Source organism: Bradyrhizobium amphicarpaeae, from assembly GCF_002266435.3.
Taxonomy (GTDB): domain Bacteria; phylum Pseudomonadota; class Alphaproteobacteria; order Rhizobiales; family Xanthobacteraceae; genus Bradyrhizobium; species Bradyrhizobium amphicarpaeae.
Window position 1 is genome coordinate 6,680,596 of record NZ_CP029426.2, and the last position, 55,458, is coordinate 6,736,053.

A 55,458-nucleotide genomic window follows, 5' to 3' on the forward strand; every position below is an offset into this window, starting at 1 on the left:
GAGCCGAACCTGCAGAACATCCCTGTTCGTACCGAGGACGGCCGCAAGATCCGTCGCGCTTTCATCGCGACACCGGGGCACAAGCTGGTCTCCGCCGACTATTCGCAGATCGAACTCAGGCTACTCGCCGAGATCGCCGACATTCCCGTGCTGAAGCAGGCATTCAAGGACGGGCTCGACATTCACGCCATGACCGCGTCGGAAATGTTCGGGGTGCCGATCAAGGGCATGCCGAGCGAGATTCGCCGCCGCGCCAAGGCGATCAATTTCGGCATCATCTACGGCATCTCGGCCTTCGGCCTCGCCAACCAGCTCGGCATCGCGCGCGAGGAGGCCTCGGCCTACATCAAGAAATATTTCGAGCGCTTCCCCGGCATCCGCGCCTACATGGACGAGACGCGCAACTTCTGCCGCAGCCATGGCTACGTCACCACGCTGTTCGGCCGCAAGATGCACTACCCCGACATCAAGGCCTCCAATGCCTCGGTGCGCGCCTTCAACGAGCGCGCCGCGATCAATGCCCGGCTGCAGGGCACCGCGGCCGACATCATCCGACGCGCCATGACCCGCGTCGAGGATGCGCTCGCCGAGAAGAAGCTGTCGGCGCAGATGCTGCTGCAGGTGCATGACGAATTGATCTTCGAGGTGCCCGACGCCGAAGTCGAGGCGACGCTGCCGGTCGTGCAGCACGTGATGCAGGACGCGCCGTTCCCGGCCGTGCTGCTCTCGGTGCCGCTGCATGTGGATGCGCGCGCCGCGAACAATTGGGACGAGGCGCATTGATGCTGCTTTCTGGGTCCCGGCTCTGTGGCGCATCGTTTCACGCTGCGCCACGTCCGGGACACGAGAGCTGAATTGTCCTCCGAGCAATTGCGCGATGGCGAGGTGCCCCCTCGCAGATTAGAACCGAGCCATCTCGTGCACCGGTTCGCTCATGCCCCACACATCCGCCCTGCTCGGCTTTGCCCTCGTCTGCCTCGGTCTCGTGCTGACGCCGGGGCCGAACATGATCTATCTGATCTCGCGCTCGATCACGCAAGGCCCCGCGGCGGGCATCGTCTCGCTCGGCGGCGTCGCGCTCGGCTTCGTGTTCTACATGCTGTGCGCGGCGTTCGGCATCACGGCACTCTTGCTCGCCATTCCCTTTGCCTATGACGCGCTGCGCTTTGCCGGCGCAGGCTATCTGCTCTGGCTCGCCTGGCAGGCGGTGAAACCGGGCGGACGCTCGCCGTTCCAGGTGAAGCAGCTTGCCATCGACAGCCCGCGCAAATTGTTTGCCATGGGTTTCGTTACCAATTTGCTCAATCCGAAAATCGCGATGCTCTATCTGGCGCTGCTGCCGCAATTCATCGATCCCACAGCCGGCAGCGTGCTGACGCAGTCGATGGTGCTGGGCGCAATCCAGATCGCGATCAGCGTCAGCGTCAACGCGATGATCGCGCTGGCCGCCGGATCGATCGCGCTGTTCCTGGCGCACCGGCCGAGTTGGATGCTGGTGCAGCGCTGGCTGATGGGCACCGTGCTGGCGGGGCTTGCGGTGCGGATGGCGGTCGAAGCGAAGAAGGTGTGAGGTTCTTTCGTCACCCTCCCCTTGAGGGGGAGGGTCGCTGCGCATGTAGCAAAGCGGAATGCGTAGCGGGGTGGGGAGATCTCTCCTCACGGGCACTGTCCAACACGGAGAGACCGTCACCCCACCCCGCTCGCGCTGCGCGCGATCGACCCTCCCCCTCCAGGGGAGGGTAAGAGCGAAGCCTCAATCCAGCTTCGCCTCCATGCCGCGCTTGACCGCCGGCCTTGCAATCAGCGCCTCGTACCAGCGCTTGACGTTGGGGAAATCGGCCAGATCAACCTTGTGGCGAGGGTGGCGCCAGGCCCAGCCCAGGATGGCAAAGTCGGCAATCGAGAGGTCGCCGGCGACGAAGTCGCTGTCAGCCAGCCGGCGGTCGAGCACGCCGTAGAGCCGGCGGGTCTCGGCCATATAGCGCTTCAGGCCGTAAGCGCGGTCCTGCTCGTTTTCGAGCGCGATGAAATGGTGCACCTGGCCCGGCATCGGGCCAAAGCCGCCCATCTGCCACATCAGCCATTCATAGACGGGGATGCGGGCACCGAGCGATTTCGGCAGGAATTTACCGGTCTTTTCACCGAGATAGAGCAGGATCGCGCCGGATTCGAAGATGCTGACGGGCTTGCCGTCCGGACCGTTGGGGTCGACGATCGCCGGAATCTTGTTGTTCGGGGACAGCTTCAGGAACTCCGGCGCCATCTGCTCGCCCTTGGTTATGTTCACCGGGACCACCTTGTAGGGCAGCCCCATTTCCTCCAGCGCGACCGAGATCTTGCGGCCGTTCGGCGTGTTCCAGGTATGCAGCTCGATGGTCATGCGTTGCTTCCTTCCCCAACAGGTTTGGCATCCCACCTACTCCAGAACGGCGCGCCCCCACAACCGGCGGTCCCGGATGGCCGATCCCTGTTGACGAGGGACGCCCCCTCTGGAATGTCGCAGCCGTCGCGGATAAATTCCGCCTCCTCCAAAAAGCTCCCGAGGGACCGCCGTGTCGAAATCAGCCTCCCGCGCCCGCCTGTTCGAAATCATCCGCCGGCGCTCCTTCGGCCGCGGCGAGGTGACGCTCGCGTCGGGCCGCAAGAGCGATTTCTACTTCAACCTGAAGCCGACCATGCTCGACCCCGAGGGGGCGACCCTGCTCGCGGAGCTGACCTATGAGGCGCTGAAGGACGACAATCTCGACTTCATCGGCGGCCTCGAGATGGGCGCGGTGCCGCTCGCCGGCGCGCTGGCGCAGATCTCCTGGATCAAGGGCCATCCGATCGCGGCGTTCTTCGTGCGCAAGAAGCCGAAGGAGCACGGCGCCAAGCTCGCGATCGAAGGCCTTCCCCGAGGCGAGACGCTCGAGGGCAAGCGTGTCGTGATCGTCGAGGACGTCACCACGACAGGCGGCTCGGCGATGAAGGCGGTGGAATCGGTGCGCGAGACCGGTGCCGAGGTGGTGCTGGTGCTGACCATGGTCGACCGCGAAGAAGGCGCCACCGACACGTTCGGTGCGGCCGGCTTGCCGTTCCGCTCGCTCTACAAGGCGTCGGAATTCCTGAAGGCGTAACACGGTTCTCGTGTCCCGGGCGCGGCGCAGCGCGGAGCGGTGCGACGCTGAAGCGGGACCCAGCTTGCTTCACCCTCGACATGGGCCCCGGCTCTGCAGCGCACCGCTGAAGAGCGCTGCGCTGCGTCCGGGGCACGAGACCAACTCTCCCTCAACCGCTCATTTACCATCCGGCCTTATGGTGAATCATGTGCTGAGATCCCCAAGGGGTCCCGGCCGGTTCCGTAGCGTCGGGTGGAGTGAGCGTTGCGTACAGTCCTGTCCCATGCGCGCCGGCGGCGTCGCGCGATGCTTGTGGCCGCCACCCTTGCAGCCCCGTTGCTGGCGGCGCCGGCCCCGGTTTCGGCCGAAGGCCTGTTCGACTTCTTCTTCGGCGGCATGCAGCAGCAACGGCCGCAGCGCGAGGTGCCGCAGCAGGCGAGTTCCTACGCCGATCCCTTCACCGGGCAGCAAAATGCCGCAACCCCGCAATATGTGCCGCCGACCCGCGCGGCGGCAGCTGGCGGCTCCGGCCCGGCCTTCTGCGTGCGCAGCTGCGACGGCAAATATTTTCCGCTGATGCGCGGCCTCGCCTCGGCGGCGCAGATGTGTCAGGCGTTCTGTCCTGCCAGCACGACCAAGGTCTATTTCGGCTCCTCGATCGACGGCGCGGCGTCGCAGAGCGGTGAGCGTTACGCCGACAGCGAGAACGCCTTCGCCTACCGCAAGGCGCTGCGTTCGGACTGCACCTGCAACGGCCGCGAGCCGGTCGGCCTTGCCCCGGTCGATCTCGCGCTGGACTCCTCGCTGAAGGCCGGCGACGTGATCGCCACCACCGACGGCCTCGTCGCCTATACCGGCATCCGCGTCGGCAACGATCAGGCCGCGGACTTCACCCCGGTTGCCTCCTATCCCGGCCTCACCGCGCAAGTCCGCGCCCGCCTCGGCGAGATGAAGGTGGCCCCGGTGCGCGCCGAGACGGTGTCGGCAGATGCGCCCGCCCCGGAGATCGTGCGTGAGACGCTGCCCAATGTGACGGTGCCGAAAACGATGGCGCAGAAGCCGGCAAAGCGGGCGGGGCTAGAGTAGCTCGCTCGCGTGTCCCGGACGCGCTGCAGCGTGCGACGCTGCTGCGCAGAGCCGGGACCCAGCAAGCATGGGCCCCGGTTCAGCAGCGCATCACTGACGTGCTGCGCTGCGCCTGGGGCACGAGACTATCGTCCGATGATCACCCCGATCACGTTCGGCGCCGCCAGATATTTCTCCTCGATCGCCGCGCGCGCGGCGGCGCGGTTGTCCGGGGTCAAGAGGCCGCGCTTCTCGGCCAGGATCATCCAGCAGAAGCCCCACCAATCCGTCAGCATGCCCTGGTCGCCGACGAGGTCGTAGCCCTGCTCGGCCGCGAAGATGCGCGCATGGGCTTCGTCCAGCGTGTCCAGGAACAGATGATCCTCGGTCGAGAACAGATCGTCGCTGACGTCGTCGATGGTGTAGCCCCAGATCGACTGGCACACCGCGTTGAACTCGCGGTCGAACTGGTCGTCGTCGATCCTCTGGCGCCGCGCCGCCTGATGCAGCCGCGACAGCGAGCGCGCGAAATCGGCGATCCGGGTAAGGGCAAATTGATCGAAGGCGATGGTGGACATGTAGTCCTCGCAAAGTCTGACAGACGCTAGATATTGTGTCGGCAACGCGCCGAATCACAATGATATATCAAAGACTTGCTAAAGTGTTCTTAATTTGTTCCGAGGCTGTTCCGAAATCTCAGGAACAGCGCGAAGCCGCGATCGCATGGACGCGGCGGTCGCCGAGCAGATGGGCGACGAAGCCATTGGCCGAAAAGATCTTCGCGAATGCGGCGTCGCGGATGCTGAGGCCGCCGGCATAGGCGCCGAACGCCGGCATCACCGCCCGCATCCCGTCGGAGGCGAAGCAGCGGCGCTCCATGGAGCGGCCGCGCGCGGAGACGCGCGCCTTGGGATGGAGATGGCCGGCGATCTCGCCGCGCGCACCGGTCGGCTCGTGACGGAAAGTGATCGGGCCGATCGCGACCTCGTCGGCGACGGTGCCGCCGAGATCGCTCGGCAGCATCGGATCGTGATTGCCCGAGATCCAGATCCAGTCGCGGCCGGCCTGGAACGCTGCAACCACATCGCGATTCTCCGACGACAGCCGCTCATGCGCGGTGCGGTCGTGAAAGCTGTCGCCGAGTGCGATGATTGTGCGCGGATCATGGCGGGAGATGACAGCAGCGAGACGGCTCAGCGTGGCCAGCGTATCGTAAGGCGGCAGCAGCACGCCGCGCAGGGCGAAACTGGAGCCCTTCTCCAGATGCAGGTCGGAGACGACGAGCAGGCGCTGCTCTTCCCAGAACAGCGCGCCGGAGAGATCGGCGGCAAAGGTCACATCGCTGATGGTGACCGTGGACACGCGCATGTCGTCGTCATCCCTCGAAACCTGCGCGCCAATCGTCACGTATTACCCGCTTCTATCCATCGCCTCTTTGACCAGCTCATCGGCGGCTTCGGCCAAAAGCTCGTCTGCAGCTTCGCCATAAACTGACTCGCGACCGATTTCCAGCATCACGGGCACGGCCAGCGGCGAGACGCGGTCGAGTTCCCGGTGCGTAATGCGGCCTTGGATACGGGCGAGCATGTCCCCCAGGCGGCGCAGGTCGAGAAGGCCGGTCGCGGCATCGGCGCGCGCGGCGCGCAAGAGGACGTGATCGGCCTGGTGCTTGCGCAGCACGTCGTAGACGAGATCGGTCGAGAACAGCACCTGACGGCGGCTCTTCTCTTCGCCGGTATGCCGGCGCGTGATCAGGCCGGAGATGATGGCACAGTTGCGGAAGGTGCGCTTCATCAGGGCGGATTCGGCGAGCCAGGCCTCCAGATCGTCGCCGAGCATGTCAGGATCGAACAGCGCGTTGAGATCGATCCGGCCGTCGCGGATCATGGAGGAGAGATCGCCGAGCGCCCAGATCGCCACCGCATATTCATTGGCGACGAAGCCGAGCGGCCGGGCGCGGGCGCGCTCCAGCCGGCGCGTCAGCAGCATCCCGAGGGTCTGATGCGCGAGACGTCCCTCGAAGGGGTAGCAGACGATGTAGTGCTTGTTGGCGCGCGGAAAGCTCTCGACCAGGAGCTCGCGCACCGCCGGCACGCTGCTGACATCCTTCTGCAGCGACAGCCAGTCGCGCACCTGCTCCGGCAAGCCACGCCATGCGCGCGCGTCATCGAGCAGCCGGCGCACGCGTTCAGCCAGATAGGTCGAGAGCGGGAATTTTCCGCCCATGTAGGACGGCACTTTCGGGTCCTTGTCATGCGCGCGCGAGACATAGACCTGATCCTCGACCAGGGTCTCATAGCGCACCACCTCGCCGGAAAACACGAAGGTATCGCCGGGGGTGAGGCCCTCGATGAAGGCCTCTTCGATCTCGCCGAGCAACCGACCGCCGCGCGCGATCACGCCCGTAGAGCCTTTCCCGCCGCCGCGCGAGCGCACCAGCCGCACCTTCAGCATGTCGTCCTCGACGATGGTCCCGACATTCATCCGGTAGCTCTGCCGCACCTTGGGATTGGCGACACGCCAGCGCCCCTCCTTGTCCTGCTTGATGCGGGCGAAGCGCTCATAGGTCTTCAGCGCGTAGCCGCCGGAGGCGACGAAATCGACCACGTCGTCGAAATCCGGCCGCGACAAGTCTGCGTAAGGCGCGGCGGTGCGCACTTCGGCATAGAGGTCATCGGACAGGAACGGCTCGCCACAGGCACAGCCGAGCACGTGCTGCGCCAGCACGTCGAGGCCGCCGGTGCGCAGAGGCGGCGTGTCCTGCGCGTTCTCGGCAATGGCGTCGATCGCGACGCGGCACTCCAGCACCTCGAACCGGTTGGCCGGCACCAGCACCGCGCGCGAGGCCTCGTCGAGGCGGTGGTTGGCGCGGCCGATCCGCTGCATCAGGCGCGAGGAGCCCTTGGGCGCGCCGATATTGACGACGAGATCGACGTCGCCCCAGTCGACGCCGAGATCGAGCGAGGAGGTGCAGACCACGCCGCGCAGGCGTCCCGCCGACATGGCGTCCTCGACCTTGCGGCGCTGGGCGACGTCGAGCGAACCGTGATGCAGCGCAATTGCGAGGCCGTCGTCGTTCATGCTCCAGAGATTCTGGAACAGCATCTCGGCCTGGCTGCGGGTGTTGACGAAGACCAGCGTGGTCTTGTTCGCCTTGATCAGCTCGTAGATTTCAGGGAGCGCGTGGCGCGCGCTGTGGCCGGCCCAGGGCAGGCGTTCGCGCGTATCGAGCATCTCCACCTCGGGCGGCGCCGCCCCGCCGGCGACGACGATGTCGGCGGCGGCCTCCTGGCCACCGGGCTGCGGCACCAGGAAGCGCGCGAGCTGATCCGGCTCGGCAACGGTTGCCGACAGGCCGATCGCGCGCATCTGCGGCGCCAGCCGCCACAGCCGCGCCAGCCCGAGCGAGAGCAGGTCGCCGCGCTTGGATGTCACCAGCGCATGCAGCTCGTCGAGCACGATCCGCTTCAGCGAGGAGAACAGGAACGGCGCGTCATCCGAGGACAACAGCAGCGCAAGCTGCTCGGGCGTCGTCAGCAACACGTCAGGCGGATAGCGCCGCTGCCGCTGGCGCCGCGACACCGGCGTGTCGCCGGTGCGGGTCTCGACCTTGATCGGCAGCGCCATCTCCGCAATCGGTCGCTCCAGATTGCGCGCGATGTCGACGGCAAGCGCCTTCAGCGGCGAGATGTAGAGCGTGTGCAGGCCGCCGGAACGTTGCACGCTGCGGCCGGTGGAAACGAGGTTCTGTTTCTCACCCGCCTTCCGTTCGGCTGCCTCGGTCGAAAGCTCCACCAGGGTCGGCAGAAACCCCGCCAGCGTCTTGCCGGCGCCGGTCGGCGCGATCAGCAGGGCGCTGGCGTCCTCGCGCGCCTTCTCCAGCAGCGACAATTGATGCGCGCGCGGCGACCAGCCGCGGGTTGCGAACCACGCGCTGAAGCGCTCGGGCAGCAGCGCAGGCGTCTCGGCCTGAGTTTTGAGGATGCGGCGCGTCACGCCATGACAGGTAAGCTGTGAGCGTGGCTTCGTCGAGGGGTGGCCCTCCCGGTCTGGACGAGGAGGGCCACTGGGCGGGCATTGTTGCGCAACCTGAGCAAGTGCCTCGCCCTTCGAGACGACCGCTTTCAGCGGTCTCCTCAGGGTGAGGCTCAGAAGCACCGGCGCTTGTCGAAACTGGCACAGCGCACTCGGTCCTCATCCTGAGGGCCCGCCAACGGCGGGCGTCTCGAAGGATGGCCACGCGCGAGATCGTTCCCAGAAACGTGGCCTGCTATCACGCCCCTTGCGGCACCTGATCCAGAAATCCGGTCACGCTTCTGATGCGGCCATCCTTCAGCACGGCAAAATCAGTGCCCTTGATCGGGCTGTCGGCGCCCTCGGGACCAAGTCCCCAGGAAAAGCGGACGTGGTCGCCGTAACCGTTGGGCTCGCCGATCAGCTTGAACCTGAAATCGGGAAAGCGCTGCTGCACGCCCGCGATCAGAGCATCGATGCCGTCGCGGCCATCGCCCTTCATCAGGGGATCGACATAGCTCGCATCAATCGTCCAGTTGTCGCCGAGCAGCTGGCGGCGCCGGCCGGCGGCGCGCTCGTTCCAGAGCTCGATGTAGCTTCGGGCGATGGTGATGGGGTCGGTCATGGCACTCTCCTTCGATGACGCCGTATTCGGCTGTCCCTGACTATCGAAGGTTCCCGCGCGCTTTTCGATTACCTCGCAGGTCATCGTCGCGCGAAAAAATGGAGCGCGATGATGTTGTCATCGCGCTCCGCTTGCATGCGAATTGGCCGTGGAGATTATTTCGCGGCCGTGACCATGATCTCGACGGTGTATTGCGGCGCCGCCAGCTTGGCTTCGACGGTGGCGCGGGCGGGAGTATTGCCGGCCGACACCCAGGCGTCCCACACCGCATTCATCTCGCCGAACGTCTTCATGTCGGTGATGTAGATCGTAGCCGAGAGCAGCTTGGACTTGTCGGTGCCGGCCTTGGCGAGATGGCCGTCGATGGTCTTCAGGATGTCCTGGGTCTGCTTCGTCACGCTTTCGCCGGCCGCGTTGTTGGCGACGACGCCGGCGAGATAGACGGTGTTGCCGTGCACGACGACCTGGCTCATGCGCGGGCCGGTTTCGAAACGCTGAATGCTCATTGGTAGCTCCTCACTGGAATGGCGCCCCTGTCTAGCCCAGCACCTCACGCCCTGCCACCCCGGCGGTGCATGCGTCGCTGGCAACGCATGCGCGGCTTATCGAAGCGGACCGAACAATTCAGCCCGTCGAACAATTCAGCCAACAGCCTTGGCGGCGGACCGGCCCGCATTGCGGCCCGAGAACAGGCAGCCGCCGAGGAAGGTGCCTTCCAGCGAGCGATAGCCGTGCACGCCGCCGCCGCCGAAGCCGGCGGCTTCGCCGACCGCATAGAGGCCGGGAATGACACTGCCCTCGCTGCCGAACACACGGGACTCGAGATCGGTTTCGAAGCCGCCCAGCGTCTTGCGGGTGAGGATGTTGAGCTTGACCGCGATCAGCGGCCCCTGCGCGGGATCCAGGATCCGGTGTGGGGCGGCGGTGCGGATCAGCCTGTCGCCGATATAGCGGCGCGCATTGTGGATGTTCATCACCTGCGCATCCTTGACGTAAGGATTGGCGATCTCGCGGTCGCGCGCCTCGATCTGCTTCCTGACGTGCTCGAGCTTGAGGAGGTCGCTGCCGGCAAGCTTGTTCATGGCCGCAACGAGGTCCTCGATCTTGTCGCGTACGATGAAGTCGACACCGTGGCTTTTGAATGCCTCGACCGGCGCCGGCGCCCCCTTGTTGGTGGCGCGGCGCAAGGTCATGCGCCAGCTCTTGCCGGTCAGGTCGGGGTTCTGCTCCGAGCCCGACAGCGCAAACTCCTTCTTGATGATGCTCTGAGTCAGGATGAACCAGGAATAATCATAGCCGGTCGACATGATGTATTTGAGCTGGCCGAGGGTGTCCGAGCCGGGGAATAGCGGCGCCGGCAATCGCGTGCCCGTGGCATCGAACCACATCGAGGAGGGGCCGGGCAGGATGCGGATGCCGTGGCGCGGCCAGATCGGATTCCAGTTCTGGATGCCCTCGACATAATGCCACATGCGGTCGCGATTGATCAGCCGCGCGCCTGATTTCTCGGTGATGCCGATCATCCGGCCGTCGACATGTTCGGGCACGCCGGAGATCATGAATTTCGGCGGATCGCCCAGCCGCTTCGGCCAATTCTGCCGCACCAGCTCGTGATTGCCGCCGATGCCGCCGGACGCGACGATCACGGCCTGCGCCTTCAGCGCAAACTCGCCGACGACATTGCGCGAGGTGCTTTTGCCGCGCTCGATCGGATCGGGGGCGAGCACGGCACCGTTGACGCCATCCACCGTGCCGTTGGTGATGGAGAGCGCATCGACGCGGTGACGGAACTTGAAGCTGAGCCGGCCGCTCGTCATCGCCTCGCGCGCGCGGCGCTCGAACGGCTCGACGATGCCGGGCCCGGTGCCCCAGGTGACGTGAAAGCGCGGCACCGAATTGCCGTGGCCCATTGCGTCATAGCCGCCGCGCTCGGCCCAGCCGACCACCGGAAAGAAGCGATGGCCCATCGCCCGCAGCCAGGCACGCTTCTCGCCGGCCGCAAACGCCACATAGGCCTCGGCCCATTGCCGCGGCCAGAAATCCTCGTCGCGGTCGAAGCCGGCGGCACCGATCCAGTCCTGCATGGCCAGGTCGAAGGAATCCTTGATGCCGAGCCGACGCTGCTCCGGCGAATCGACCAGGAACAATCCCCCAAACGACCAGAACGCCTGGCCGCCGATCGACTGCTCGCCCTCCTGGTCGACCACGATCACGCGCTTGCCAGCGTCGGCAATCTCGGTGGCGGCAACCAGTCCCGACAGGCCCGCGCCGACGACGATGACGTCAGTCTCTTCGGCCATGTGTTTCCCCCTCCATGAAATTCCCTGTATTTGCCCGGATTGAAGCCAGCGGTTGTAACTGAGATCAAGGGTGCGACGCGTAAGACATCATTAACTTGTTCCACTTTGGGATTGAGATCCGCCAAGTGCAGCGCCGCCGCAACACTGGATTTGAATTTGTTTTGAACGAGCCGGCCTGCCTAGACAAAACCTCGGTTACGACGGACGCTAGTCACGCATCATCACCTGACACGCAGATTCGAATTCGACTGGGGCGGGGCAATGAAGTTTCTGACGGGGTTGCTGGCGGCGGTTCTCCTGATCGCATGCATGGGGGCTTCTCACGCGGTGGTTCGGATCGCGGACGACCGCGGCGGCCGGATCGGAACCTACGTCGACAAATACCAGGATCTCAGGCAGTCAGGTGACACCGTCATCATCGACGGCCTCTGCGCCTCGGCCTGCACCATCGTTCTCGGCGCCATTCCGCATGACCGCATCTGCGTGACCTCGAGCGCGACGCTCGGCTTCCACGCCGCCTGGGATTTCGGCAGCAATGGCCGCGCCGTCACCAACGCCGAAGCGACCCAGATGCTGTATATGATGTACCCCTCGCAGGTGAAGCGTTGGATCAACCAGCGCGGCGGCCTCACCCCGCACATGCTGTTCCTGAAGGGCAAGCAGCTCCAGGCCATGTACAAGCCCTGCTACCTGGACGCGCAGGCCTCGGCCATCAAGCCGTCGCGCCGGCCGCTCCCGCAAACGGACCAGATCGAATCCGCCCGGGGCCAGCTGCGCTGACCCTGCCGGCCTGACCGGACCGTCCCGGCCCGCCAGGCGGCGCCTTGCCCGCAGGCGGGCCAGGGCTTATCTGAGAGCTTGGAACCGGGGCCTTCGCCCCGATCGTTGTCATGGCTCAACCGCTGCACCCCTCGCATCCGCTACAGGACAATTCGCCCACTGCCGGCCGAACGCCGTTCGTGCTGATGGTGGCGGTCGCGGGGATCGGCGGATTGCTGGTGCTCGGCGCGCTGGCGCTGTGGTTCCACTACGGCACGCAGATGTTCTTCGAAATGATCCGGACCGGCTTCGCCGCCTGCTTCTGATCCGCCACAGGAAGTTTTCCGCTCATGAGTTCCGCCACTCGTCCGCTGGTGATCGCGACCGCCTTCGCCGCAAGCCTCGTTGCCGGCCTCCTGATCATGTTCTGGGCCATGGGCGGCGTCAGCAAGGTGGCGCAGCCGGCCGCGATCGGCGGACCGTTTCAGCTGACCGACCAGAACGGCAAAGCCGTCACCGACAAGAGCCTCAAGGGCAAGCCGACCCTGATCTTCTTCGGTTACACCCATTGCCCCGACGTCTGCCCGACCTCGCTGTTCGAGATCTCGGAAGTGCTGCGCGCGCTGGGCAAGGATGCCGACAAGGTCAATGCCGTCTTCGTCTCGGTCGATCCCGAGCGCGACACGCCGGCGGTGATGAAGGACTATCTCGGCAGCTTCGACCCGCATCTGGAGGGCCTGTCCGGCGATCCCGCCGAGACCGCGAAAGTCATCACCTCCTACCGGGTCTACGCCAAGAAGGTCCCGACCAAGGATGGCGACTACACCATGGACCACACGGCGCTGATCTATCTGATGGACCGCGACGGCCGCTTCGTCTCGCCGTTCAATCTGAAGCGGACGCCGGAAGAGGCGGCGGCGGATTTGAAGCGGTATCTCTGAGGGCTCTGATCAACTGCAATCGGCGCTCGCGTTCCCGGCCGGATGGTCTATAAGGCCCTCCGATCCCAATGAAATTCGTTCGTTTCCCGCCGATGGCCCCGTCGCGACAGGTAAAATCGCCCAAGATCGTGCGCCATGTCCTGCTCGGGCTGGTCGCCGGCGTCTGTCTGCTCGCGGGCTCGCCCGCCGCCGAGGCCCAGGCCCCGGCCAAGCAGCCCCCGGCGGCACCTCAAGCCACGCCGCAGGTCGCGCCCCAACCTGCCCCTCAAACTGCTGCCCCGCAGGCCGTGCCGGGCTTCTGGGACCCGCGGCGGCGCCCCGAACGACCGGACCTGTCGCGCCTGACCGTGATCCGCTTCCTGACCGAGACCGACTATCCGCCGTTCAATTTCACCGGCGCCGACGGCAACCCGGCCGGTTTCAACGTCGATCTCGCGCGCAGCCTGTGCGAGGAGATTAAGGTCACCTGCACGGTGCAGATGCGCCGCTTCGAGACACTGGTCGACGCGCTCTCCTCCAACCGCGGCGATGCCATCATCGCCTCGATGGCGGTGAGCCCGCAGCTGCGCGCCCGCGTCGACTTCACCGATCCCTATTACCGCGTGCCGGCGCGCTTCGCCTCGCGCAAGGACGCGGTGATGCCGGAGATCCGGCCCGAATATCTCGAGGGCAAGAAGGTCGGCGTCATCGCCGGCTCCGCGCACGAGGCCTATCTCAAGGCGATGTTCACCGACGCCGAGCTGCACCCCTATCCCAACGACGACGCGCTCCGCAGCGCTTTGCGCAAGGGCGAGGTCGATTTCATCTTCGGTGATGCCATCTCGCTCGCGTTCTGGATCAACGGCACCGATTCCGGCGATTGCTGCGCCTTCTCCGGCGGCCCCTTCGTCGAGAGCCGTTTCTTCGGCGAAGGCATCGGCATTGCCGTGCGCAAGGGCAACGACGTGCTGCGCCAAGCCCTCAACTGGGCCCTGTTCCGGGTCTGGGAAAAAGGCCGCTACACCGATCTGTGGCTACGGTATTTCTCGGTGAGCCCGTTCTGATCTTTCGCTACGCTTGCGGCGAACAAACTGCCGTAGGGTGGGCAAAGGCGCGCAAGCGCCGTGCCCACGTCCTTTGAAGTCGTGGGCACGCTTCGCTTTGCCCACCCTACGATTCCGCGATCGTTGCGCGCCAACTTTTGCATTCTGCCGGGAAATCGCTATTTTCCGCGGCCCGGAGGCCCCTTGATGTCCGTTATCGATCCCAACATGAGCCCGAGTGATCTGCGTGCACTCGCCGAACAATCCAACGCCTGGCCGTTCGAGCAGGCCAAGGCCATTGTCGCGCGGCTGAAGAAAAGCCCGAAGGACGAGGTGTTGTTCGAGACCGGCTACGGACCGTCAGGCCTGCCGCATATCGGCACCTTCGGCGAGGTCGCGCGCACCTCGATGGTGCGCCATGCCTTCCGCGTGCTGACCGAGGACAAGATCAAGACGCGCCTCTTGGCGTTCTCCGACGACATGGACGGGTTTCGGAAGGTGCCGGACAACGTGCCGAACAAGGAGATGCTGACCGCGCATCTCGGCAAGCCGCTGACGCGGGTGCCGGATCCGTTCTCCAACGAGTATCCCTCGTTCGGCGCGCACAACAACGCGCGGCTGCGCGCGTTTCTGGACCATTTCGGCTTCGACTACGAATTCGCGAGCTCGACCGACTATTATACGTCCGGCCGCTTCGACGCGACGCTGCTCAAGATGCTCACCGCCTATGACAAGGTGATGGACATCATCCTGCCGACGCTGGGGCCCGATCGCCGCGCCACCTATTCGCCGTTCCTCCCCATCAGCAAGACCACCGGTGTCGTGCTGCAGGTGCCGATGATCCGCCGCGACGTCACCGCAGGCACGGTGACCTATCTCGACCCCGACACCAACCAGGAAGTCGAGACGCCGGTCACTGGCGGCAACGTCAAGTGTCAGTGGAAGGCCGACTGGGCGATGCGCTGGGTCGCGCTCGGCGTCGACTACGAAATGGCCGGCAAGGATCTGATCGATTCGGTGAAGCTCTCCGGCGCGATCGCCAGGGCGCTCGGCGCCACGCCGCCCGAAGGCTTCAACTACGAGCTCTTCCTCGACGAGAAGGGCCAGAAGATCTCGAAGTCGAAGGGCAACGGCCTCACCATCGATGAATGGCTGCGCTATGCCTCGCCGGAATCGCTGTCGCTGTTCATGTACCGCGAGCCCAAGGCGGCGAAGCGGCTGTATTTCGACGTCATCCCGCGCAACGTCGACGACTATCAGCAGTTCAGCGACGGATTCGCCAGGCAGGACGACAAGCAGCAGCTCGGCAATCCGGTCTGGCACATCCACAACGGCAAGCCGCCGCAGGGCGACATGCCCGTCACGTTCCAGCTGCTGCTGACGCTGGTGTCGTCGTCGAACGCGGAAAACGCCGAGACGCTGTGGGGTTTCATCGGCCGCTATCGTCCGGGCGTGAGCCCACAGACGCATCCGAAGCTCGATGCGATGGTCGGCTACGCCATCAATTATTACCGCGACTTCGTAGCGCCGACGAAGCAGTTTCGCGTGCCCACCGACACTGAGCGCGCCGCATTGCAGGATCTGCGCGATGCGCTGTCGCAGCTGCCGCCCGAGGCGACGGCCGAGGAGATCCAGAACGTCGTCTACGAGATCGGCCGCCGCGAGCCGTTCCTCGACCAGGTCAAGAAGGGCAAGGACGGCCGTCCCGGCGTCACGCTGGACTGGTTCAACATGCTCTACCAGGTGCTGCTCGGCCAGGAGAAGGGCCCGCGCTTCGGCTCCTTCGTCGCGGTGTACGGCGTGCAGAACGCGGTGAATATGATCGACGGCGCGCTGGCAAGGAGCGCGTGAGGCACCAGCTGTCATCGCCCGGCTTGACGGATCCAGTGATCTAGAGGCCGTGACTATAGAATCGAGGCGCCACGGCATACTGGATTCCTTGCTTTCGCGACGCGAGCGCGGGGAATGACAGCGGAACATGTGGCAGCCGTCACTGCCTTGCCCAAACAATCCGCGCTACCCACGCCACGTCGCTCGCCTCGATCGTGCGCGCGGCCTGCGCCGCCTCGAGCGGCTGCAAGTCCAGCGCCCTGGCCGTGCGGCGCTTCAACGTCGCGACGAGCACGTCGCCCTTTCCAGTCTTCACCACCACACGATCCCCTTTGCGGATCGGCGTGCCGGGCGAGACAAGGATGATGTCGCCGCTGCGATAAACAGGCGCGAGCGCATCACCGGAAATCTCCAGCGCAAAGGTCCGGCCGTCCTCGGCGGTGGGCAGCGCCGTCTCGGTCCAGCCCTTGCCGGAAGGAAGGCCGGTCTCGTCGAAGGCGCCGCTCGCGCCGGCCAGCGCGAAGCCGAGCAGCGGTACCGAGCGGCTGTCGCCTGCGTCCTCGTCGATCAGCCGCGCAAAGCTCTCGATTGAGGCGTCGGCCGCGGCCAGCGCCTTCGCGATCGATTCGGTCGAGGGCCAGCGCTCGCGGCCGTCGGAGGTGACGCGCTTGGACCTGTTGAAAGTGGTGGGGTCGAGCCCGGCGCGCTTGGCAAGGCCGGACGGCGACAGGCCGGCGCGCGCCGCCAGCCGATCCAGGGCGGCCCAGATATGGCCGTGGGTCAGCATCCTCTGCGCTTTGGCCTGCCTGACCATGCAAGGTCCAGCCCGTCGCAACTCAGGAAAACTGTCCTCAAATCAACCGGTTTTCTGTTTTTCGCGCAAGAGGCGATCGGGGATGCGATCCCAGCGCTTGAGTTCGAGAGGTGTGGCCTTTACGGTCGCGCCCGGGTTTCAAGACCCGCAAGAGGCGAAAAAACCAAATAAACTCAAGGGCTCCGGTAGCGGTGGTCAAGATCTACAAAATCTGTCCGGCCTCGGCCTGGCGCGAGGCGGAACGGCACGGCGTCTACCGGGGCAGCGCGGACGATGCGCGCGACGGCTTCATCCATTTCTCCACCGCCGCCCAGGTTCCCGAGACCTTGCGCAAGCATTATTTCGGCCAGCGCGCGCTGTTCCTGGTCGAGGTTGACGGCGAGGTGCTCGGCAGCGCGCTGCGCTGGGAGCGCTCGCGCAATGACGAGCTGTTTCCCCATCTTTATGGCGAGCTCGATTTCGGCGCGGTGCTGTCGGTGGCGAACCTCAACATGCGCTCCGACGGCGGCCACGACACTCCGGAGTTGCTGCCGTGATCCGCGCTTTCGACGCCTTTTCGCTGCCGGTGCTGCGCTGGCTCGATCCGGAAGACGCCCATCGCCTCGCGATCCAGGGCTTGCGCTTCCTGCCGCCGGCCAAGCCCCGCGCTGACGATCCCAAGCTCGCGATGCGCGCCTTCGGGCTCAACTTCCCCAATCCGATCGGCATGGCCGCGGGCTTCGACAAGAGCGCCGAGGTGCCGGATGCGCTGCTGCGGCTCGGTTTCGGCTTCGTCGAGATCGGCTCGGTGACGCCGAAGCCGCAGAGCGGCAACCCGCGGCCGCGGCTGTTTCGTCTGGAGCGCGACGAGGCCGTCGTCAACCGCATGGGCTTCAACAATGACGGCGCCGATGTCGCGTTGCGCCGGCTCGCCGCGCGCGCGCAGCACGGCGGCATCGTCGGCGTCAATGTCGGTGCCAACAAGGATTCGCCGGACCGCGTCGCCGATTACGTCAAGCTGATCGAGACCTTTGCGCCGGTCGCGAGCTATTTCACCGTCAACGTCTCCTCGCCGAACACGCCGGGCCTGCGCAATCTGCAGGAAGGCGCCCTGCTCGACGATCTCCTCGCAAGGGTGATCGACGCCCGCGAGCGTGTCAGGCAGAAGGCCGGCGACACGCCGGTGCTGCTCAAGATCGCGCCGGATCTGAGCCTTGCCCAACTCGACGACGTCGTGCAGGTGGCGCGCTCGCGCCGGGTCGACGGCATGATCGTGTCGAACACGACGATCGCACGGCCGAGCACGCTGCGCGAGGTGATGCGCGCCAAGGAGCAAGGCGGCCTGTCCGGCCGGCCGCTGTTCCGTCTGTCGACGCGGATGGTCGCGGAGACCTATGTGCGCGTCGAAGGCGCGTTCCCGCTGATCGGCGTCGGCGGCGTGGACTCGGGCGGTGCCGCGCTGACCAAGATCCGCGCCGGCGCGAGCCTGATCCAGCTCTATTCGTCGCTGATCTACAAGGGCCTCGGCCTCGTCGACGAGATCAAGCGCGATCTCACCTCGACGCTGCTGCGGACGGGACGGGACTCCCTGTCCGAGATCGTCGGCGCCGATGCCGCGACACTCACCGCGGAAGACTGGCCGGGGATGTGAGGGGCGTTCGTGCCCCGGACGCAGCGCAGCGCGCCGTCTTCGGCGTGGTGCGCTGCAGAGCCGGGGCCCATGTCACAGCGAGTTCGATGCGAGATGGGTCCCGGCTCTGCGCAGCAGCGTTTCACGCTGCAGCGCGTCCGGGACACGATCGTCACGGTCTCGAAAACGTCTTCCTGAATTGCGCCGGATACCTCGCGGCCTGCAAGCCGCCGCGCGAGAGGTAGGAGGCCATCAGCGCGCACCAGAGCCCGGCATTGCCGAGCGATTGCAGCGCCCACCAGGCGGCGAAGAAGATCAGCAGCGAAGCCAGCATCAGATTGCGCATCTCGCGCGCCCAGGTCGCGCCGATATAGATGCCGTCGAAGCCGAAGGCGAACACACCGGGGATCGGCGCGAGCACGACGAACGGCAGGAATTCGCGCGCGGCACGGCGGACCTCGTCACTCGCCGTCATGACATCGATCAGGGCGGGCCCGAACAGCGCGAACAGTCCCGACACCACCAGCGCGAAGCCGAGGCCCCACAGCAGCACCAGCCGGGTCGAATCCGCAAAGCCTTTTGCATCGCGCGCGCCGACGGCGCGGCCGCAGAGCTGCTGTGCGGCGTTGGCGAGACCGTCGAGGAAGAAGGCGCTGACCAGCAGGAAATTGTTGAGCACGGAGTTCGCGGCCAGCGTGACGTCGCCGGCCTGCGCGCCCTTGGCGGTGAAGAACAGGAACACGGCGATCAGCGCTGCGGTGCGGATCAAAATGTCGGTGTTCACCGCCAGCAACCGCAACAGCTTGTCGCGATCGAGCAGGGTCGCATACGGCACGGCAAAGCCGCCATCGGCATAATGCCGGCAGACGAGCACGCCGAGGGCGAAGCCGACCGCCTCCGACACCAGCGCGGCGATCGCGGCACCGGCGATGCCGGTGTCGTAGACCAGCACCAGCAGGATCGTCGCCGCCATGTTGACGAGGTTGATGCCGACCTGAAGCAACAAGGCCGAATTGGCGCGGGCCTGGCCGATCAGCCAACCGAGGATGACGTAATTGGCGAGCGCGAACGGCGACGACCAGATCCGGATCTTGAAGTAGGTGTTCGCGGCCCGCGTCACACCCTCGCTGCCGCCCATCAGATCGAACAGCACGGCAGCGAGCGGCAGTTGCAGCAGGATCAGCGCGGCGCCGATCAGGCCGGCAACGATGAAGCCGCGCGCCAGGATCGCGCTCGGCTCGTGTGTGTCGCCCGCGCCCAGCGATTGCGCGGTGAAGGCGAGCGTGCTCATGCGCAGGAAGCCGAACAGCCAGAACAGGCAATCGAACATCACCGAGGCCATCGCGACGCCGCCGAGCAGGGCGGCATCATCGAGCCGGCCGATCGCCGTGGTCGAGACCACGCCGATCAGCGGCGTGGTGAGGTTCGCGACCATCGCCGGGCCGGCGATGGCGAACACTTGGCGGGTGCCGACGTTGGGATGGACGGGCGCGTGCATGGTCAGAACACGACGACCATGCCGTCCTCGGCCGCCATGTAAGGCAGCATATCGAGGCGCGACAGCATGTCGTCGCTCATATGGGTGAGGACGAGCCGCTTCGCACCGATCGCCGGCAGATGCTGTTCCAGGGTCTTCAGGCTGAGATGGTTCTTCACCACCTTCTCGTACATATAGGCTTCGGCAATGAAAAGATCCGCGCCATGCGCCAGCGGAATGAGCGTCTCCGTCCATTCGGTATCGGCGCTGTAGGCGAGCGTGCGGCCCTCGGCCTCGACGCGGTAGGCGAGGAAGGGACCGCCGGATTCGCCGTGCACCACGGGATAGGGCGTGACCGTCACGGCGCCGAAAGTCCGGCTCTGCTCGGGCGCGAGTTCGACGACGTCGACCTCGAAGCGTTGCTTTGTCGTCGAGGAGTGCTCGAACAGCGCTTCCATCACCTCACGCAGCCGCCGCTCGATGCCTTGCGGGCCTGCGATCGTCAACGGCCGCGTCCGCCGCGAAAACTGGGCGTCGAGTAGAAAAAAAGGCAGCCCCGCAAAGTGGTCGCCGTGGAAATGCGTGATCAGGATGAGATCGATGTCGCTGCGTTCGATCTCCAGACGCTTCAGCGCCGGCAGAGCCGACGCGCCGCAATCGATCAGGAAGTTGGCCTGGCGCCCCGAGACGTGGAAGCAGGTGTTGAGCCTGCCGCCGGAACCGAACGCGTCGCCACAGCCGACGAAACGGAGTTGCATCGGCTGCGGACCTTCAAAATCTCACCGGCCGCGCGGCGTGCCGAACACGCGCGAGAGCAGCCAGATCGGGATCACGATGACCGCGCCGAGCAGGAAGTAGCGCCACAGCCAGTTGATGGTGTCGAAGCCGAGATCCCACAGACGCTGGAACAACAGGCGGATGCTGGTGAGGATGTTCCAGGGATCGAAGCCGATCGCGGCGAGCACGACGCCGACCAGGATCGAGAGCAGGACCAGGCGAAATGCGACCGCCAGCGGCGAGCCGCCGAGAAAGCGGTTCAGCCCATCGTTACGGCCGGCCGGCAAATCTCTGACGTCTTGGACCATCTCAAACTCCTCAGCGGATTCGACCCATTATAGGGCACGGCGAGGCAGATGGGGAACCCGCAAGCGAGCGTCAATCGGGTTACCGGAGTTTAATTGGGGCGGGCGAGGGCCCTGGAGCGGTGGCATCGGTGGCGCCCCAGGCTCCCAAACCTCTCCCGCTTGCGGGAGAGGTCGCGCCGAAGGCACGGGAGAGGCTATCTCCTCTTGGGGATTGTCCCAATGCGGAAGCAGCCCTCTCCCCCACCCTCTCCCGCAAGCGGGCGAGGGAGCGCACCGCAATCGTGGCGGCAATCGAGACTCATCGCCTTCACGCCTCACTCTCCGCCACCTCCGTCTTCAACATCCGCTCCAGCGTTTCCAACCGGTCCGCCTCGCGCGGCGGCTTGTCCCAGCGCAGGCGGCTGATGCGGGGGAAGCGCATGGCGACGCCGGATTTGTGGCGCGGCGAGCGCTGCAGGCCCTCGAACGCTACTTCGAGCACCAGCCCCTTGTCGCCCTCGTGCACGACGTGGCGGACGGGGCCGAACTTTTCCGTGGTGTTGCGGCGGACGAAGCGGTCGATCTGCAGCAACTCCTCGTCGGTGAAGCCGAAATAGGCCTTGCCGACCGGCACCAGTTCGTCACCGCCCCCGCCTGCAGTCCAGACGCCGAATGTGTAATCGGAATAATAGGACGAGCGCTTGCCGTGACCACGCTGCGCATACATCAGCACGGCGTCGATGATGTGCGGATCGCGCTTCCACTTCCACCACTGGCCCTTGGGACGTCCGGGCAGGTAAAGCGCATCGCGCCGCTTCAGCATGACACCCTCGACGGCATCCGCATCCTCGCCGGCGCCGGCACTCGCCGGATCGGCGCGCGCGGCCGTCAGCGCCTCCCAGCTTGCGAAGGGCACGGTCGGCGACAGGTCGATGCGGGGATCACCGAGCTTCCCGATGAAGACCTCCAGCCGTTCGCGCCGCTCGGCGAACGGCAGCTCGCGCAGATCGTTCTCGTCGTCGCCGAGCAGATCGTAGGCGCGCAGATGAATCGGATATTCCTTGATCAGCTTGGGCGACACGATCTTGCGGTTGAGCCGCTGTTGCAGGACGTTGAAGCTCTGCACCCGCCCCTCGCGCAGGATCAGAAGCTCGCCGTCGATCGCGCCCGGCAGGCGCAGCGACGGCACCAGATCCGGAAAGCTCCCCGTGATGTCCTCGCCGGTGCGCGAATAGAGCCGGGCCGTGATGTGGCCGCTTTCCTCGCGCCCCGCCACGGCCTGCACGCGGATGCCGTCCCATTTCCATTCGGCGATGTACTCGGCCGGATCGAGCGCAGCGAAATCGCTGTCCTCGATCGCATGCGCCAGCATCACGGGCCGGAACGGCGCCGGGTCGCGGTTGACAGGCTTGTCGCCGCGGCCCTCCAGCCAGGCGAACAGGTCGAGATAGGGCGGTGCAAGGCCGGGCCACATCAGCTCGATGTCATGCGGATCCCTGTCGCCGAGCGCCGCCGCCGCGGTCTTCGCCAGCCGTGCCGAGATGCCGATACGTAGCGCGCCGGTGACGAGCTTCAGCAGCGCCCAGCGGCCGGTCTCATCGAGCTCGTCGAGCCAGCGTTCGAGCTGCTTCGGTAACTCGGTCTTGCCGAGCGTACGCAGCGTAGTGACGACTTCGGTGAGGCTGGGCGGCGGCGGGTTGTTGTGAGCGGCGAGATCGGCCTTCGGCCACATCAGCGCCACGGTCTCCGAGAGATCGCCGACGTAGTCGTAGCTCAACCCGAACAGCACCGGATCGGTGCGCGACGCGATGAGGTCGCGGATCAACGCCGGCTTGGCGTGCTTGAAGCTGAGCGCGCCCGTGAGCGCGGCCAGCGCATAGCCGCGGTCGGGATCGCCGACCTCGCGGAAATAGCCGGTGAGCAGCCGCAGCTTGTTGTTGCGGCCGGGCTCGTAGGCGAGACGGTCGAGCAGTTCGGCGAAGCGGTTCATGCCTCGGCCTCGTCGGAGGCTGGCGTCTCGTTCTCCTCCTCGTCGCCATAGCCGACGAGATCGAGTGGCCGCGCTTGCAGGCCTCGCGACTTGCACCAATGCACCAGCGCATCTTCCTGGCCGTGCGTGACCCAGATCTCGCCGGCACCGGTCGCGGCGATGGTGGCGGTGAGGCCGTCCCAATCGGCGTGGTCGGAGATCACCAGCGGCAGCTCGATGCCACGCTGCCGCGCCCGGGCGCGCACCCGCATCCAGCCCGAGGCGAACGCGGTGACGGGATCGGGAAAGCGCCGGGTCCAGAGATCGGAGGTTGCCGAGGGCGGAGCCAGCGTGATGGTACCGGCGAGCGCCGCCTTCTTCACGCCCTTCGCCGGCCTGAGCTCGCCGAGATCGATGCCGCGACTCTGATAGTAATCGGTGATCTTCTCCATCGCGCCATGCAGATAGATCGGTGCATCGTATCCGGCCTGCCGCAGCAGCTTGATGACGCGTTGCGCCTTGCCGAGCGAATAGGCGCCGACCAGATGTGCGCGCTCGGGAAACAGCGCGACGGAGGCGAGCAGCTTCTTGACCTCGTCGGCAGCATCGCCATGCCGAAACACCGGCAGCCCGAACGTCGCCTCGGTGATGAAGACGTCGCATTGCACCAGCTCGAACGGCGTGCAGGTCGGGTCTAGCGCATCCTTGTAGTCGCCGGAGGCGACGATGCACGTGTCCTTGCAGGTCACCGCGACCTGCGCCGAGCCGAGCACATGGCCGGCCGGGTGAAACTTGACCTTGACGTCGCCCAGCCGGATCTCGTCGCCGTAGCCGATCGCTTGCGTCGATCCGGCAAAATTCTCGCCGTAACGCAACCGCATCATGTCCAGTGTCTCCTGCGTCGCCAGCACCGCGCCATGGCCGGGGCGGGCATGGTCGGAGTGGCCGTGGGTGATCACGGCCCGCTCGACCGGACGGACGGGGTCGATATGGAAGCCGCCGGGCTTGCAGCACAGGCCGGCAGCAGCCGGCAGCAGGATGTCTTGTGGACGCATGCGAGTGATATAGGAAGGAGCCGCTCCAAATTAAGCCGTCATGCGCGGGCTTGACCCGCACATCCATCGTCCTAAAGAGTTCCTTTTTTGATGGATTGCCGGGTCAAGCCCGGCAATGACGAACTGGTTCCTCCATGCCCCTGCGTCTGTTCCAGTCCTCCGGCGATCTGATTGCCGACCGCCGCTTCGAATTCGCCCGCGACCTCCAGCTCAAGGGCGATCTGCCCGCCGCCGCCGACCTGCTGGAGCAGGCGCTCGAGCTCGCGCCCAATTTCACATCGGCGTGGTTCACGCTGGGCGAAATCCGCGAGGAACTCGGCGAGCGCGACAAGGCCATCGCAGCCTTCCGGAAAGCGCGCGAGGCCGACCCGCAGGACCAGCACGGCGCCAGCCTGCGTTTGATCCGGCTCGGGGACGAGCAACTCTCCGAGATGCCGAAGGCATATGTGCAGGCCCTGTTCGATCAATATGCGCCGCATTTCGAGGATGTGCTCGTCAACGATCTCGACTATCGCGCGCCGTCCCTGATCTTCAAGGCGGTGATCGCCGTGCGCGTCGCCGCCAGGAAGCCGGCTCTTTTCAAGCGCGCCATCGATCTCGGCTGCGGCACCGGGCTTGCGGCGGCCGCCTTCGCCAGGCAGGTCGATCATTTCACCGGGATCGATCTCTCTCCCGGCATGATCAAGGAGGCGCGCGCGACGGGTCTCTATGCCGAGCTCGAAATCGCCGACATGATCGAGGGCTTGCAAGGCAAGCCCCAAGGAAGCGCAAACCTGATCGTTGCGGCGGATGCGTTTGTCTATCTGTCAGATCTCGCGCCGGTGCTGACGGAAGCAAAGCGCGTGCTTGCGCCGGGCGGCGTGCTTGCTTTCACGCTCGAGACCCACGATGGCAGCGGCATCATTCTCGGAGAAGGCCTGCGCTATGCCCATGCAGCGGAATATGTGCGGAGCGCGCTCGTCAGGACCGGATTGAAGCTCCTGACATTGCAGCCGGCCTCGCCGCGCATCGAGAACAACGAGCCGGTGCGCGGCCTCGTCGTCGTCGCCGAGAAAACTTGAGTCTAGGCGCTAATGCCTTGAGATTTAAGCGTCATTGCGTCGCAAAGCGATGACTTCCCACTTGCGAGCCGTGCGGCCCTGCCAGCACAATGCGCGCATTAGGGAGAAAACAAAAATGACCAGGAATCCATCGCGGCGCGATTTCAGCGCCGCCGCGCTTGCCGCCATCGCCGCATCCACCTTGCCCGCGCCTTATGTCTGGGCCGCGGAGAAGAAATACGACGCGGGCGCCAGCGACACCGAGATCAAGATCGGGCAGACCGTCCCGCATTCCGGCCCCGGCTCGCTCTACGGCGTGTTGGGGCGCATCGGCGAAGCCTATTTCCAGATGCTGAACGAGAAGGGCGGCATCAACGGACGCAAGGTCAAGTTCCTCACCATGGACGACGCCTATAGCGCGCCGAAATGCGTCGAGGCGACGCGGCGCTTGGTCGAACAGGAAGAGGTGCTCGCGTTGTACGGCTCGCTCGGCACCGCGCCGCAGACCGCTGTGCACAAATATCTGAACTCCAAGGGCGTGCCGCAGCTGCTGCTCAACACCGGCGCGTCGAAGTGGAATAACCCCAAAGAGTTCAAATGGACGATGGCGGGCCTCCCGCTGTATCCGACCGAGGCGCGCATCCTGGCGCGCCACGTCGTCAGCGTGAAGCCGAACGCCAAGGTCGGCATCCTCTACCAGAACGACGATTTCGGCCGTGACTTCTTGGGACCCTTCAAGAAGGTGCTGGCCGACGCCGGCGGCACCGCATCGGTGATCATGGAGCAGACCTACGATCTCACCGATCCCACGGTCGATTCCCAGCTCATCAATCTCTCGAAGTCCGGCGCCGACGTCTTCTACAACATCTCGACCGGCAAAGCCTCGTCGCAGTCGATCCGAAAAGTCGCCGAACTCGGCTGGAAGCCGCTGCAGCTTCTGTCCGCCGGCTCGACCGGCCGCTCGATCCTCAATGCCGCGGGCCTCGATAACGCCGCCGGCATCGTCGCCATCCGCTACAACAAGGAGGTCGGCCTGCCCAAATGGGAGAAGGACCCAGACGTCATGGCGTTCGAGGAATTGCGCAAGAAGTACACGCCGGCGATCGATCAGGACAACACCATCGCCTTCGCCGGCTACGGCCAGGCCGTGACCATGGGCGAGATCCTGCGCCGCTGCGGCGACGAGCTCACCCGCGCCAACGTGCTGAAGCAGGCCTCGACGCTGGCAGGCTTCCACTCGCCCTACTTCCTCGACGGCGTCACCTACAGCTACACGCCCGAGAACTACACACCGATGAAGACGCTCTTCATCTCCACCTTCACCGGCAAGGACTGGGATATCTCCGACAAGCCGATGTCGGAATAGCACCCACATCGTCATGGCCGGGCTTGTCCCGGCCATCCACGCCATTCTACGCGGCACGAAGAACGTGGATGCCCGGGACAAGCCCGGGCATGACGGCCTCGGCTAAACGTTCATATGCGATCGCCTGCTCTCAAGCAGAAAAAGGAGAGCACAACTAACTCGCGACCGCCAGCCGATACGCCGCCGCGGCATTCACGCCAAACGCCTTGTCCCGCACTCGTGGCCCAAGCCTCGCTAGGCAGGCCTCCAGCGCGCTCTTGATCTCGCCATAGCTTCCCGCAAGCAGGCACACCGGCCAGTCCGAGCCGAAGATCAGCCTGTCCTCGCCGAAACATTTGGCGGCGTGGGCGACGAACGGAAACAGGCGATCGGCATCCCAGTCGTTCCAGACTGCCTCGGTCGCAAGCCCGGAGATCTTGCACCAGACATTGCCGCAAGCGCCGAGCGCCTTGATAAGATCGGCCCATTCGGTGCTGCCGACATCCGCAATCGGCGGCTTGGCCGCGTGGTCGAGCACGAAGCGCGCCTGCGGGAAGGCCTGCGCGGTGGCGATCGCGGCGGGCAGTTCGCGGGCGCGGACGAGGAAGTCGTAGGCGAGACCGCGCGCGAACACCGCAGCGAGACCGCGCCGGACGTCCTCGCGCAGCAGCCAATCGGGATCGGCCTCGTCGTGGACCTGGTGGCGGATTCCGACCAGCTTGCTGCCGCCGGGTGAGGCGCGAAGCCGATCCAGCGTGTCGCCCAGCGAACCATCCGTCAGATCAGCCCAGCCGACCACGCCGACGACGAAGGGATTTTCGTGCGCAATGCGCAAAAATTCCTCGGTCTCCTCCAGCGCAGAGCGGCACTGCACCACGATGCTGGCGTCGATGCCGTTCGCCTTCAGCAGCGGCGCAAGATCGTCGGGACCGAAGGCGCGGCGGATCGGCGTCAGCTCGTCCGCTGCCATCCAGGGATAGTCGGCACGCGCCGGGTCCCAGAAATGCTGGTGGGCGTCGATGATCATGCCTTACGCTCCACCCGGCAGCGGCGCCCGGGCATCGACGAGGTTTCGCGCCCGCAGCTCCTGCCAGACGGCAACCGGCACCGTTGTCTCCGACATCGCGATGTTGTCGGCGACTTCCACGGCGTTGCGCGCGCCCATCACGGCGACCGTGACGGCCGGATGCGCCATGCAGAACTGCAGTGCGGCGGCCTTCAGCTCGGTGCCATGCCTGCGGCAGAGCGCGTCCAGCTCCAGCGCCCGCGCAACCAGCGCCGCATCGGCATCCTGATAGTTGAACTTCGCGCCGGCATGCGGATTGGCGAGGATGCCGCTGTTGTAGATGCCGCCGAGCAGGATGCCGATGCCTTTCGCCGTGCAGAGCGGAAACAGCGCATCCAGCGCGCCCTGATCGAGCAGCGTGTAGCGCCCGGCGAGCAGGAAGCAGTCGACCGGCACGGACTCGGCAAAGCGGACCAGCATCTCCGACTGGTTCATGCCGGCGCCGATCGCACTGACCGTGCCCTCACTGCGCAAGCGCTGGAGCGCGCGGAAAGCACCGGCGACGGCGTCGTCATAATGATCGTCGGGATCGTGCACCAGCAGGACGTCGATACGGTCGAGCCCGAGCCTTCCCAAGCTCTCCTCCACCGATCGCAGCACGCCGTCATGGCTGAAATCGAACACCGGCCGCTCGCGCGGCGTGCCCTTGTAATGCTCGTCCTCGGCGGCGCCGTCATCCGGTGCGCGCAGCAGACGGCCGACCTTGGTCGAGATGACGTAGGAGTCGCGCTTCTGCTGCCGCAGGAATGCGCCGAGCCGCCGTTCTGCGAGGCCGAAGCCGTAGAGCGGCGCGGTATCGAAGAAGCGCACCCCGAGCGACCAGGCGCGCGCGACCGTCGCCTCCGCGTCGGCATCGCTGACGGGGGCGAACAATCCGCCGAGCGGGGCGGAACCGAGCCCGATTGAGGTAACGTCGAGCGAGCCGAGCCGCGAGCGTTTCATTCCCATTGCCTTCCAGCAGTCTTCATTCCAGCAGTCGAAATCATCTCTCCCGCTCGCGGAAACCGCAAGCGGGAGAGGTTCGAAGGAACTCGGAGCTGGCGGTGCTCCTACTTCAACATCTGCGCGACGTTGTCCTTGGTCACGAGGTCGAGGCCGGTGTAGACGATCTCCGGCACCTTCTCGCCCTTCTTGACGGCGAGCAGCGTGTCCATCGCCTTCTCGCCCATCTCGAACGGACGTTGGCCGACCAGCGCATTGGCATAGCCGTCGCGCAGCAGTTCGAGCTGCATCTTCAGCGTGTCGGCGACCACCAGCGTGAACTTGCCGGAATCGATGTCCTTCTTGGACCGAGAGGCGAAGGCCTTGAAACCTTCGGGCGCGAACATCGGCCAGCCGCCGATCGGAACGATGGCGGCGAGATCGGGTGTCGCGGTGCGCATATCCGTCATCTGCTGCACAGCGAGCGCGGGATCGTCGTTGCAGAAGGTCGGAGAGCCCGCCACCTCGGTCCATTTCGAGCCCTTCAACGCCTCGCGCACGCCGTCGACACGCTCGGCGAGGTTCTTGGCGCCGGGGCCGCCCGAGACCATGGCGTATTTGCCGCCGTCAGGGCGCATCTTCAGCAATTGCTTGCCGAGCGCGACGCCGAACTCCTTGTTGTTGGTGCCGATATAGGCGATGCGCTTGGAGCCGGGCGCGTCGGCATCGAAGGTGATGACGGGAATGCCGGCCGCGCTCGCCGCCTCGATCGACTTGGTCATGGCCGCGACGTCGGCGACCGAGATGGCGAGGCCGTCGACCTTCTGGGTGACGAAGTCCTGGATGATTTGGGCCTGCGTCGCCGGCTCGTGCTCGACCGGCCCCTTGTAGATGCACTCGATGTTGCCGAGCTCCTTGGCACGCTTCAGGCAGCCGTCGCGCGCGAAGTCGAAGAACGGATTGTTCATCGCCTTTGGCACGATCACGAAGCGGTAGTTCGCGGCGAATGCCGGCGTGGCCATCATCGCAATTGCGATGCCTGCCAGAAAAAATTTCCTCATCGTCTCCTCCACCCTTGTTTGGTGCCTATCCTCTCGAAAGCGCCCGGGAAGCGGACAGGCAGCAATTTATTTATCTTCCCAAAGCGAAATCATTTCAGCTCATCCGCGCGCGGATACGATCGACCAGCACGGCCAGAATGATGATCACGCCCACCAGCGTCTGCTGCCAGTAGGACGAGACCTGCGCCAGCACGAGGCCGTTGCGGATCACCTCAAGCAGCACGCAGCCGACGATGGCCCCGAGCGGACCGCCGATGCCGCCGGCGAGGTTGGCGCCCCCGATCACGGCCGCCGCGATCACGTTGAGCTCGTAGGACGTCGCCATGTTGGCCGGCGCCGATCCGAGCCATCCGGAGATGATGATGCCCTGCAGGCCTGCTGCGAGGGCACAGATCACGTAGACCTCGATCTTGACCCGCACGACCGGGATGCCGGTGAGTTCGGCGGCCTTCTCGTTGCCGCCGAGCGCGAAGACGTGGCGCCCGAACGAGGTGTGATGCAGCACCACCGCCATCGTCAGCGCGAGGACGATCAGATAGATGAAAGGCACGGGCACGCCGAGCACGTCGCCCGAGGTGAGCGCGTAGAAACGGTCCGCGTCCGGCCCGCCGGGAAAGCTGCCGCGGCCGTTGGAGACGACATAGCCGAGCCCGCGCACGATCGAGAGCATGCCGAGCGTGGTGACGAAGGGCGACAGGCCGAGCACCGCGATGCAGAAGCCGTTGACGAGACCCGCGATCAGCGCCACGCCGAGCCCGGCGAGGATCGAGACCAGCAGGATCAGGCCGGGAACGTTGGCAATCACGGTCTTGCCGTCGGCCGCCATGTGCACGAACAAGGCGCCTGCAGGCGAGCCCGGCGCCGACAGCTCGGTCATCACCATCGAGGTGATCATGGCCGAGAAGCACATCATCGACCCCACCGACAGGTCGATGCCGCCGGTGATGATGACGAAGGTGACGCCGAGCGTGGCGATGGCGATGAACGAGAAGTTCTTCGCCACGTTCTGCATGTTGCCTTCGGTGAAGAAATAGGGACTGGCGAAATGCATGATCACCAGCAGCACCGCGAGCGCGAGCAGGACGTAGCCGGTCTGCGAGGCGAAGATGCCGCGCTGCCACCATTTCGTCTTGCCGACGTTCGAGAACATCACGGAAGATTCCATGGGCATGGCCATCACGCCGCCTCCTTCGCACCGGTGATGAGGGCTGTGACTTCCTCCGGCGAGGTCTCGCGGATCGGTTTGTCGGCCCGCTTCTCGCCACGGCGCATGACGATGACGCGGTCGCACACCGCGAACACGTCGGGCATGCGGTGCGAGATCAGCATCACGGCGACGCCCTGCTCCTTGAGGCGGTGGATCAGGCCGAGCACCTGCTCGACCTGGCGGACCGAGATCGCGGCGGTCGGCTCGTCCATCATCACCAGCCGCGCGTTGGACAGCCGGGTCCGCGCGATCGCGACCGCCTGGCGCTGGCCGCCCGACATCTGCTTGACGAGGTCGTCGGGGCGCGTCTCCGAGCGCAGCTCGCCGAACAGCTCCAGCGCGCGCGCCGCCATCGCCTTGTGATCGAGAAGCGCGATCGGCCCGAATTTGCGCTTCAACTCGCGACCGAGGAACACGTTGGCCGCCGCGGTGAGATTGTCCGATAGCGCGAGGTCCTGGTAGACGACCTCGATGCCGACCGCGCGGGCATCGACAGGGCGGCTGAAATGGACCGCATTGCCGGCGAAGCGGATCTCGCCGTGGCTGGGCCGGAAATTGCCGGCGATGATCTTGACCAGCGTCGACTTGCCCGCGCCGTTGTCGCCCATCAGGCCGACCACCTCGCCCGGCATGACCTGCATGTCGACGCCGTGCAGCGCGCGGATCGCTCCGAACTCCTTGCCGATCCCGGTCAGCTCGAGCACCGGTGCCGCGTCAGCGTTTGCCATCAGCAACCTCGTTCAGACATAGCGGTTGACCAGGGATTCCAGATATTCCTGCCGGCCCGAGCGCGGCTGAGGGTCGAAGCCGGGCGCAAGCGCGCGGTCGGCGAGATCGGCGAGCGAACGCTGGCCGCCGAGAATGGCGCGCCCCTCCGGCCCAGCCCATCCCTGGTAACGTTCAGTCAGCGGCGCCGTGAGGGCGCCGGCATCGACCATGTCGGCGGCGGCGAGGAACGCCCGCGCGCAGGCATCCATCGAGCCGACATGGGCATGGATGAGATCATCGGGGTCGATCGACTGCCGCCGGATCTTGGCGTCGAAATTGAGGCCGCCGGAGGTGAAGCCGCCGCGGTTCAGCATCTCGTGAAACACCAGCGCGAGCTCCGGGACGTTCATTGCGAACTGGTCGGTGTCCCAGCCAAGCAGATCGTCGCCGCGGTTGATGTCGAGCGAGCCGAACACGCCGAGCGCCTCGGCCAGCGCGACCTCGTGATGAAAGGAATGGCCGGCGAGGATGGCGTGGTTCTGCTCGATGTTAAGCTTGACGTCGTTGAGCAGGTCGTAGCGTTCGAGGAAGCCGTAGCAGGTGGCGACGTCGAAATCATACTGATGCTTGGTCGGCTCCTTGGGCTTCGGCTCGATCAGGATCGGCCCCTTGAAGCCTATTTTGTGCTTATGCTCGACGACCAGCGAGATGAAACGGCCGAGCTGGTCGAGCTCGCGCTTGAGATCGGTGTTGAGCAGCGTCTCGTAGCCCTCGCGCCCGCCCCACAGCACGTAGTTCCGGCCACGAAGCCGGTGCGTCACCTCCAGCGCGGCGCGGACCTGGCCGGCGGCATAGGTGAAGATCTCCGGGTCCGGATTGGTCGCCGCGCCCGCCATGTAGCGGCGATGCGTGAACAGGTTCGCGGTGCCCCAGAGCAGGCGCACTTTTGCCGCGGCCATCTTTTGTTCGAACAGATCCGCAATCGCGTTGAGATTGGCGACCGACTCCGCGAGCGAAGCGCCTTCCGGCGCCGCGTCGACGTCGTGGAAGGTGAAGAACGGCACGTCGAGCAGCCGGAACAGCTCGAACGCGACGTCGGCCTTGGCCCGCGCCTGCGCCATCGCGTCACCGCCCTGGTGCCACGGCCTCAGGAACGTCTCGCCGCCGAACGGATCGCCGCCCGGCCAGCACAACGAATGCCAGTAGCAGACCGCAAAGCGCAAGTGGTCCTCCAGCCTGCGGCCGTGCACGAGGCGATCCTTGTCGTACCAGCGGAACGCGGGCGCTTGTGCTGCGTCCTTGCCGACGAAGGCGACGGGTGCATCCGCATCGAAGAATTTGGCTGGCGCGTTCACTTAGGGGCACTCCTTCAATGCGGGATAAAGCTCGCGCCATCGCCGATAGGCCTCGTCATAAGCTTCCGTGACGGATGCGCGGGGCGTGAAGCTCGCGAGCCGCCGCGGGCGGGTGCAGACCGCAGCGGGCTTCTCGCCGGTCGCAGCGAGCCGCCCGAGCCTGGCGGCGCCGAGCGCCGCCCCCACCTCGCCCTCCACGACGCGGTGGACGGGAATGCCGAGCACATCGGCGCAGATCTGCGCCCACAGCGGCGAGCGCGAGCCGCCGCCGACGAGATCGAGCTCGGCAATCGGCCCGCCCGCGGCGCTCAGGGCCGCCAGGTTGTCGCGCGCGGCGAAGGCGACGCCTTCGAGCACGGCCTGGACGATCTGCATCCGCCCGGTCGCACCGCGCAGGCCGACCAAGGCGCCGCTGGCGGCAGCATCGTTGTGCGGCGTGCGCTCACCGTCGAGATAGGGCAGGAATTTGATCGGGCTCGGCCCATCGACGCGCTCGCCGAGCGGCGCCAGCAGCGCTGCGGCCGATGTCTCCATCACACCGGCGAGCCAGGCCAGCGACGCCGCCGCCGAGAGCATCACGCCCATCTGGTGCCAGAGGCCCGGCAGTGCGTGGCAGAACGCATGCACTGCCGTTTCGGGCGCCGGGGCGAACCGGTCGGTGACGCGAAACACCACGCCGGACGTTCCCAGCGACAGGAACGCATCGCTTGGCGCAATGGCACCGAGCCCGATCGCGCTCGCGGCGTTGTCGCCGGCGCCCCCGGCGACGACGACATCCTTCGCCATGCCCCAGCGCTGCGTGAGTTCCGGCCCGAGCACCGCGCTCACGGCGCTGCCTTCGACGAGGCGCGGCATGTGGTGGAGATCGAGCCCAGTGGCATGCAGCAACAGAGGCGACCAGCGGCGCAGGCCGACATCGAGCCACAGCGTGCCGGCCGCATCCGACATGTCCTCGACCATCTCGCCGGTCAGGCGATAGCGCACATAGGCCTTGGGCAGCAGCACCTTTGCGATTCGCGCGAAGATCTTCGGCTCATGGCGCGCGACCCACAACAGCTTCGGCGCGGTGAAGCCGGGCATCGCCAGATTGCCGGCCATCGCGTGCAGCGAGGGGCAACGCTGCTCCAGCACGGCGCATTCGGCCTGCGAGCGGCCGTCGTTCCAGAGGATCGCCGGACGCAGCGGCCGTCCGTCCTCGTCGAGCAGCGTCGCGCCATGCATCTGGCCCGACAGGCCGATGCCGCCGACCCGCGCCACCTCGCGCGGATGGCGCGCGGCGAGATCGTCGACCGCGCTGATCGCGGCCTCGACCCAGGAATCGGGATCCTGCTCGGACCACAGCGGCGCCGGGTGCGACAGCGCGAGCTCGCGCGCCGCCGTCGCGAGAATCGCGCCGGCTTCGCTCACGAGCACCGCTTTCACGCCGGACGTGCCGATGTCCAGTCCGAGATACACTTCGTTTCCTCCTTGTTCATTGCGAGGCGCGATCTTGACGTCGCGTTCTCCGTCGGAGCCGCCGCGCTAGGGCAGATTGTCCCGCATCACGATGTCGATCCTGATCTTCTCCTGTTCGCGCAGGATCGGCTCGCCGCGGGCAAGTGCGAGCAGCACGCGCACCGCGGCGCGCGCTTCATGTCCGGGGTTCTGCGAGATCGCGGCATCCATCACGCCCTGCAGCAGCAACCGCCGCGTCAGCACGGTGACGTCGTGACCGACGAACACCACCTTGTCGCGAGCAGCTTCGCTCAACGCTTTGGCGACGCCTTGCGTGCCCGCGCCGACGTTATAAAGGCCGACAATGTCGGGATGCTTGCCCAACAGGCGCGCCAGCACCTGTTCCGAACGATCGTCCTCGTCGCGCCCTTCCAGCACCGGCAGCACGCTGAGCCCGGGGAATTCCGACGCCATCACCTGGTTGAAGCCGAAGATGCGCTCGGCATGGTCACGCAGGCCCTGCGAGCCCGCGACGATCGCGACCTTGCCGGACTTTTGACCGGCCAGCCGCCCGACCAGCGCGCCGGCGGTGCGCCCCGCAGCGATGTTGTCGATGCCGACATAATGGTGACGGCGCGACGACGGCACGTCGGATACCAGCGTCACCACCTTGGTGCCGGCATCGACGAGATCGTCGATCGCGGCGCGGACGCTGGGATGATCCAGCGCCACCATTGCGACACCGTCGTAATCGCTCGACAGCGCCTCCAGCGAGGCAGCGAGCACCGTCGGGTCGAACACGTCGGTTGCGACCATCTCGACATTGATGCGGCGAACCGAGAGCCAGGCCGACATCTCGCCGAGATAGGCTTCGATCTGCTGCATGAACGGGTTCGGCCCCGACGGCATCACGAAGGCGAAGCGCCGGGCGCGGCCGCGGGCGAGCTCGGCCGCGCCGACATGCGGCTGGAACGCGTTGCGCTCGATCGCCGCCTTGACGCGCCGCACCGTGTCCGGCCGCACCCCCGGCCGGTTGTGCAGCACGCGATCGACCGTCGCGAGGCTGACGCCCGCCTCGCGGGCGATGTCCTTCAGCGTCAGCGCCGTCGTGGTGAGGGTCTCGGCCATGACTGAAGGTTAGCAGAGGTGTTTTGAGGTACGCAACTCATTTTGAGGGTCGACCGCAACGGACCCCGGGGCACCAGCTACGCCGCAGTTCCTTCAGTCGCCCCTTTGGAAGGCGATGTCGCGCGCACAAAGGCCGCCGGATCGAGCGCATGCGCGCTGCCGGATGCCAGCTGTTCTGCGCCGCCGTGACGTGATGATCGAGCAGTGTGATCACGCGATCGAACGTTGCCGCTCGCCGTGACGCGCACGCTCCAACCTAATCAAAGTTTCATGCAACCGGTGATTTTCCGTGACGTTGTTTCTGCGAAGGCAGGATCGACATTCGAATGAAATGGAGACGCACGATGCGTGTTGCTGTCTTACTTGCTACCACGGCTACGATCGCTCTGGGCTCAGCGGCCTGGGCTGCTTCCAACAACGACGACGCCGCGCGAACGACCAACGTCCGACAGGACATGATGCAGACGCTGCAACAATCCGGGTACAAGGATATCAGGTTGGCCCCGACGTCGTTCGACGTTCAGGCGGTCGATGCCGATGGAAACCCGGTGCGGATGTCGATCGGGCCGGATCATTTCGCCGAAATGATCACCGTCAACGACACCCACCAGACCGCTGCAGACGCCAACTCCAACGCGGCACGGCCCGGCACTGCGGGCGACTACGTCACCGTCCAACAGAGCGACGATCTCGCATCGAAGCTCATCGGGCTCGACGTCTACAACAACGACAACAAGGATATCGGGACCATCAAGGACATCGCGCTCGACCAGAGCGGCCACGCCAACGCCTACATCCTGTCGGTCGGCGGCTTCCTGGGAATGGGAGAACATTACGTCGCCGTCTCGCCGTCGGCCATTCGTGTCACCTACAAGGACAACAAATGGCATGCCGGCATGAATGCCACGGCTGACCAGCTCAAATCGGCGCCCGAGTTCAAGTATAGCGGCCGCTGGGCCGGAAGCATGACCTAGCCGCCGAGGGCCGGCGTTCCTCTCCTCCAATGTCCGGCCTCGCGAGAGGCCCCGGGCCACCGGGGCCTCTCGTTCGCCGCGGCGGCAGCGAACGCGGCGCAAGCATCATTTTGGTCGAGCGGAGGGCTTGTTGGAGCGGGCGAAGGGAATCGAACCCTCGTATGCAGCTTGGGAAGCTGCCGTTCTACCATTGAACTACGCCCGCGGACGCGCAAGCTCGCGTGCCTCCTGATTAGCCGAGACGGCGCCGCGCGCCAAGCGGTTTGGCGCAGCCGGCCGGCTGGTTGTTAACGCCCCAGTAAGATTCCAGGTGCGCCGGATTGTGGCGGTGTTATGATCCCGTGTCTGGGAGAAACGTGCACTGAGTGGGGCGTGTGCATGGTGGAGCGTGGCTATTCGATATTCGACACGGCGATCGGGCGCTGCGGCATCATCTGGAGCAGCACCGGCGTGGTCGCCGTGCAATTGCCGGAGGCGCGGGAGATCGACACCCGCCGCCGCATCTTTGCGGTCCATCCCGAGGCGCGCGAGCAGCGCCCCTCCGACAATGCCGAGCTTGCGATCGACGGCATCGTGAGCCTGCTGCAGGGCAACGATCCCGATTTTTCCGAGGTCGGCCTGGATGCCGGCGGGGTGCCCGGCTTCAACCGGCGCGTCTATGAGTTCGCCTGCTCCATTCCGCGCGGGGAGACGCGCACCTATCACGAGGTCGCCAAGGCGCTGGGCGCTTCAGGCGCGGCCCATTCGGTGGCACAGGCGATCGCCAAAAATCCCTATATGCTGATCGTGCCCTGCCACCGTCTGCTGGAGGCCGGCAATTACACCGACCGGCTCTCGCCTTATGGCGGAGTGATCTCCAAACGGCGGCTGCTGGCGCTGGAGGGCGCCCATCCCGTCGCCAGCAAGACGCTGTTCGAGGTGCTGCTGCCCGTTGCTCCGCCAAGGCCGTCCACCTAGATAAGGCGGCATGGACGCGACCACACTGCTGACGACCCCCTCGATGACCGTCTCCGAGTTTCGCTGCGATGCGGGGCCGGATGACGCGCCATTCGCCGAATGCCGCACCGGGCATTCCATCGCCTATGTCCGCTCGGGCAGCTTTGGCTGCCATTGCCGCGCCGGTTTCTTCGAGCTGGTGGCGGGCTCGATGCTGGTCGGCGCGCCCGGCGAGGAATACACCTGCACGCATGAGCACGTCAGCGGCGATGTCTGCCTGTCGTTCTTCCTCGGCGCGGACCTGGTCGACGCCCTCGGCGGGCGGCGCGAGAGCTGGCAGGTCGGCGCCACGCCCCCGCTGCCCGAATTGATGGTGCTGGGCGAGCTCGCCCAGACGGCGGCAGATGGCAACAGCGACATCGGCCTCGACGAAGTCGGCCAGATCCTCGCCGGCCGCTTTGTCGATGTCGTTTCCGGCAAGGCGCGCAAGCCGGCCACGCCGACCGCGCGCGACCGCCGCCGCGCGGTCGAGGCCGCGCTGTGGATCGACGACAACTCGCATGAAGAGGTCGATCTCGAACAGGCGGCAAAGCAGGCGGGCCTCAGCCCGTTCCATTTCCTGCGGCTGTTCTCGAGCGTGCTCGGCGTCACCCCGCATCAATATCTGGTGCGCTCGCGGCTGCGCCACGCCGCGCGGCTGCTCACCGATGACGACATCGCGGTCACCGATGTCGCCTATGACGTCGGATTCGGCGATCTCTCCAATTTCGTCCGCACCTTCCACCGCGCTGCCGGCGTGTCGCCGACCAGGTTTCGGCAGGCCTCGAAGGGGGAGCGCAAGATTCTCCAAGAGCGGCTTGCGCTCAACTGACTAGGGTCGTCTCCGGCGCGCGCCATTTTCGGCGCGCTTTGCAGATGGAGACGACCATGTACGACCATATCGGGCTTCGCGTTGCCGATCTCGACGCCGCGACGCGCTTCTACACCGCAGTGCTGGCGCCGCTCGGTTACGTGCTGTGCTCCAGCGGCGACGGTTATGCCGGCTTCGGGCCGAAGGGCGAGCCGGCGCTGTGGCTGCACCTGAACAAGGGCCGCAAGGCCGACGGCGCGCACATTGCGTTCCGCGCCGGAGATCATGACGCGGTCAAGGCGTTTCACAGCGAAGGCCTGAAGAGCGGCGGCCGCGACAATGGCGGCGCCGGGCCGCGCAAGGATTACAGCCCGACCTATTACGCCGCGTTTTTGATCGACCCGGACGGCAACAATATCGAGGCGGTTTGCGCGTGAGTCCTAGCAAGATCTCGTAGGGTGGGCAGAGCGTAGCGTGCCCACCGTCGCGTGCGACAGCGTCGATAAATGGTGGGCACGGCGCGCGAACAGCGCGCCTTTGCCCACCCTACGAACTCCACATCATAGGAAGTAACATGGCCTCCATCCACACCGACATTCCTCTCAATGCCCCAGCGCGCGACGTCTGGGATGCGGTGCGCGATTTCGGCGCGCTGCACGAGCGGCTGGCGCCCGGCTTCGTCACCGCCTGCACGCTCGAGGCCGATGCGCGTATCGTCACCTTCGCCAACGGTTCGGTGGCGCGCGAGATCCTGGTCGATTGCGACGACGCGCGGCAGCGCCTCGTCTATGCCATCAACAACGAGCGGCTGAAGCATTACAGCGCCTCGGTGCAGGTGATCGCCGACGGCGAGCGGAAATGCCGTTTGGTGTGGATCATCGACATGCTACCGAACGAGCTTGCAGCCTATGTCGAGGGACAGACCAAGGAGGCCGTCGTTGCGATATATAAAGCGTTTCCGCCGGCTGCGGCCTAGCCGCGGTCGACGCGCTGCGCCTCTGTGAGTTTTCTCACAGAACTCCGCCCTCGCCGGCCGTAACCATCGCGGCGTGCGTCCGTTCGGCTCCGCGCTCCCGGCGGCGCCACGAGACGCGAGGAGCATGCCATGCGAGGTGCGGACAAGGTGATTTGCCAGGCAGCCGCGGTTCTGCTGCTGTTTTCGGTCGCGAGCTCGCCGGCGAAGGCGCAGTTCCTCGGCGGCGGAGGTGCCGGCGGCGAGGACATGATGACCCAGATGGCGCCGATGCTGGAGATGATGAAGGCGAAGATGGGCAAGCGTCGCTTCGCCATGATGATGCAAACCATGGGGCCGATGATGAGCCGCATGATGGAGAATGGCGGCGGCGGGCTTGGTGGCATGATGGGCGGCGGCACGCTCGGCGGCGGTTTCGGCGCCCCCAATTACGGCGGCTACACCCCGATCGGTGGCGGCACCATGCCGGCCGGATATGGCGGCGTTGGCGGCGGCGACATCATGGGCATGATCGGCGGCTCCGGAGGCGGCGACATGATGGCGATGATCCCGCAACTGATGCGGCTCGCCAATGTCGGCGGCGGCGGCCATCGCCGCCACAAGCATCGCTAATCGGCGGCGCCTGAAAGCGCCGGCCTGATTGCGGGCTTGCTCGCGCGCGGACCCCAGCGCGTCAGCAGGACGCTGGAGGACGACAGCAGGCCGAGCAGGACCATCGAGCTCGCGGCCAGCCAGAAATAGCTCTGCGCGGTGGCTTCATGCGTCGACAGCCACCAGCCGGCTGCCGAGATGTAGATCAGCCGCGCCGTCTGCGCCAGCACCGGCCCGATCACCTTGGCCGCGCCTTGCGAGGAGAAGTACATCACCGTCGCAATGCCGAAGAACGCATAGAACGGCCCGACCGTCGAGAGATATTGATGGCTTGCCGCGCGCACGGCCGCGCTGTCGGTGAAGATGTTGATCCAGAGATCGGGAAATATCGCAACGACGCACGCCGGCGCGCCGACGGCCACGAAAGCGGCAACGCTGGCGATCCAGGCGACGCGCCGTGCGCGCGCGATGTTGCCGGCGCCGATCGCCATCCCCACCATCGGCACGCAGGCGATGCCGAACGAGAACGCGATCGAGGTCAGCAGGAATTCCAGCCGCGCGCCGATGCCGTAGCCGGCGAGGATGGCGGTGCCGAACTGCGCCAGCATGTGCGTGAAGATCGAGATCGTCAACACCGATTGCAGCGGCGAGAAGCAGGCGACGGCGCCGACCTTCAGGATATCGAAAAACATCGCCCATTGAATCCGCAGGCCGCGCAGCTTCGGAGTAACCCGGGCGCGGCCGGAGAACAGGTACCAGCCCATGATGCAGATGTTCATGGAATAGGCGATCAGCGCGCCGGCGGCGACGCCGCGCATGCCGAACTGCGGCACCGGCCCGAGCCCGAGGCCGAGCGTGCCGCCGAGCACGATCTGCCAGGCCGCCGAGTTGAGGATCAGGAACGACGGCAGCTTCATGTTGCCGGTGCCGCGCAGCACACCGGCCATGGTATTGAGCAGCCAGGGCAGCACGGCGCCGCCAAAAAACACCTGGGTGTAGGCAACCGCATGCGTCAGCACATCGCCGCGGCCGCCCAGCATTTCCAGCACGCGCGGTCCGAAGATCAGCATGCCCAGCATGAAGACAAGGCCGAAGCTGATGCCGATCAGGATTGCATGCATGGCGAGCGTGCCGGCGCGCTCGCGGTTCCCGGCGCCGAGCGCGCGAGCGATCGCGGACGCGACCGCACCGCCCATGGCGCCGCCCGACATCGTCATGGTGAGGATGATGGTTGGAAACACCAGCGCCATCGCCGCCAGCGCCTCGACGCCGAGCCGGCCGATATAGGTGGTCTCCGCGATCACGGTGCAGGTGCCGGCCGAGAGCGCGATCACGTTGGGCCAGGCGAGGGAGAGCAGCGTGCGCAGGATCGGCCCGTCGACAAGCGCGCTTCGCACCGGCCGCGGAGGCGGCGGCAGCGGACGCTCTTGTTCATCGACCGGGATTTCGGCGATGTCGGACATTTTCTCTCCGGGGCACGAGCGCCGGTTGCGGCGCGGCAATGCTTAGGTGTGGCAATCAATTTGTTCGCGCATAGGACGCGGTGAGGCTTGGTAGCACGGTGCGGAGCGATTCCTCCTGCGCCGGATGCAGGCGTGCCCTGCGGCAGCGCATTTCGAGAGGGAGAATTTACCCGATCGTCCAGACCAGCGGCGGCCGCCCTCCTGCCGTCGGGCGCATATGCACGCCGATATGCCGCCCGCATCCGGCCGCGAGCCCTTCGAACAATCCCTCCAGCACCCTGGCGCAAGCGGGGTGATAGTCGGCGACGTCGTCCATCAGCTTCCAGCTCTGCTGGCGGAGTTCGAACGTGCCTTCGGATTGCGTGGTCTCGGCGACGTCATCCTGCGCGGCGAACAACGCATCCAGGAACGCGGCGAATTCATTCGCGCCGCCGCGGCGCATCGCCAGTGCGGAGGCGACCTCGTCGAAATATTGCATGCCGATCAGCTTGCCGGTGAGGTGCAGCAGATAGCTCGCATCCTCCGGTCCGAACAGCTGCACCATGACGGGCGCGGCGGTGCGGACATATTCCATCGCGTAATTGCGATAGGCTTTTTCCAGCCGCGGTCTCGGCCAGCTCGCAACCGGCAGAGCCGGCGCGGTCTTCGCATCGAACAACGGCGCTTCGAGGTGGCGCGCGAACACGAGCCGCTGGTCCTGCTCGAGCGGATGGTCGTACTGGTGATAATAGCCTTCGAGTCCGTCCTGGCCGTCGACGCTCTGCTTGGTGCAGACGAAGCCGAGCCTGAGATCGCCGAGCGCTGCGCCGTTATTGGCGTGCCATCCGCGCAGCATCGCGCGGCTCACCTCGCCCGGTACGCCGCAGATCGCGGTGCCCTTCCAGATCCAGCGCGGCGGCGGATAACGGATCCAGGCCTTGGCGTCGCTCTCATACATGTATTCGACATGCACGCCGCCGATCCAGTTGGAGAGATAATGATATTGCGCGGCCGCCACCGCCGGCGGCAGATGATCGATCCCGAGCTTCTTCAGCCCCGGCAGAAAGCGCTCCTGCTGCTGGCGGCGGAACACGCGGAAGACGAACTCGGCGGCATCCGCGGTGCCGCGCCGCGTAACGACGGTGAGGATGAGGCCGGTGAAGTAAGCGTGATAGAGATCGGCGACCGCGCGCCAGCGTGCCCATTGGGCTTCCTGCGCGGCATCACTTGCGGCGGTCATTGGTTTCGCTCCCGGCTTGTTGTTTTGCGGGAGTGTGTCATCGCTGACAGAGAGGCGCAACCAGCCACAATCTCAGCCGTCATCCTGAGGTGCGAGCCTTGCGATGCGCTTGCATCGCGAGGTGAAGCCTCGAAGGATGGGCCACAGGCACTCGCGGCCCATCCTTCGAGGCGCGCAAGAGCGCGCACCTCAGGATGACGGTGGCGACTGTGGCAGCAGGAGATGGCGGCGCTACACCCGGAAATGCTTGCTCAACTTCAACCCCTGGGCCTGGTAGTTCGACCCGATGCGCTGGCCGTACATCGCGTCGGGACGAGCCAGCATCTTCTCGTAGACGAGGCGGCCGACGATCTGGCCGTGCTCGAGGATGAACGGCACTTCGCGCGAGCGCACCTCGAGCACCGCGCGCGATCCCAATCCGCCCGCGCCGGCATAGCCGAAGCCGGGATCAAAGAATCCGGCATAGTGCACGCGGAATTCGCCGACCAGCGGATCGAACGGCACCATCTCCGCGGCGTAGTCGGGCGGCACCTGCACGGCTTCCTTGGAGGCCAGGATATAGAACTCGCCGGGATCGAGGATCAGGCTGCCGTCGGGACGGGCCGAGATCGGTTCCCAGAAGTCATCGACGGAATAGCCGGCGCGACGATCGACGTCGACGACGCCGGTGTGCCGCTTGGCGCGGTAGCCGACGAAGCCGTTTGACTTTTCGCCGGAGAGATCGACGGAGACTGCGACGCCGCCCGAGAGATCGGCGTCGTCGATGTCGACGAGGCGCTCGGCGGCATGCAGGGCATCGAGTTCGTCGGGATTAAGGATGGCGTCGCCGGTGCGGAAGCGCACCTGGCTGAGACGCGAGCCCTCGCTGACCAGTACCGGAAACGTCTTCGGGCTGATCTCGGCATAGAGCGGGCCGTGATAGCCGGCGCCGATCATGTCGAAGCGGCGGGTGCCGTCGGCGATGACGCGGGTGAAGACGTCGAGCCGGCCGGTGGAGCTTTTCGGGTTCGCGGCCGCGACGATCTCCGGCGGCAGCGCCAGGCTCTCCAGCAGCGGCACGATGTAGACGCAGTTGGTCTCCAGCACCGCGCCGTCGGCGAGGCTGAACTCGTGCAGCTTCAATTCGTCGATGCGTTCGGCGACGGTGGCGCCTGGGCCGGGCAGGAAGCTGGCGCGGACGCGATAGGCGATGTCGCCGAGACGCAGATCGAGGCTCGCCGGCTGGATCTGGCTCTCGACGAAATCATAGGCGGGCAGGATCAGCCCCGCCGCCGCCATCGCCGCGATCATGCGGTCGGGCAGGATACCATTGGCGTCGGGCGCGACCGTGAACGTCAACCGGGAGTCCTCATCGGGGGTCAGATGCATCCGGACATGCCGGAAATACAAGTCTTTTACGGCTATCCGATGGACGCCTTGACGGAAAGGGCATTGCGGATTATGAGCATCACTTATCCCGTGGTGATTTGAGCCGGCCGGCTTGCAGCCACGTTAAATAAGTCGCTAAACAGGCCGGGGACCTCTGTGATCCCGGCCCGTGGATATATCCAGGCCGGTTTTTTTGTGACCGTTTTCGACGAGACGGTCATGTCGGAGGTACCTATGTCGAAGTCGACTGCCAACTACCGTCCCGAAACCCGCCTGGTCCATTCGGGCACCCTGCGCTCGCAATATGGCGAGACGTCGGAGGCGCTGTTCCTGACCCAGGGCTATGTCTACGACAGCGCCGAGCAATGCGAGGCGCGGTTCAAGGGCGAGGATCCGGGCTTCATCTATTCGCGCTATTCCAATCCCACCATCGCGATGTTCGAGCGCCGCATGATCGAGCTCGAAGGCGCCGAGGCCGCCCGCTCGGCCGCGACAGGCATGGCCGCGGTGACGACCGCGATCCTGGCGCCGCTCAAGGCCGGCGATCATCTGGTCGCCTCCCGCGCGCTGTTCGGCTCGTGCCTCTACGTCGTGCAGGACCTGCTGCCGCGCTACGGCATCGAGACCACGCTGGTTGACGGAGCCAATCTCGACGAATGGCAGCGCGCCGTGCGGCCCAACACCAAGACGTTCTTCCTGGAGAGCCCGACCAACCCGACGCTGGATGTGCTCGACATTCCTGCCATCGCCGAGATCGCGCACAAGGCCGGCGCGCGGCTCGTCGTCGACAACGTGTTCGCAACGCCGATCTGGCAGAGCCCGCTCGCACTCGGCGCCGACGTCGTGGTCTATTCCGCGACCAAGCATATCGACGGCCAGGGCCGCTGCCTCGGCGGCATCATCCTGTCGTCCGAGGCCTTCATCGCCGAGCACATCCACAATTTCATGCGCCAGACCGGCCCGTCGATCTCGCCGTTCAACGCCTGGGTCCTGCTCAAGGGCCTGGAGACGCTGGGCGTGCGTGTGCGCGCGCAGACCGAGACCGCCGCGCGCGTCGCCGACGTGCTGGCGAGCCATCCGAAGATCTCGCGGCTGGTCTTCCCGGGCCGCGCCGATCATCCGCAGGCGGCGCTGGTGAAAAAGCAGATGCGCGGCGGCTCGACGCTGGTCGGCTTCGAGGTCAAGGGCGGCAAGCCGGCGGCGTTCCGCGTGCTCAATGCATTGAAGCTGTCGAAGATCTCCAACAATCTCGGCGACGCCAAGAGCCTCGTCACCCATCCGGCGACCACGACGCATCAGCGCCTGAAGCCGGAGGACCGCGCCGCGCTCGGCATCAGCGAAGGGTTCATCCGCTTCTCGGCGGGGCTGGAGCATGCGGATGATCTGATCGAGGATCTCACCGCGGCGCTGGAGAAGGCGTGAGCCACCGAGCCCGAATCTCGTAGGGTGGGCAAAGCGAAGCGTGCCCACGCCTGCTTCCTTCGTCTCAGTGAGCGATGGTGGGCACGGCGCTTTGCGCCTTTGCCCACCCTACGGTACCACCCCCGCCTACGGCAGTTGATGCATGGTGGGTTACGGCTTCGCCTAATCTTACTGCGTCACGGTCGTTCGTCGGGTTCTAGGTGGGGCGATGGCTCCGCAGCAGGGACACCGTGACAAGGTTTTGATGAGATCGTAAATCAGCCGCACGCGCACGGTTGCGATCGAGTTTGGGACGTGGCGTTCAGGCCGCGCGGGCAGAGCCTCTGGGTCGATAATCGTCGGGTAAGGCAGGGACCTGGAGCGGCGTGACGGAACGAGGTCCTGAGGGGGGAATCATCGCCTGCTCGGCGATCAAGAACCCATAAGCCGCGATGCACAGGGTCGCGTGGTGATGGAAGCCGCGCCAGCCGCGTCCCTCGTAGTGACCGAGTCCGACCTCCTGCTTCAGCTCCTGATAGTCGCGCTCGATGCGCCAACGCAGCTTGGCCATGTCGACGAGCTGCTGGATGTCGATAGTCTCGGGCAAGGTCGAGAGCCAGTATCTGGTGGGCTCTGCTTCGCCCTCCGGCCATTCGATCAACAGCCATTCGGGCGATGATGTCTCGGGGATCAGCTTGTTGTACCCGACGCGGACGCGCACATGCGCGAAGCGCGAGGACAACTTCTCAGCCGAGCCTTCGCGCCACGTCACCGTGCGCCAGGCCTGCTTCGGCAAACCGAGCGCCACCTTCTTGGCCGAGATCAGATCGGGCTCGTCGCGACGGCCCGTGTTGTTCATCGGCTTGTCCATCCGCCGTGGGCCGCTGCCTGGGGCCCACATCAATATGGTCGGCACGATGCTGACCACGTAAGGCACCCCCAACTCCGTCATGCCCGCGCGCAGTTGCGAGTCCCTGCCATAGGCCGCGTCCATCAGTCCAACGCCGCGCGGCAGGCCGGCCTTGCAGGCCCATCTGATCTGCTCCAGTGCAATTTGCGACTTTGTCTTGAACTTGACCTCCTTCGGAACGCCTGCCTTGTTCCGTCGGACACGGTCCTTGGCCCACTCCTGTGAAAGATAGAGCCGATAGGCGACCGGCAAGCTGGCAGAGCGGTTGGCGATCGACAGCGACACTGCCACCTGGCAATTGGCCTGCTTGCCGAGTTGCCCGCAATATTGGTGATGTACGCCGACCGAATGCTTGCCTTGCTTGGGGAACGAGGTGTCGTCGATGATCCACGCCTCGATCGGTCCGCTCCTCTCGATCGCAGGCAGCACAAGCTCTCGCACCTTGGCGAGCACATCCTCGTCCGACCAGGTCGCGTCGGCGACAAAATGCAACAGAGATTGGTGCTGGGCGGACGCTCGAGCCGGTGCCGTCCGCGCTGCCATCGGCTCCACGCTCTTGCGCTCACCCGGCAGTATCAGGCCGGTGCAGTAGTCACGCAGCTGCCTCGTCCGATCCGCGTGACCGATCACGCTCCCAAGACCCGCTACGTACTTCCCAAACCGCGCTTCGCAATCTCCGCCCTGATCGAGATCCATCTGGCCCTCCAAGTGCCAAATAACGAATCTCCCCAAATACTTGATTCTCAGTCTCAATAGACCGCGACAGGCTGACTCAGTAGTACTAACCCACCCTACGGCACCGAGTCACATCGGCCGGTATGTCCGCACGTCCGCCGGCACGTTCACGCCCAACTTGATCTGGCCGACGGAGCGGATGATGTCGTCGCCGAGCAGCTGCGCGAAGCAGGCGTAGCCCCAATCGTTCATGTGCAAGCCGTCGGCGATGACGAAGCTCTCGACCGGGATCGACTGGTTCTCGTGCCAATCGCGCATCACCTCGAAGCGCGGGAAGATGCCGACGTGACGCAGCTCGGCAACCTTGCCGAGCAAATTCACCATCTTGCCGGCGCTCTCCTTGCGCTGGTTGACCGCCGGCGAATATTGCGGATCGACCAGCACGATGTCGGCATCGCCGGCGGCCTGGATGCGGCTGATGCCGTCCTCGACCAGCTTTGCGGTCTCACCGGGATCGAGATTGCGCAGCACCGCGTTGGTGCCGACCTGCCAGATCACGAGATCCGGATGCACGTCGATCACCTGCGTCTGAAGGCGCTTCATCATCTCGGGCGCATCCTCGCCGCCGACGCCGGCATTGACGACGGAGATGTCGGCGGTCGGATAGTGGCGGCGCAGCTGCGCGGCGAGACGGTTCGGATAGTTGAACTCCGGCGAGCTGGCGCCGAAGCCCGCGGTCGACGACGAGCCGAACGCGACGATGACGACGGGCTTGCCCGCGACCAGCTTGCCCGCGACATGCGGCAGCGAGCCCATCGCCTTCGCGCCGCCTTTCGGCGGCAGGCACGGCACCCGGCTGAAAATATCGGCGGCGGACTTCGCGACCTCTTTCACTTTGTCGATGGCGCGCGCGGTGACGCCGCGCTGCTCGGATGACCTTGCCGCGACGGTGGTCTGGGAGGGCGAAGCGGGCGCGGGATCAGCCGACTGCGCCGGCGCGGGCGTCGCCTGCGCGGCTTGGCTCTGCGCATGCGCGGCCGGTGCCAGCAGCAACAGCACTGCTGCTGCAGGCGCGGCCAGCCATGCCGTCAGGCAAAAAGGGCGGAGAGAACTCATTAACGCTAGACCTCAATTTTGCTGCTGGGCCGGCTCCAGATGGGCTGCGTCGATCACGAACTGTGCCAACGCCCGGCCAATGCAATCATGGACCTGTTTCGCCAGCTCGGGCCCGCGGGACGGGCTGAACAGGTCGAACTGACCCTGATCATTCCACTGCCGCATGATCGCAAAACGATCAAACAGCGGGATGTCGTGCTCCTGCGCCACCACGCGCATATTATCGAGAAAGGGCTGGGCCGAGATCATCGTCTCGGTACGCGGGCTGTACTGTAAATTCATCAGAACGACGTCGGTCCCTGCCTTTTGCAGCGCAATAACCCCGTCGGTGACGGCGCTGCGAAATTCGTCGGGATCGATGGATCGGATAGCATCCACGGTCCCGGTCTGCCAGACCACCAAAGTAGGCGTTTTTGCTTCCATCAGCTTAACGAAAGTGGAGGCGGCCTCCTCCGCCGTCTTCTTGCTCTGTATTTCTACGGAGACGTGCACCGCCTCCGAAGGCGGCAGCTTTTCCTTCAAAATTGCTTCCATGCGCGCCGGATAGGAGCTGGCTTCCGAGGACGGAATCGTGGTCGAGCGGCTGCCGATGACCAGAATCTCGAGCGGCTTGCCGGCCTTGATGACCTCGGCGACCTTGGGAAGCTGGCTTTCGCTGGTAAGCAGATAAGAGGGCAATTCGCACGCCGCGGGCGCAGTGGCAACGGCAGGCGCAGCAGCATCGCCCGCACGCGCCACAGGCGCGGCGAGGCTACCGAATAGCAGGACAAGGCTCAGGAGAACCTTCGCCTTCATCAGCCCCCTCCCGCCAGATCGGCGTTGCCGACGGCGTTCTTGATCTTCGCACCGCTCTTGTCAGCCACGCGCTTGTACCACGAAATCACCCAGGCCACGCCCCACATGATCAGGACCCCGGAGAGACTAATCAGCGCATGCATGGCTGCCCCGCCGGAGACTTCGGCGAGAATGAAATGGCCGGCGAAGGCCAGGAAGACGCCGAGGCAGAAGATCTCCAGGGAATGCTGGCCACATAGAATCAATGGGCGCAGCCAGCGCGATTTCAAGCCCGGCCAGTCCCGGGGCAGGAAGCGCACGGTGAGCGCGGCCAGCGCCAGGAAGTGCGTGAAACGCAGCACGTCGAGATTGGTCTTGTCGATCGGATACATCCATTGCTCGATCAATTTCGGCATCAGGTGCGACAGCTGGGGCACGTACCAGGTCAGCGTGACGTAGAAGGCCGCGATGAGGTAAGCGATCGAGATCCACATCGTCACCGGCGACGCCAGAATATGCGACATGCGCCGCGCACCTCCGAGCGCGCACCATGCTCCGAACACGAACAGCAATTGCCAGGCAAAGGGATTGAAGGCCCAGAACCCGTTCGGGTAGGCCGAGAGATAGAGGTCGAACTCCCAGGTCGCCGCATAAAGCAGGACCGAGAGGCCGAGCGTGACGTCGGGGCGCCATTTCATCAGCCACAGGATCAGCGGCAGCGCCAGCATCAACACGATGTAGAGCGGCAGCACGTCCATGTTGACGGGGCGAAAACGCAAGAGCAGCGCCTGCACGATGGTGACGTCGGGCTGCTTGAGGAAGTCCATGATCCCCATCTCTTCGGTGTAGAGCGGGTTCTCGAACCTGGTCGCCACGTAGGAGATCTCGGCGAGGAAGATCGTGAACAGGAAGACGTGGGCGACGTAGATCTGCCAGACCCGGCGCAGGATGCGCGCGGTGGCGATGACGACGCCGCTCTCGAGCATCGCGCGGCCGTACACGAAGGCGGCGGTATAGCCGGAGATGAAGATGAAGATCTCGGTGGCGTCGCTGAGGCCGTAATTGCGGATCGTCAGCCAGGTCAGCAGGCTGGCCGGCAGATGGTCGATGAAGATCAGCCACAGCGCGAGGCCACGGAACAGGTCGAGCCGGAGCTCGCGCTCGCCGATGGCGGGCAGCGTGATGGCCGGCGCCCTCGCGCGCGGCTTCGCCTCCGCGGGCTTGGCTGTTCCCGCGATCGTCGATCCCGTCACTTGGTCGGCAATGGCCATCGGGGCCCAAAACCCTTGCGCAAATCGCGACGTTGAGGAGTGTACCGGTCCGGCCGTCGTCTCGCAAAGCGACCGGATCAAGTCCGGATGTCATTCCCCTTGAATTCTGGCGGGACGATGTCGCCAAAGCCGGCTCCAGGGTTTGGTTCCGGAGCCGGATTTCGGTATGGTAGCAGCCATGTACCGCGCCGTGACCCGCCACATCGAAGTGACCGTCGAGCCGAACTTTGTTCCGGAACAATCCTCGGCCGACCGTTCCCGCTATTTCTGGTCCTACACCATCGTCATCACAAATTCGGGCGAGGAGACCGTGCAGCTCAAGACGCGGCACTGGATCATCACCGACGCCTCCGGCCGCCAGCAGGAGATCAAGGGCGAAGGCGTGGTCGGCGAGCAGCCGACGCTGGCCCCCGGCGAGCGCTTCGAATACACCTCGGGCGTCCCACTCTCGACCGCCTCCGGTTTCATGACCGGCCGCTATCAGATGGTCACCAAAAGCGGCGAGCGCTTCGAGATCGACGTCCCGGCATTTTCGCTGGACAGCCCGGACAGCAAGCGAGTGTTGAACTAGGGGCGCTTCGCAGTCCCGTCATCCTGAGGCGCGAGCCATGGCACGCAACGCGTCCCATGGGGAGCCTCGAAGGATGCACGGCCCCGATGCAGCCGGGCTGTCGCCCTTCGAGGCTTGCTCAGCGGCGCGATGCGCCGCAGAGCGCGCACCTCAGGGTGACGGTCTTAGGGTTGATCCCGCATCAACGATGTTTATGAGCAGACACGCCTTCGCATTCTCGCGGCGCAATTCGCCCGAGCTTTGCCTGGTCTCGCCACCCTCTTGATCCAAGAGGGCGCAGGGAAGGCCGGGTGCCGGCTGGCACCCGCGGTCCGCTGCGCGCAAATGCACACGCAGAAGGAACCGCACAGCAGCATACAGGTGTCGCCGATCACTCGGCCTTCCCTGCGCGATGGTTGCACGGCTTATGCCGTGATCTCCCGGGAGCCGAACTTTCCTTCTGGCCTCCCTCGCCCCGCAAATTTGGATGATGCAGTCTGCCCGGTTGGGCTCGCTCGCACCTTCGCGGAAACTTGACCGTGGCAACGACGGTCAGGACCACACGGTTTTGCCGTACGCACGGCCCGCCATTTCGCCCGCAGTATTTCCGACTCCGTCGACAGAGCCGAAAACTTACGAACGAGACGAACCTAGCAGCGCCGTCGTCCGCACGCGGTTGCGAGCTCACAGGGACTACCCGCCCTGTCCGCACCTCTCGTGCCGACGCTGCCGCGTCCACCGCATCCCCGGCTCGCGAACATGACGACTTCACGTCGCCCCTCTTGGGTGAGCCGGGATGGACGACACATACGCCGAAACCGAATTTCGGTAAAGTAGAATATTTTCGCGCGCGTGGATTGACAGAGGCCGACACAGGCTCGGTCCCGTAGCCCGGATGAGCGCAGCGACATCCGGGATCTCCGCGGGTGACCTCCCGGGTATCGCTGCGCTCACCCGGGCTACGTTCCGAGAGCTCGCTTACGCGTCCTCGACGCCCGCCTCGTCCGGCGTGAATTCGTACACCGACGAACAGAACTCACACGTCACGACGACCTTGTCGTCCTTGACCATGTCGGCGCGGTCTTCGGGCGAGAAGCTCTTCAGCATGGAGGCGACCGCATCGCGCGAGCAGGAGCACTGCGCCTTGAGAGCGATCGGATTGAACACGCGCACGCCGCGCTCGTGGAACAGGCGGAACAGCAGCCGCTCGCCGGAGAGTTCGGGATCGATCAACTCGACGTCCTCGACGGTCTCGATCAGCGAACGCGCCTCGACCCAGGCGTCGTCCTCCGCGACAGCGTGCACCTCGACGCCATCGGGGGCATCGCCGGGATGCAGATCGGCCTGCCGCGCGCGCTCCGGCGCCTTCGGCAGAAACTGCATCAGCATCCCGCCGGCGCGCCAGCGATGCTTGCCGCCGTCGTTCGAACGCCACTCCTCGCCGACCGCGAGGCGCACGCGCGTCGGAATCTGCTCGGAGCGCAGGAAATATTCGTGGGCGGCGTCTTCCAGGCTGCCGCCGTCGAGCGCGACGAGGCCCTGGTAGCGGCTCATGTCGGGGCCCTGGTCGATGGTCATGGCGAGATGACCGCGGCCGAGCAGCGTGCCGGAATCCATTCCGGATTTTTGGGCATCGCCGAGGCGCGCGGCGTCGAAGCGCGCATAGGCGCGCAGGCGATCCGGCGCCTGGTAGTCCACCACCAGGAACGACACCGGACCGTCGGTCTGGGCCTGCAGGATGAAGCGGCCCTCGAATTTCAGCGCTGTGCCGAGCAGGGTCGTCAGCACGATGGCCTCGCCGAGCAGCTTGCCGACCGGCGCCGGATAATCGTGCTTGGTCAGGATGTCGTCGAGCGCCGGTCCGAGCCGCACCAGCCGCCCGCGCACGTCGAGCGCGTCGACCTCGTAGGGCAGCACGGCATCGTCGATCGGAACCGCGGATGGTGCGCGAACCGGGCCTTCGGGGCCGGCTTTCATCTCAGGGGATTGGGAAACCATGGGGCGTTATCTGGGGGCGATCGATGCAAAATGAAAGAGGCATGGCCGCATTCCGTCATTCGCGGAACGACGGACTGCGTCGCCCGGATGGAGCATAGCGCAATCCGGGGCCAGTCCGCGTGTGGAAACAACCCGGATTTCGCTACGCTCCATCCGGGCTACAAAGTCACTTCACCGCGTCAAAGCACCAGGCCAGAATGCCCTTCTGCGCGTGCAGGCGGTTTTCGGCCTCGTCGAACACGACCGATTGCGGACCGTCGATCACGTCGTCGGTGACCTCCTCGCCGCGATGGGCGGGCAGGCAATGCATGAACAGCGCGTCGGGCTTGGCCAGCGACATCAGCTTGCCGTTGACCTGATAGGGCTTGAGCACGTTGTGGCGGTGCTCGCCTTCCTTGTCGCCCATCGACACCCAGGTGTCGGTGACGACACAGTCGGCGCCGCGCACGGCGGCTTCCGGATCGGTGCCGAGCATGATCGGGGCCCCGGTCGCCTTGATGAAGTCGCGCATCGCCTTTTTCGGCGCGAGCTCCGGCGGCGTTGCGACATTGAGCTGGAACTTGAAGCGCTCGGCGGCATGCGCCCAGGACGCCAGCACGTTGTTGTCGTCGCCGGTCCAGGCCACGGTCTTGCCCTCGATCGGGCCGCGATGCTCCTCATAGGTCATGAGGTCGGCCATCACCTGGCAGGGATGCGAACGCCGCGTCAGGCCGTTGATGACAGGCACGGTGGCGTTGGCCGCAAGCTCCAGCAGCGCGTCATGATTGAGGATGCGGATCATGATGGCGTCGACATAGCGCGACAGCACGCGCGCAGTGTCGGCGATGGTTTCGCCGCGGCCGAGCTGCATCTCGGCACCGGTGAGCATGATGGGCTCGCCGCCGAGCTGGCGCATGGCGACGTCGAACGACACGCGGGTCCGGGTCGACGGGCGCTCGAAAATCATCGCCAGCGTCTTGCCCTCGAGCGGCCGCACCGGCTGATGTGCCTTCTGCTTCGCCTTCATCGCGGACGAAGCTGCAAGCATGCGCTTGAGCTCCGACAAGGGCAGCTCGTTGATATCCAGGAAGTGCTTCGGAGTTTTATGCGGAGACTTGCTCATCAGCTTGCCGCCCGCTTGGTCTGGCTGGACGAGATCGCGGAACAGGCGCGCTCCAGCCGCCCGACGCTGTCTTCGATCTCGGCTTCGGTCACGATCAGCGGCGGCAGGAAACGCACGACATTGTCGCCGGCCCCGACGGTGAGCAGCTTTTCATGACGCAGCGCCGCGACCAGATCGCCGGAAGGCACCACGGCCTTGATGCCGATCAGCAGGCCCTCGCCGCGCACTTCGCTGACGACGTCGGGATGACGGTCGATCACGGAGGCGAGCTTCTGCTTGAGCAGCAGCGACATTCTCTGCACGTGGTCGAAGAAGCCGGGCTTGAGCATGACGTCGAGCACCGCGTTGGCCGCGGAGATCGCCAGCGGATTGCCGCCGAAGGTCGAGCCGTGCGAGCCGGGCCCCATGCCGGCGGCCGCGTCCGCGGTCGCCAGTATGGCGCCGATCGGGAAGCCGCCGCCAAGCGCCTTGGCCAGCGACATCACGTCAGGCGTGACGCCGGTGCGCCTGTGAGCAAAGAGATCGCCGGTGCGGCCCATTCCGGTCTGCACCTCGTCGAAAGCGAGCAGCAGGCCCTTGTCGTCGCAGAGCTGGCGCAGCGCCTTGAGGAAACCAGGAGGCGCCGAGCGCACACCACCCTCGCCCTGGATCGGCTCGATCAGGATGCCGGCGGTCTGCGGACCGATCGCCTTCTTCACCGCTTCGATGTCGCCATGCGGCACCTGGTCGAAGCCTTCCATCGGCGGACCGAAGCCCTCGAGGTATTTTGCAGAGCCGGTCGCAGCCAGCGTCGCCAGCGTGCGGCCGTGGAAGGCGCCTTCGAAAGTGATGATGCGATAGCGCTCCGGGTGCCCCTTGGAGAAGTGATGATGGCGCACCAGCTTGATCACGCCCTCCAGCGCTTCGGCCCCCGAATTGCAGAAGAACACGAAGTCCGCAAAGCTCTCCTGGCAGAGCCGGTTCGCGAGCTTCTCGCCATCCGGGCTCTGGAACAGGTTCGACATGTGCCAGAGCCTGGTCGCCTGCTCCTGCAGCGCCTTGATCAGATGCGGATGGCAATGGCCGAGCGCATTCACGGCCACACCCGAGGTGAAATCGAGATAGCGATCGCCATTGGTCGCGATCAGCCAGCAGCCTTCGCCGCGCTCGAAGCCGAGGTCGGCTCTGGCGAAAACGGGGAGCAAATGCGGCGCTGCGCTGTTCGTCATGATGTCACTTGGATGTTGAGGACGATGTGACGCGTGCATTGCGCAACGCACCATCCACCGGCCCGGAAAACGAAACGTGCCGCCTTTTAAGGGCGGCACGCGGGACTATCTTATGCCTGGCAAGACGGGTGTCAATGCCGCCCGGAAAGCCTCGGGAAACGTTGAATCCGTAGTCTTGCGGTGCCGATTTTGCGGGTTTTCACCACGGAACATGTGGAAGCGAGTCGGCGGACTCTTGCGCGGGAGTCACGCCATATTGTAGCGTTTGAATTGTCAGATACGACATCTCGTGCAGTGGTTCTGATCTCAAGAGTCCTCATGTACCGGCGTAAACGTTCGGGCGTCAGTCGCGCCCGGCGAGCCTTAAGGGATTCTGGCGGCACGGGTTTTTCGAGGCTTAGCAATCGCCGCATGGGCGCCAGGACGGCAGCCGCGCGACGAGGGAAAGGGTGCAATGACGGTTTTGACCTGGTCCGATGATCGCGTCGAGCAGCTGAAAAAGCTCTGGGAGGCCGGACTTTCGGCCAGCCAGATCGCAGCTGAGCTCGGCAATGTGACCCGCAATGCCGTGATCGGCAAAGTGCACCGGCTCGGTCTGTCCGGCCGCGCCAAGAGCCCGTCCTCGGCAGCGCCCCGGCCGCGCAAGGCGCGCCCCGCCCAGCACATGATGCGGGTGACCCGCCCCGTCGCGCGCGGCAACACCGCGCTGGCCCAGGCCTTCGAGGTCGAGGTGGAGGCCGAGCCGGTCACCTACGACAACGTGGTGCCGATGAGCCAGCGGCTGTCGCTGCTGGAGCTGAACGAGGCGACCTGCCACTGGCCGGTCGGCGATCCCTCCAGCCCGGACTTCTTCTTCTGCGGTGGCAAGGCGCTGTCCGGCCTGCCCTATTGCGCCCAGCATTCGCGCGTGGCGTATCAGCCGGCGGCGGACCGGCGCCGTGCGGCACCGAAGCCGGGACCGCGGTAGGATTATCAGCACGCTTTTTGGTCGTCGCGCGAAGGCGGCTCACCACATCGGATGTCGTCCCTGCCAACGCAGGGACCCATAATCCCGGACGCTGATATTGCGCGGGACGATCACTCCTGAATTTTCGACAAACCACACCCTGTGGCTATGGGTCCCTGCATTCGCAGGGACGACACTGAGGGTGTGGCGGCAGTCCGCCAAACCC

Annotated in this window: 53 protein-coding genes, 1 tRNA gene and 1 riboswitch (1 of these 55 only partly in view); of the genes, 22 read left to right on the plus strand and 32 right to left on the minus strand. The window is 65.5% G+C overall.

What is annotated here, in order from left to right; all coding sequences use genetic code 11:
- Both polA and CIT40_RS31375 read left to right on the plus strand, forming a co-directional pair.
- Nucleotides 1–783, plus strand: partial view of a DNA polymerase I gene (gene polA, locus CIT40_RS31370; RefSeq protein WP_094893132.1) — the 3' end only. 2,274 nt of this gene lie to the left of the window's left edge; only the last 783 of its 3,057 coding nucleotides appear in the window; the start codon falls outside the window, past its left edge; the stop codon is at nucleotides 781–783.
- 151 nt (nucleotides 784–934) lie between these two features.
- Nucleotides 935–1,570, plus strand: coding sequence for a LysE family translocator (locus CIT40_RS31375; RefSeq protein ID WP_094893133.1), 636 nt, complete (start codon nucleotides 935–937; stop codon nucleotides 1,568–1,570).
- Between the two features lie 183 nt (nucleotides 1,571–1,753).
- Here the strand turns inward: CIT40_RS31375 and CIT40_RS31380 are convergent, their stop codons facing one another.
- Nucleotides 1,754–2,380, minus strand: a complete 627-nt coding sequence (locus CIT40_RS31380; RefSeq protein WP_094893134.1) for a glutathione S-transferase family protein — start codon at nucleotides 2,378–2,380, stop codon at nucleotides 1,754–1,756.
- Between the two features lie 172 nt (nucleotides 2,381–2,552).
- Between CIT40_RS31380 and pyrE the strand changes: the two genes are divergently transcribed.
- Nucleotides 2,553–3,116 (plus strand): orotate phosphoribosyltransferase, encoded by a 564-nt coding sequence (pyrE, locus tag CIT40_RS31385; protein WP_008136514.1) that lies wholly within the window; start codon nucleotides 2,553–2,555, stop codon nucleotides 3,114–3,116.
- A gap of 288 nt (nucleotides 3,117–3,404) precedes the next feature.
- Nucleotides 3,405–4,184: a DUF2865 domain-containing protein gene (locus tag CIT40_RS31390; RefSeq protein WP_162307764.1), complete on the plus strand. Its 780-nt coding sequence runs from the start codon at nucleotides 3,405–3,407 to the stop codon at nucleotides 4,182–4,184.
- 125 nt (nucleotides 4,185–4,309) lie between these two features.
- Here CIT40_RS31390 and CIT40_RS31395 read toward each other — a convergent pair whose 3' ends face one another.
- The 6 genes from CIT40_RS31395 to CIT40_RS31420 form a co-directional block, all read right to left on the minus strand.
- Nucleotides 4,310–4,741 (minus strand): hypothetical protein, encoded by a 432-nt coding sequence (locus CIT40_RS31395; protein WP_038973194.1) that lies wholly within the window; start codon nucleotides 4,739–4,741, stop codon nucleotides 4,310–4,312.
- Between the two features lie 118 nt (nucleotides 4,742–4,859).
- Nucleotides 4,860–5,531, minus strand: coding sequence for a ligase-associated DNA damage response endonuclease PdeM (gene pdeM / locus CIT40_RS31400; RefSeq protein WP_167443384.1), 672 nt, complete (start codon nucleotides 5,529–5,531; stop codon nucleotides 4,860–4,862).
- A 42-nt stretch (nucleotides 5,532–5,573) separates the two neighbouring features.
- Nucleotides 5,574–8,159, minus strand: coding sequence for a ligase-associated DNA damage response DEXH box helicase (locus tag CIT40_RS31405; RefSeq protein ID WP_094893136.1), 2,586 nt, complete (start codon nucleotides 8,157–8,159; stop codon nucleotides 5,574–5,576).
- A gap of 277 nt (nucleotides 8,160–8,436) precedes the next feature.
- Nucleotides 8,437–8,802 (minus strand): nuclear transport factor 2 family protein, encoded by a 366-nt coding sequence (locus CIT40_RS31410; protein WP_162307765.1) that lies wholly within the window; start codon nucleotides 8,800–8,802, stop codon nucleotides 8,437–8,439.
- A gap of 155 nt (nucleotides 8,803–8,957) precedes the next feature.
- Complete coding sequence (locus CIT40_RS31415) at nucleotides 8,958–9,308, minus strand: RidA family protein (RefSeq protein ID WP_094893138.1); 351 nt, start codon at nucleotides 9,306–9,308, stop codon at nucleotides 8,958–8,960.
- A gap of 135 nt (nucleotides 9,309–9,443) precedes the next feature.
- A complete protein-coding gene (locus CIT40_RS31420) occupies nucleotides 9,444–11,102 on the minus strand; it encodes an FAD-binding dehydrogenase (protein ID WP_094893139.1) in 1,659 nt (552 codons plus the stop codon).
- 261 nt (nucleotides 11,103–11,363) lie between these two features.
- On the opposite strand from CIT40_RS31420, the gene CIT40_RS31425 reads away from it, so the two are divergent.
- The 5 genes from CIT40_RS31425 to CIT40_RS31445 all read left to right on the plus strand — a co-directional run bounded on the left by CIT40_RS31425 (nucleotide 11,364) and on the right by CIT40_RS31445 (nucleotide 15,675).
- Nucleotides 11,364–11,882 carry a hypothetical protein gene (locus CIT40_RS31425; protein WP_094893140.1) on the plus strand — a complete coding sequence of 173 codons (519 nt, stop codon included), beginning with the start codon at nucleotides 11,364–11,366 and terminating at the stop codon, nucleotides 11,880–11,882.
- Nucleotides 11,883–11,992: 110 nt separating this feature from the next.
- The gene (locus tag CIT40_RS31430; protein ID WP_094893141.1) at nucleotides 11,993–12,187 is read left to right on the plus strand and encodes a hypothetical protein; all 195 of its coding nucleotides are present in this window, start codon (nucleotides 11,993–11,995) and stop codon (nucleotides 12,185–12,187) included.
- A gap of 24 nt (nucleotides 12,188–12,211) precedes the next feature.
- Nucleotides 12,212–12,802, plus strand: coding sequence for an SCO family protein (locus CIT40_RS31435; protein ID WP_094893142.1), 591 nt, complete (start codon nucleotides 12,212–12,214; stop codon nucleotides 12,800–12,802).
- Nucleotides 12,803–12,894: 92 nt separating this feature from the next.
- On the plus strand, nucleotides 12,895–13,845 hold the full coding sequence (locus tag CIT40_RS31440) for a transporter substrate-binding domain-containing protein (protein WP_094893199.1): 951 nt from the start codon (nucleotides 12,895–12,897) through the stop codon (nucleotides 13,843–13,845).
- A gap of 186 nt (nucleotides 13,846–14,031) precedes the next feature.
- Nucleotides 14,032–15,675 (plus strand): lysine--tRNA ligase, encoded by a 1,644-nt coding sequence (locus tag CIT40_RS31445; RefSeq protein WP_094893143.1) that lies wholly within the window; start codon nucleotides 14,032–14,034, stop codon nucleotides 15,673–15,675.
- 139 nt (nucleotides 15,676–15,814) lie between these two features.
- Here CIT40_RS31445 and CIT40_RS31450 read toward each other — a convergent pair whose 3' ends face one another.
- On the minus strand, nucleotides 15,815–16,468 hold the full coding sequence (locus tag CIT40_RS31450; protein ID WP_094893144.1) for a S24 family peptidase: 654 nt from the start codon (nucleotides 16,466–16,468) through the stop codon (nucleotides 15,815–15,817).
- Between the two features lie 191 nt (nucleotides 16,469–16,659).
- On the opposite strand from CIT40_RS31450, the gene CIT40_RS31455 reads away from it, so the two are divergent.
- Together CIT40_RS31455 and CIT40_RS31460 are read left to right on the plus strand one after the other, a co-directional pair.
- On the plus strand, nucleotides 16,660–17,004 hold the full coding sequence (locus tag CIT40_RS31455; RefSeq protein ID WP_094893145.1) for a DUF952 domain-containing protein: 345 nt from the start codon (nucleotides 16,660–16,662) through the stop codon (nucleotides 17,002–17,004).
- On the plus strand, nucleotides 17,001–18,098 hold the full coding sequence (locus CIT40_RS31460) for a quinone-dependent dihydroorotate dehydrogenase (protein WP_094893146.1): 1,098 nt from the start codon (nucleotides 17,001–17,003) through the stop codon (nucleotides 18,096–18,098). Before CIT40_RS31455 ends, CIT40_RS31460 begins: the two co-directional genes overlap by 4 nt.
- 151 nt (nucleotides 18,099–18,249) lie before the next feature.
- On the opposite strand, the gene CIT40_RS31465 is transcribed toward CIT40_RS31460, so the two are convergent.
- From CIT40_RS31465 to CIT40_RS31485, 5 genes are all read right to left on the minus strand, one after another.
- Nucleotides 18,250–19,575: an MATE family efflux transporter gene (locus tag CIT40_RS31465; RefSeq protein ID WP_094893147.1), complete on the minus strand. Its 1,326-nt coding sequence runs from the start codon at nucleotides 19,573–19,575 to the stop codon at nucleotides 18,250–18,252.
- Between the two features lie 2 nt (nucleotides 19,576–19,577).
- Nucleotides 19,578–20,312, minus strand: coding sequence for an MBL fold metallo-hydrolase (locus tag CIT40_RS31470; protein WP_094893148.1), 735 nt, complete (start codon nucleotides 20,310–20,312; stop codon nucleotides 19,578–19,580).
- Nucleotides 20,313–20,333: 21 nt separating this feature from the next.
- Complete coding sequence (locus CIT40_RS31475; protein WP_018320831.1) at nucleotides 20,334–20,639, minus strand: DUF6460 domain-containing protein; 306 nt, start codon at nucleotides 20,637–20,639, stop codon at nucleotides 20,334–20,336.
- A gap of 307 nt (nucleotides 20,640–20,946) precedes the next feature.
- On the minus strand, nucleotides 20,947–22,608 hold the full coding sequence (locus tag CIT40_RS31480; protein WP_094893149.1) for a cisplatin damage response ATP-dependent DNA ligase: 1,662 nt from the start codon (nucleotides 22,606–22,608) through the stop codon (nucleotides 20,947–20,949).
- Nucleotides 22,605–23,642 (minus strand): ligase-associated DNA damage response exonuclease, encoded by a 1,038-nt coding sequence (locus CIT40_RS31485; RefSeq protein WP_094893150.1) that lies wholly within the window; start codon nucleotides 23,640–23,642, stop codon nucleotides 22,605–22,607. The genes CIT40_RS31480 and CIT40_RS31485 overlap by 4 nt, the downstream gene beginning before the upstream one ends.
- Nucleotides 23,643–23,776: 134 nt before the next feature.
- Between CIT40_RS31485 and CIT40_RS31490 the strand changes: the two genes are divergently transcribed.
- Both CIT40_RS31490 and CIT40_RS31495 read left to right on the plus strand, forming a co-directional pair.
- Nucleotides 23,777–24,703, plus strand: a complete 927-nt coding sequence (locus tag CIT40_RS31490) for a class I SAM-dependent DNA methyltransferase (RefSeq protein ID WP_094893151.1) — start codon at nucleotides 23,777–23,779, stop codon at nucleotides 24,701–24,703.
- Nucleotides 24,704–24,818: 115 nt separating this feature from the next.
- Nucleotides 24,819–26,048, plus strand: a complete 1,230-nt coding sequence (locus CIT40_RS31495) for an ABC transporter substrate-binding protein (RefSeq protein WP_162307766.1) — start codon at nucleotides 24,819–24,821, stop codon at nucleotides 26,046–26,048.
- A gap of 154 nt (nucleotides 26,049–26,202) precedes the next feature.
- Here the strand turns inward: CIT40_RS31495 and CIT40_RS31500 are convergent, their stop codons facing one another.
- From CIT40_RS31500 to CIT40_RS31535, 8 genes are all read right to left on the minus strand, one after another.
- A complete protein-coding gene (locus tag CIT40_RS31500) occupies nucleotides 26,203–27,054 on the minus strand; it encodes an amidohydrolase family protein (RefSeq protein ID WP_094893153.1) in 852 nt (283 codons plus the stop codon).
- Nucleotides 27,055–27,057: 3 nt separating this feature from the next.
- On the minus strand, nucleotides 27,058–28,035 hold the full coding sequence (locus tag CIT40_RS31505) for an aldo/keto reductase (RefSeq protein WP_094893154.1): 978 nt from the start codon (nucleotides 28,033–28,035) through the stop codon (nucleotides 27,058–27,060).
- A gap of 107 nt (nucleotides 28,036–28,142) precedes the next feature.
- On the minus strand, nucleotides 28,143–29,075 hold the full coding sequence (locus CIT40_RS31510) for a sugar-binding protein (RefSeq protein ID WP_162307767.1): 933 nt from the start codon (nucleotides 29,073–29,075) through the stop codon (nucleotides 28,143–28,145).
- Between the two features lie 94 nt (nucleotides 29,076–29,169).
- On the minus strand, nucleotides 29,170–30,252 hold the full coding sequence (locus tag CIT40_RS31515) for an ABC transporter permease (RefSeq protein WP_162307768.1): 1,083 nt from the start codon (nucleotides 30,250–30,252) through the stop codon (nucleotides 29,170–29,172).
- Nucleotides 30,252–31,010 carry an ATP-binding cassette domain-containing protein gene (locus CIT40_RS31520; RefSeq protein WP_094893157.1) on the minus strand — a complete coding sequence of 253 codons (759 nt, stop codon included), beginning with the start codon at nucleotides 31,008–31,010 and terminating at the stop codon, nucleotides 30,252–30,254. Before CIT40_RS31520 ends, CIT40_RS31515 begins: the two co-directional genes overlap by 1 nt.
- Before the next feature lie 12 nt (nucleotides 31,011–31,022).
- A complete protein-coding gene (gene xylA, locus CIT40_RS31525) occupies nucleotides 31,023–32,345 on the minus strand; it encodes a xylose isomerase (protein WP_094893158.1) in 1,323 nt (440 codons plus the stop codon).
- Nucleotides 32,346–33,800 carry a xylulokinase gene (xylB, locus tag CIT40_RS31530; RefSeq protein WP_094893159.1) on the minus strand — a complete coding sequence of 485 codons (1,455 nt, stop codon included), beginning with the start codon at nucleotides 33,798–33,800 and terminating at the stop codon, nucleotides 32,346–32,348.
- A gap of 66 nt (nucleotides 33,801–33,866) precedes the next feature.
- Nucleotides 33,867–34,907 (minus strand): LacI family DNA-binding transcriptional regulator, encoded by a 1,041-nt coding sequence (locus CIT40_RS31535; RefSeq protein ID WP_094893160.1) that lies wholly within the window; start codon nucleotides 34,905–34,907, stop codon nucleotides 33,867–33,869.
- 344 nt (nucleotides 34,908–35,251) lie between these two features.
- Between CIT40_RS31535 and CIT40_RS31540 the strand changes: the two genes are divergently transcribed.
- Nucleotides 35,252–35,881 carry a PRC-barrel domain-containing protein gene (locus tag CIT40_RS31540; protein ID WP_244611880.1) on the plus strand — a complete coding sequence of 210 codons (630 nt, stop codon included), beginning with the start codon at nucleotides 35,252–35,254 and terminating at the stop codon, nucleotides 35,879–35,881.
- 131 nt (nucleotides 35,882–36,012) lie between these two features.
- Here CIT40_RS31540 and CIT40_RS31545 read toward each other — a convergent pair.
- Nucleotides 36,013–36,086, minus strand: a tRNA-Gly gene (locus tag CIT40_RS31545).
- A 173-nt stretch (nucleotides 36,087–36,259) separates the two neighbouring features.
- Here CIT40_RS31545 and CIT40_RS31550 point away from each other — a divergent pair.
- The 5 genes from CIT40_RS31550 to CIT40_RS31570 all read left to right on the plus strand — a co-directional run bounded on the left by CIT40_RS31550 (nucleotide 36,260) and on the right by CIT40_RS31570 (nucleotide 39,252).
- Entirely contained in the window at nucleotides 36,260–36,838 is a 579-nt protein-coding gene (locus tag CIT40_RS31550; RefSeq protein ID WP_094893161.1) for a methylated-DNA--[protein]-cysteine S-methyltransferase, read from the plus strand.
- Nucleotides 36,839–36,848: 10 nt separating this feature from the next.
- Nucleotides 36,849–37,688, plus strand: coding sequence for a helix-turn-helix transcriptional regulator (locus CIT40_RS31555; protein ID WP_094893162.1), 840 nt, complete (start codon nucleotides 36,849–36,851; stop codon nucleotides 37,686–37,688).
- A gap of 56 nt (nucleotides 37,689–37,744) precedes the next feature.
- Nucleotides 37,745–38,104: a VOC family protein gene (locus CIT40_RS31560; RefSeq protein ID WP_162307769.1), complete on the plus strand. Its 360-nt coding sequence runs from the start codon at nucleotides 37,745–37,747 to the stop codon at nucleotides 38,102–38,104.
- A 137-nt stretch (nucleotides 38,105–38,241) separates the two neighbouring features.
- Nucleotides 38,242–38,643: an SRPBCC family protein gene (locus CIT40_RS31565; RefSeq protein ID WP_094893164.1), complete on the plus strand. Its 402-nt coding sequence runs from the start codon at nucleotides 38,242–38,244 to the stop codon at nucleotides 38,641–38,643.
- 129 nt (nucleotides 38,644–38,772) lie between these two features.
- On the plus strand, nucleotides 38,773–39,252 hold the full coding sequence (locus tag CIT40_RS31570; RefSeq protein WP_094893165.1) for a hypothetical protein: 480 nt from the start codon (nucleotides 38,773–38,775) through the stop codon (nucleotides 39,250–39,252).
- Here the strand turns inward: CIT40_RS31570 and CIT40_RS31575 are convergent.
- The 3 genes from CIT40_RS31575 to CIT40_RS31585 form a co-directional block, all read right to left on the minus strand.
- Entirely contained in the window at nucleotides 39,249–40,694 is a 1,446-nt protein-coding gene (locus tag CIT40_RS31575; protein ID WP_094893166.1) for an MATE family efflux transporter, read from the minus strand. The two genes, CIT40_RS31570 and CIT40_RS31575, sit on opposite strands and share 4 nt — an antisense overlap.
- Nucleotides 40,695–40,860: 166 nt before the next feature.
- The gene (locus CIT40_RS31580) at nucleotides 40,861–41,913 is read right to left on the minus strand and encodes a hypothetical protein (protein ID WP_094893167.1); all 1,053 of its coding nucleotides are present in this window, start codon (nucleotides 41,911–41,913) and stop codon (nucleotides 40,861–40,863) included.
- Nucleotides 41,914–42,144: 231 nt separating this feature from the next.
- Nucleotides 42,145–43,281 (minus strand): 2'-deoxycytidine 5'-triphosphate deaminase, encoded by a 1,137-nt coding sequence (locus tag CIT40_RS31585; protein ID WP_094893168.1) that lies wholly within the window; start codon nucleotides 43,279–43,281, stop codon nucleotides 42,145–42,147.
- 80 nt (nucleotides 43,282–43,361) lie between these two features.
- Nucleotides 43,362–43,441: riboswitch (SAM riboswitch) on the plus strand.
- Between the two features lie 74 nt (nucleotides 43,442–43,515).
- Between CIT40_RS31585 and CIT40_RS31590 the strand changes: the two genes are divergently transcribed.
- Complete coding sequence (locus tag CIT40_RS31590; protein ID WP_100298071.1) at nucleotides 43,516–44,703, plus strand: O-succinylhomoserine sulfhydrylase; 1,188 nt, start codon at nucleotides 43,516–43,518, stop codon at nucleotides 44,701–44,703.
- Nucleotides 44,704–45,004: 301 nt separating this feature from the next.
- Here CIT40_RS31590 and CIT40_RS31595 read toward each other — a convergent pair whose 3' ends face one another.
- The 4 genes from CIT40_RS31595 to CIT40_RS31610 all read right to left on the minus strand — a co-directional run bounded on the left by CIT40_RS31595 (nucleotide 45,005) and on the right by CIT40_RS31610 (nucleotide 49,428).
- Nucleotides 45,005–46,288 (minus strand): IS701 family transposase, encoded by a 1,284-nt coding sequence (locus CIT40_RS31595; RefSeq protein ID WP_094890650.1) that lies wholly within the window; start codon nucleotides 46,286–46,288, stop codon nucleotides 45,005–45,007.
- A gap of 108 nt (nucleotides 46,289–46,396) precedes the next feature.
- On the minus strand, nucleotides 46,397–47,383 hold the full coding sequence (locus tag CIT40_RS31600; protein ID WP_094892496.1) for an SGNH/GDSL hydrolase family protein: 987 nt from the start codon (nucleotides 47,381–47,383) through the stop codon (nucleotides 46,397–46,399).
- Between the two features lie 12 nt (nucleotides 47,384–47,395).
- The gene (locus CIT40_RS31605; RefSeq protein WP_094892497.1) at nucleotides 47,396–48,178 is read right to left on the minus strand and encodes an SGNH/GDSL hydrolase family protein; all 783 of its coding nucleotides are present in this window, start codon (nucleotides 48,176–48,178) and stop codon (nucleotides 47,396–47,398) included.
- Nucleotides 48,178–49,428, minus strand: a complete 1,251-nt coding sequence (locus tag CIT40_RS31610) for an OpgC domain-containing protein (RefSeq protein ID WP_094892498.1) — start codon at nucleotides 49,426–49,428, stop codon at nucleotides 48,178–48,180. Before CIT40_RS31610 ends, CIT40_RS31605 begins: the two co-directional genes overlap by 1 nt.
- A gap of 178 nt (nucleotides 49,429–49,606) precedes the next feature.
- Between CIT40_RS31610 and apaG the strand changes: the two genes are divergently transcribed.
- A complete protein-coding gene (apaG, locus tag CIT40_RS31615) occupies nucleotides 49,607–49,999 on the plus strand; it encodes a Co2+/Mg2+ efflux protein ApaG (protein WP_162307912.1) in 393 nt (130 codons plus the stop codon).
- Nucleotides 50,000–50,956: 957 nt separating this feature from the next.
- Here apaG and CIT40_RS31620 read toward each other — a convergent pair.
- The 3 genes from CIT40_RS31620 to CIT40_RS31630 form a co-directional block, all read right to left on the minus strand.
- Nucleotides 50,957–51,976 (minus strand): Hsp33 family molecular chaperone, encoded by a 1,020-nt coding sequence (locus CIT40_RS31620; protein ID WP_094892500.1) that lies wholly within the window; start codon nucleotides 51,974–51,976, stop codon nucleotides 50,957–50,959.
- Between the two features lie 166 nt (nucleotides 51,977–52,142).
- Entirely contained in the window at nucleotides 52,143–53,078 is a 936-nt protein-coding gene (gene argF / locus CIT40_RS31625; protein WP_094892501.1) for an ornithine carbamoyltransferase, read from the minus strand.
- Nucleotides 53,078–54,286, minus strand: a complete 1,209-nt coding sequence (locus tag CIT40_RS31630; RefSeq protein WP_094892502.1) for an aspartate aminotransferase family protein — start codon at nucleotides 54,284–54,286, stop codon at nucleotides 53,078–53,080. Before CIT40_RS31630 ends, argF begins: the two co-directional genes overlap by 1 nt.
- 454 nt (nucleotides 54,287–54,740) lie before the next feature.
- Here CIT40_RS31630 and CIT40_RS31635 point away from each other — a divergent pair, with 454 nt between their 5' ends.
- Complete coding sequence (locus CIT40_RS31635; RefSeq protein WP_094892503.1) at nucleotides 54,741–55,253, plus strand: GcrA family cell cycle regulator; 513 nt, start codon at nucleotides 54,741–54,743, stop codon at nucleotides 55,251–55,253.
- Nucleotides 55,254–55,458: the final 205 nt, after the last annotated feature.

What these genes read in the sequence shown, in the direction of transcription:
- CIT40_RS31375 (WP_094893133.1), top strand. Translation starts at nt 935, where the DNA reads ATGCCCCACACATCCGCCCTGCTCGGCTTTGCCCTCGTCTGCCTCGGT.
- CIT40_RS31380 (WP_094893134.1), bottom strand. Translation starts at nt 2,380, where the DNA reads ATGACCATCGAGCTGCATACCTGGAACACGCCGAACGGCCGCAAGATC.
- CIT40_RS31390 (WP_162307764.1), top strand. Translation starts at nt 3,405, where the DNA reads ATGCTTGTGGCCGCCACCCTTGCAGCCCCGTTGCTGGCGGCGCCGGCC.
- CIT40_RS31395 (WP_038973194.1), bottom strand. Translation starts at nt 4,741, where the DNA reads ATGTCCACCATCGCCTTCGATCAATTTGCCCTTACCCGGATCGCCGAT.
- pdeM (WP_167443384.1), bottom strand. Translation starts at nt 5,531, where the DNA reads ATGCGCGTGTCCACGGTCACCATCAGCGATGTGACCTTTGCCGCCGAT.
- CIT40_RS31410 (WP_162307765.1), bottom strand. Translation starts at nt 8,802, where the DNA reads ATGACCGACCCCATCACCATCGCCCGAAGCTACATCGAGCTCTGGAAC.
- CIT40_RS31415 (WP_094893138.1), bottom strand. Translation starts at nt 9,308, where the DNA reads ATGAGCATTCAGCGTTTCGAAACCGGCCCGCGCATGAGCCAGGTCGTC.
- CIT40_RS31420 (WP_094893139.1), bottom strand. Translation starts at nt 11,102, where the DNA reads ATGGCCGAAGAGACTGACGTCATCGTCGTCGGCGCGGGCCTGTCGGGA.
- CIT40_RS31425 (WP_094893140.1), top strand. Translation starts at nt 11,364, where the DNA reads ATGAAGTTTCTGACGGGGTTGCTGGCGGCGGTTCTCCTGATCGCATGC.
- CIT40_RS31430 (WP_094893141.1), top strand. Translation starts at nt 11,993, where the DNA reads ATGGCTCAACCGCTGCACCCCTCGCATCCGCTACAGGACAATTCGCCC.
- CIT40_RS31435 (WP_094893142.1), top strand. Translation starts at nt 12,212, where the DNA reads ATGAGTTCCGCCACTCGTCCGCTGGTGATCGCGACCGCCTTCGCCGCA.
- CIT40_RS31440 (WP_094893199.1), top strand. Translation starts at nt 12,895, where the DNA reads ATGGCCCCGTCGCGACAGGTAAAATCGCCCAAGATCGTGCGCCATGTC.
- CIT40_RS31445 (WP_094893143.1), top strand. Translation starts at nt 14,032, where the DNA reads ATGTCCGTTATCGATCCCAACATGAGCCCGAGTGATCTGCGTGCACTC.
- CIT40_RS31450 (WP_094893144.1), bottom strand. Translation starts at nt 16,468, where the DNA reads ATGGTCAGGCAGGCCAAAGCGCAGAGGATGCTGACCCACGGCCATATC.
- CIT40_RS31465 (WP_094893147.1), bottom strand. Translation starts at nt 19,575, where the DNA reads ATGCACGCGCCCGTCCATCCCAACGTCGGCACCCGCCAAGTGTTCGCC.
- CIT40_RS31470 (WP_094893148.1), bottom strand. Translation starts at nt 20,312, where the DNA reads ATGCAACTCCGTTTCGTCGGCTGTGGCGACGCGTTCGGTTCCGGCGGC.
- CIT40_RS31475 (WP_018320831.1), bottom strand. Translation starts at nt 20,639, where the DNA reads ATGGTCCAAGACGTCAGAGATTTGCCGGCCGGCCGTAACGATGGGCTG.
- CIT40_RS31480 (WP_094893149.1), bottom strand. Translation starts at nt 22,608, where the DNA reads ATGAACCGCTTCGCCGAACTGCTCGACCGTCTCGCCTACGAGCCCGGC.
- CIT40_RS31485 (WP_094893150.1), bottom strand. Translation starts at nt 23,642, where the DNA reads ATGCGTCCACAAGACATCCTGCTGCCGGCTGCTGCCGGCCTGTGCTGC.
- CIT40_RS31490 (WP_094893151.1), top strand. Translation starts at nt 23,777, where the DNA reads ATGCCCCTGCGTCTGTTCCAGTCCTCCGGCGATCTGATTGCCGACCGC.
- CIT40_RS31495 (WP_162307766.1), top strand. Translation starts at nt 24,819, where the DNA reads ATGACCAGGAATCCATCGCGGCGCGATTTCAGCGCCGCCGCGCTTGCC.
- CIT40_RS31500 (WP_094893153.1), bottom strand. Translation starts at nt 27,054, where the DNA reads ATGATCATCGACGCCCACCAGCATTTCTGGGACCCGGCGCGTGCCGAC.
- CIT40_RS31505 (WP_094893154.1), bottom strand. Translation starts at nt 28,035, where the DNA reads ATGAAACGCTCGCGGCTCGGCTCGCTCGACGTTACCTCAATCGGGCTC.
- CIT40_RS31510 (WP_162307767.1), bottom strand. Translation starts at nt 29,075, where the DNA reads ATGAGGAAATTTTTTCTGGCAGGCATCGCAATTGCGATGATGGCCACG.
- CIT40_RS31515 (WP_162307768.1), bottom strand. Translation starts at nt 30,252, where the DNA reads ATGGCCATGCCCATGGAATCTTCCGTGATGTTCTCGAACGTCGGCAAG.
- CIT40_RS31520 (WP_094893157.1), bottom strand. Translation starts at nt 31,010, where the DNA reads ATGGCAAACGCTGACGCGGCACCGGTGCTCGAGCTGACCGGGATCGGC.
- CIT40_RS31535 (WP_094893160.1), bottom strand. Translation starts at nt 34,907, where the DNA reads ATGGCCGAGACCCTCACCACGACGGCGCTGACGCTGAAGGACATCGCC.
- CIT40_RS31540 (WP_244611880.1), top strand. Translation starts at nt 35,252, where the DNA reads ATGCGTGTTGCTGTCTTACTTGCTACCACGGCTACGATCGCTCTGGGC.
- CIT40_RS31550 (WP_094893161.1), top strand. Translation starts at nt 36,260, where the DNA reads ATGGTGGAGCGTGGCTATTCGATATTCGACACGGCGATCGGGCGCTGC.
- CIT40_RS31555 (WP_094893162.1), top strand. Translation starts at nt 36,849, where the DNA reads ATGGACGCGACCACACTGCTGACGACCCCCTCGATGACCGTCTCCGAG.
- CIT40_RS31560 (WP_162307769.1), top strand. Translation starts at nt 37,745, where the DNA reads ATGTACGACCATATCGGGCTTCGCGTTGCCGATCTCGACGCCGCGACG.
- CIT40_RS31565 (WP_094893164.1), top strand. Translation starts at nt 38,242, where the DNA reads ATGGCCTCCATCCACACCGACATTCCTCTCAATGCCCCAGCGCGCGAC.
- CIT40_RS31570 (WP_094893165.1), top strand. Translation starts at nt 38,773, where the DNA reads ATGCGAGGTGCGGACAAGGTGATTTGCCAGGCAGCCGCGGTTCTGCTG.
- CIT40_RS31575 (WP_094893166.1), bottom strand. Translation starts at nt 40,694, where the DNA reads ATGTCCGACATCGCCGAAATCCCGGTCGATGAACAAGAGCGTCCGCTG.
- CIT40_RS31580 (WP_094893167.1), bottom strand. Translation starts at nt 41,913, where the DNA reads ATGACCGCCGCAAGTGATGCCGCGCAGGAAGCCCAATGGGCACGCTGG.
- CIT40_RS31585 (WP_094893168.1), bottom strand. Translation starts at nt 43,281, where the DNA reads ATGCATCTGACCCCCGATGAGGACTCCCGGTTGACGTTCACGGTCGCG.
- CIT40_RS31590 (WP_100298071.1), top strand. Translation starts at nt 43,516, where the DNA reads ATGTCGAAGTCGACTGCCAACTACCGTCCCGAAACCCGCCTGGTCCAT.
- CIT40_RS31595 (WP_094890650.1), bottom strand. Translation starts at nt 46,288, where the DNA reads ATGGATCTCGATCAGGGCGGAGATTGCGAAGCGCGGTTTGGGAAGTAC.
- CIT40_RS31600 (WP_094892496.1), bottom strand. Translation starts at nt 47,383, where the DNA reads ATGAGTTCTCTCCGCCCTTTTTGCCTGACGGCATGGCTGGCCGCGCCT.
- CIT40_RS31605 (WP_094892497.1), bottom strand. Translation starts at nt 48,178, where the DNA reads ATGAAGGCGAAGGTTCTCCTGAGCCTTGTCCTGCTATTCGGTAGCCTC.
- CIT40_RS31610 (WP_094892498.1), bottom strand. Translation starts at nt 49,428, where the DNA reads ATGGCCATTGCCGACCAAGTGACGGGATCGACGATCGCGGGAACAGCC.
- apaG (WP_162307912.1), top strand. Translation starts at nt 49,607, where the DNA reads ATGTACCGCGCCGTGACCCGCCACATCGAAGTGACCGTCGAGCCGAAC.
- CIT40_RS31620 (WP_094892500.1), bottom strand. Translation starts at nt 51,976, where the DNA reads ATGGTTTCCCAATCCCCTGAGATGAAAGCCGGCCCCGAAGGCCCGGTT.
- argF (WP_094892501.1), bottom strand. Translation starts at nt 53,078, where the DNA reads ATGAGCAAGTCTCCGCATAAAACTCCGAAGCACTTCCTGGATATCAAC.
- CIT40_RS31630 (WP_094892502.1), bottom strand. Translation starts at nt 54,286, where the DNA reads ATGACGAACAGCGCAGCGCCGCATTTGCTCCCCGTTTTCGCCAGAGCC.
- CIT40_RS31635 (WP_094892503.1), top strand. Translation starts at nt 54,741, where the DNA reads ATGACGGTTTTGACCTGGTCCGATGATCGCGTCGAGCAGCTGAAAAAG.